We start from the raw sequence: 50,793 nt of genomic DNA on the forward strand, positions 1-50,793 counted from the left end.
CAATCGCCGATATCGAAGTCGGCTTGCAGGACATGTTTTTCTGGGAAGAGGTCAAAAACGGAACCCGCCAGGAGCGCCACGCGGTCGAAGGCGAATACCGGCACCGCTCCGGCAACCTGATTGCCGTACAGAAAACCGTTCGATTGGTGGACATGCAGGGCAAACAGGTCTTCGTGCTCTCAGTGCATGACATCACCGCAACGAAGCAAATGGAAGACGAGACTGCCCGCACCGCCTCGCTACTGGCCGCCACACTGGAATCCACGATGGACGGCATTCTGGTCACCGGGCTATCGGGAGGCGTACGTCATTTCAACCACCGTTTCGCCGAAATGTGGCGGCTGCCCATGGCGCTGTTCGGGGAAGAGGACGAACCGCGCGTCCTCAAGCACCTGCTGCACCAGCTTGCCGATCCGACCCATTTTCGCGAGTGGTTCGAGAACATGCTCTCCCGCCCGCAGGCCGAAGGCAGCATCGAATGCCGCCTGCTCGACGGCCGGGTATACAGCCTCTCGTCAAAGCCGCAACGCCTGCGCGAACGCCCCATCGGCCGCGTTTTCAGCTTCCACGACATTACCTCGCTCAAGGCCACCGAAGCCCAGCTCATCGCTGCGCGCGACGCAGCCCAGGCAGCGAGCCGGGCCAAGTCCGAGTTCCTTTCGCACATGAGCCACGAACTGCGCACGCCGCTCAATGCCATCCTGGGATTCGGCAAGGTGCTGGAAGACGAGCTTGAAGGCCCGCCCCACACCATCGCCGAACATATAGGCAAAGCCGGCAAGCATTTGCTCGACCTGATCAACGAGGTTCTCGATCTCGCCAGCATCGAAGCCGGAAAAATGCGCATCCAGCCCACGGCGGTCGACCTGGCCAGTCTGATCGAAGACTGCGCCTCTCTCGTCGAACCACTCGCTCGCAGCCGGCAAATTTCGCTGCACGTCACTCCGCTGGAGCACAATCGCTTCCTGGTGCGCGCCGATGCGCGCCGCCTCAAGCAGATGGCACTCAACCTGCTCTCCAACGCGATCAAGTACAACCGCGACAACGGCCGTGTCGACATCACCGTAACGGCGCAAGGAGACAACAACTGGCGACTCAACGTCATTGACACCGGCATCGGCATCGACGAAAGCGATCTCTCGCGTCTTTTCCTGCCGTTCAACCGCTTCGGCGAACGGCAACTGGAAGCGGAAGGCGCGGGAATCGGGCTCGCCTTCACCCGCAAGCTGGCACGGCTGATGGATGGCAATGTCGGCGTGGAAAGCCAAGTCGGGATCGGAAGCCGTTTCTGGATCGACCTGCCCTGCGCGCAGTTTGAACACGCCGCCGAGCCTGTCATGCAGAAAACGCCTCTCCTTGCAGGCGCGGTTTCGCCAGGCAAATCGGCCACCCTGCTCTACATCGAAGACGACCCGCTGTCGCAGAAACTGCTATCCACAGTGCTTTCGCGCAAACGGCCGTTCTACCGCATCCTGACCGCCGACAGCGGCAATGATGGCGTTGCGCTGGCGCGGGAAACCAGGCCGGATGTGATCCTGCTCGACCAGCAACTTCCGGACGGGATGGGGGCCGACTTCTTCCAGGCATTGAAAAACCAGCCTGAAACACAAAACACGCCCGTCATCGCCCTGTCCGGCAACGCGCAGCCGGAAGAAGTCCGTACGGTGCTGGAAAGCGGTTATGTCGCCTACCTGGTCAAGCCGCTGCAAATCGATACGGCACTGACAGCGATCGACAACGCGATTCCGGAAAAAAAGTCATAGTTCGTGCTGCGCCAGCGCCCAGCGTACATGCGCCCGCACCATGAGGTCGGGCGCATCGCGCCGAGCTTGCAGCGCCGCCAGCACGGCGGGGGTCATCGGCGCATTGCCCAAGCCCACAGCAATATTGCGCAGCCAGCGCGGATAACCGATGCGGTAAATGGCGCTGCCCGCCATACGGGATTTGAAGTCTTCCTCCGACCAGCCGAACAACTCGACCAGCTTCACGTCATCCAACCCGTGGCGCACGGCGAAATCCGGCTCGTCCGTCGTCACCGCAAAACGGTTCCACGGGCAAGCCAACTGGCAATCGTCGCAACCGTAAACCCGGTTGCCGATCAGCGGGCGGAACTCGTCGGGAATGGCCCCGGCCAACTCGATGGTCAGGTAGGAGATGCAGCGGCGCGCATCCACGCGGTATGGCGCCACGATGGCGCTGGTCGGACACGCATCCATGCAGCGCGAGCAACTGCCGCAGTGCTCTTGCGGCAAGGGCGGATCGGCCGGCAGCGGCAGGTCCGTAAACAACTCGCCGAGAAAGAAAAACGAACCGTGGTCGCGGTTCAGCAGCAGCGTATGCTTGCCCCGCCAGCCCTGCCCCGCCTGCCGGGCAACCTCGACTTCCAGCACCGGCGCGGAATCGACGAATACGCGGTAACCGAACGGCCCGATGCGCGCCGCCAGCCTGTCGGCCAGCGTCTGCAGGCGGTTGCGCAATACCTTGTGGTAATCGCGACCCAGCGCATAGCGCGATATGTAAGCCCGCTCGCCGTCGGCCAGAATGGCCTTGGCATCAGCGGCGTCCTTCACGCGGTAAGGCATGAATACGGAAATCAATGAACGCGTCTCTGGAACAAGTTCCGTCGGCCGGGCGCGCTTGAGGCCGTGCCTTGCCATATAATCCATCTCGCCGTGAAAACCAGCGGCAAGCCAGTCTTGCAGACTGGCTTCGGCATGACCCAAATCCACGCCGCCGATTGCAGCGCGGGCAAAGCCCAGCTCCCTGGCCCAAGTTTTGATTTGCAGGGCAAGTTGATCGAGTTCTTCTGAATGCATATGCAAGATAATACCGCCTTCACCTGTTTCCTGCCGGAAGAAGCCTCCACCCTCAAACTGGGTGCAGCACTCGCGCGCGTCCTGCTGCCCGGCATGACGCTTTTCCTCGAAGGCGACCTGGGCGCGGGCAAAACCACGCTCACGCGCGGCATCCTGCGCGGCCTGGGTTTTGCGGGGCGAGTGAAAAGCCCCACCTACACGCTGGTTGAATCTTATGCGCTTTCGAGCTTATACTTTTATCACTTTGATTTGTATAGATTTAGCGATCCGCTAGAATGGGAAGATGCGGGACTGCGCGAATACTTCAACGCGCAATCGCTTTGCCTGATCGAATGGGCGGACAAGGCGGAGGGCTTGCTCCCGCCGCCAGACTGGATCATCCGGCTTGCTCCGGAAGGTGAAGGCCGCCGGATCCGTATCGAACCTCGGAGCGAACAGGGCACATCATGCCTGGAAAAACTGAACAAACAGCCACCGATCTGAGCCGCCGCCATTTTCTGGATGGTGCGGCTGCCGCGCTGTTCCTGGCAGTGACGCCGCGTGCACTGGCGGCCCCTGCTGCAAGCGTGGTTGCCGTTCGCCTCTGGCCATCGCACGCCTACACCCGCATCACCATCGAATCCACCGCGCCGCTCACTTTCAGCCATTTCTCGCTCAAGGATCCGGAGCGGCTGGTCGTCGACATGGAAGGCGTCGACCTCAACAACACGCTGCAAAGCCTTGCCACCAAGGCCGGCGTCGACGACCCCTACATCCAGAAAATGCGCGCGGCGCGCAACAAACCGGGCGTGGTGCGCCTGGTCGTCGACCTGAAGTCGGCGGTCACCCCCCAAGTCTTCACGCTGACGCCGGTCGGCGAATACCGGCACCGCCTGGTGGTCGACCTTTATCCTGCCGGACAGGCGGATTCCCTGCTCGCTTTCCTGGGTGAGAAAGAATCGGCTGTCAAGGCATTCGAACCGCCCCCCGAACCGGGCAAGGTCGCGTCCAAACCTGAAACAGCACCGGCAGCCGACAAGGCGGAACCGGCGAAACTCAAGGTAGACCGTCTGACCACCATCGTGCTCGACCCCGGCCATGGCGGCGAAGACCCCGGTGCGGTCGGCGCCTCGGGCAGCTACGAAAAAAATGTGGTGCTGGCGATTGCCCGCAAGCTCAAGGCGCAGCTTGAGGAAATGCCTAACGTGCGCGTCATCCTCACCCGCGACGGCGATTATTTCGTCCCGCTGCACATGCGCGTGCGCAAGGCGCGCGCGGTCCGTGCCGACCTGTTCGTCTCGATCCACGCCGATGCCTTCATCCGCCCGGATGCGCGCGGCTCGTCGGTCTTCGTGCTTTCCGAAAAGGGCGCCTCGTCCACAGCGGCAAAATGGCTTGCGGACAACCAGAACAAGGCCGACTTGATCGGCGGCGTGAAATTCAACACCAAGGACAAATATCTGGCCCACACGCTGATGGACCTCACGCAGACCGCCACCATCAACGACAGCCTCAAACTCGGCAAGGTCATGCTCTCCGAACTGGGCGGCGTCAACCGCCTGCACAAGAACGGTGTCGAACAGGCCGGCTTCGCCGTGCTCAAGGCACCGGACATCCCGTCGATCCTGATCGAAACCGCGTTCATCTCCAACCCGCAGGAAGAAAAGAAACTGCTCGACCCCGCCTACCAGCAGAAGATGGCACAGGCGCTGACCCGCGGCATCCACAAGTATCTGGCCAAGGCACCGGTTTCCAACAACGCCCGCATGGCGATGAGATGAACCGGGATTTTCCATTCTCAATCCGGCCTGATTATCATATAGAGTCGTCACCCCGGCGAAGGCCGGGGTCCAGTAGTTTTAACCCGCATCGTAACTGGATGCCGGCCTTCGCCGGCATGACGAGCACATCAAAACTTTTCCGGCCCGATCAAATGGAAATTTCTGCTGAATATTTACCCGGCACAGCGCCCACCGCTTTCAGGTAGAATCCCGCCCTTTTTGCTTCGCCCCACGACCATGCATCACGCTTGCGGCCTCGACTTCGGCACCTCCAATTCCACCTTCGGCATCGCTACGGCCGGCCGGCCACGCCTCTTGCCGCTGGAAGACGGCAAAACCACCCTGCCCTCGGTGGTGTTTTTCAATGCCGACGAAAACCACACCTGCTTCGGCCGCCAGGCGCTGGCCGAATACCTCGAAGGCTACGAAGGCCGGCTGATGCGTGCGCTGAAAAGCGTTCTCGGCACCAGCCTGATCGACGGCCGCACCGAGGTCCACGGCCATGCACTGCCCTTCCGCGAGCTGCTGGCCGAATTCATCGGCGAACTCAAGGCGCGCGGTGAAGAGGCTGCAGGCCAGTCTTTCGAACAGGCCGTGCTCGGCCGCCCCGTGCATTTTGTCGATGACGACCCCGTGGCGGACCGGCAAGCGCAGGACACCCTGGAAGAAATCGCCCGTGCGGTGGGGTTCCGGCATGTCGAATTCCAGTTCGAGCCCATCGCCGCGGCCTTCAACTACGAAGCCGCCATCGCCGGCGAAGAACTGGTGCTGGTAGTCGACATCGGCGGCGGCACGTCGGATTTCTCGCTGGTACGGCTTTCCCCGGAGCGCGCGCACCATACCGACCGCCGCAGCGACATCCTCGCCAACGCCGGCGTGCACATCGGCGGAACGGATTTCGACCGGGCGTTGAACCTCGCTGCCGTCATGCCGCTGCTGGGCTTCAAATCCCTGCTGGCTAACGGCGCGGAAGTGCCCTCGGGCATCTATTTCAACCTGGCCACCTGGCACACCATCAACTCGGTGTATGCGCGCGGCGTGCTGCCCGGCTTGCAGGACACCTTCCGCAACGCTCGCGAAAAGGACAAGATCGAACGACTGATCCGCCTGATCAACCTGCGCGCCGGCCACTGGCTCGCCCTGCAGGTTGAAGAAGCCAAGATCGCGCTCTCGTCCGTCACCGAAACCCGCCTCGACCTGCGACATCTGGAACAAGACCTGTGTCCGGCGCTTACCCGGGAAGACTTCTCCCAAGCCATCGAGCCGCTGGTTCAAAAGATCGAATCGACGCTCGATGAACTGATGCTGCAAGCCAACATCCGCAGCACGGAAGTCGATACCGTGTTCTTTACCGGCGGCGCTTGCAGCGTGCCGTTGCTGCGCACGCGGCTCGCCGCCCACATGCCGCAAGCCCGGCATGTCGAGGGTGATTTGTTCGGCAGCATCGGCATGGGCTTGGCGCTCGATGCCGGACGCAAATTCCAGTAAACGGTCTCGATAAAACGAAAGCAGGACTTACCTCAGCCTCGCGCCCATTAAATGATATTAATTATCATTTACACTCATTCCGTACCGCAATATGATGGAACCTTCATCGCCAGTGGACTGACCACTAGTTGGACGTTCGTCCAGATTCATTACGGAGAATGGGGTATGCCAAACACAGAACTCTGGGCGGGAGCGCTCAGTTTGATGGTGCGATACGCCGAAACGGGCTGCGCGCAGTCCGGGCGCCAGGCGGCGCGCCTGCTCGACCGGATTGCGGACATGCCGGGAATCGACCAGGAAACAGGCGTGCTGCTGGAGCGCGCCAGCCTGAGACTGGCCGACCAGACAAAAGGAGGCGGCCATGTCTGCGCCCTCCAGGCTTAAGCCCGTGATCGCGCAGTTTGCGCAATCCGGCATCCTGTCGCCGGGCCATTCGCTCCCTGCCCCCCATGAAGCTGCCGGGCATGCGACTCCCGTCCGTCTCCGTTTGTGGGAACTGGCCGAGAAATACCATTGCCCGGTGATCGGCACCTGCATTCCCATGCCGGAGCTGGCGAAACTGGCCAAGCGTTTCGGCCTTGCAGCGGCGCTGCACGACGAGTTCGCCCTGCATGTCGAGGCCGTGGGACAGGCGCGCATCAGGAACGATTTTTCCGAAGCCCTGCAGCGCTATCTGGACAAGAAATACCAGCTCCAGATCGAGCGTTTTTCCAGGCTGAAAACCGATGCCGAGGTGCTCGAACAGTGGAAAGCCAGCCTGGAGAGCGGTGAGGTGGCAGGCGCCTTGTGGGCCGCGTTGACGCACAAAGCCTCCAGCGTGGATACCCGCCACTGCGCCTATGCCGACATCCACATGCTGTCGCATCAGGTAGGGGCCGGACAGGTCGCTGATGCCAGACGGCTGGCCCGGCTGGAAACGGAGAATGCCGAGCTGATGCAGGCGGTGCAGCAGGAGAAAGACGTTACCCGGCAGCAGATGGCGGCATTGCGACAACGCAACGCCGAGCTGGAAACCCGGCTGGCCGAACTGGAGGCAGCACAAGAACTGCACGAGGCCAACCGCCAGCGCCTTGTCGATTACGAGTCGGGCCAAGCGGTCAGCGCGTTGTGCAAGGAAGTGCTGGAACTGAAAAAACGGAACCAGCGGCTGTTTGCCGCCGAACAGCGTCTGTGGTCCCTGGAAAAGACGCAGGCAGCCAGCCATGCCGCCGCGCAGAAACTGGCCACGGAAAGAAATGCGGCACTTGCCGAGCGGGACGAACTGGAACAGTTGCTGCACGCCTTCCTCGGCAAGCAGGCGCCCCCCGGCTGTTCACGGCAAGCGACGGAAGAATGCGGTGCCTGCGAGCATGCGCTGTCCGAACGCTGCATCCTCTACGTGGGCGGGCGCACCTCCATGCAGGCGCAATACCGGCAACTCGCGGACCGTCTCGGCATCCACCTGATCCATCACGACGGCGGCATGGAGGAATCGCTCTCCCGCCTGCCGGAGATGATCCGTGGTGCGGATGTCGTGGTCTGCCCGACCGACCACATCAGCCACTCGGCGTATTACCAGGTCAAAAATCACTGCAAGCGCATCGGCAAACCCTGCCTGTTCTATCGCGGCACGGGCATGGGCAGTTTCGCCGCGGCGATCGGGCGCGTCGCCCGCGGGGATTTCAGCTTGCCAATTGAAGCAGAAGAAAAACAATGACTCATCATGCAACCCGGACACCGAAAACCTGCACATGGAAGACGTATTGCTGTCCAAGCAGATGATGGACGCATTCGATGCCGCGAAAATCAAGATGGCCATCGATGACATGTCGTCATCGCGCGGGCTGATTTCCTACGCCTCGCCGCTGAATGCGGAATTCATCAAGTTCGACCGCGCCTGGCTTTCCGGCTGGCTGTCGCCGCGCCAGCGCACGATCCTGACCTGGGTGCTGGCCCAGGCCGCCGATCTTGGCCTGACCACCGTCCTCGAAGGCGTCGAAACCGAAGAGCACCTCGCCATGGCGCGCAATTTCGGCTTCGATCTGGTAGTCAGTCACACAGATTCTGCTATGTTCGGCGTGCCCCGCATCCCCATTCGCGTTGTCGCTCATCCTCGCCATAGCCCTGCTATGGCTGCGGTTCGCTTCGCGCGCATGGGGCGCGGATGCGCGCCTCGGCATCCACGCAAACCTGCGTGACTGACTACTAGTGCCGGGCTTTCTTTACGAATCGCGCTTCATCCGCCGCGGCTGCCAGACAAAGCAATAGAGGCTTATCAGCCCCCCGTATGCCGCTCGCTTGATATTTATCAAGAATGTTTCTCATTAACAATTGAGACAAACGCGAGCTTCATATATATTGATAACGATTCTCATTTTAGAAAAATGCATTAATAGACAATTCAACATGGTTAGTCACACGCACCCCCAAATCCGGCACCCGCACTTACGACGAGCCATCCTGGTCACTCGGACGAGCCTTTCGACACAGACTTTCGCGCGCCAGCCGCCGATCACCGACGACGGCACACAAAGCGCCAGCGAGACCAGGCACTTCTGAGAGCCTGTTCACGATCTGTCGCAGACGCCGTCAGCGGGGTGAAGCGCGGCGCAGGAACCGGAGTTTATGCAGATAAATGAGGATTCCGGGCAATACATGAGCCCCGATCACGGTTTCGCAGCAAGAGCGTGAACAAGTTCTGAGCCAATACGCAGGAGAAAATAATGTCCCACATAACAACGCCCGCTACGCTTGATCTGGCCATACTCGGCCAACCCCTGACTGTAGACCGCATACAGGCACCGGCCAACGCGCCCGAATGGGCGCGCTGGCTCGAAGAAATCGGCTTCATCCCCGGTGAACAAGTCACTTTGATGGCCAAAGGCATTCCCGGCGGCGATCCGCTGGTGGTGCGAATCGGCCAATCCACTTTTGCATTGCGGAGTGCAGAAGCGGCATGCATCCGGGTCGCACCGGGCGATCCCGGGCACTCCGTCTTCGTTGCCAAACTGAAAGGAAACCAAGCATGAACCAGGCCGTCATCCACTTTCATCCGAGCGGCCCGCTCATGGCGCTGGTCGGCAACCCCAACTGCGGCAAGACCGCGCTGTTCAACCGCCTGACCGGCAGCCGGCAGAAGGTCGCGAACTATGCCGGCGTTACGGTCGAACGCAAGGAAGGCCGTTTCACCACGCCGGCCGGCAAGACCATCCGCGTACTCGACCTGCCGGGCGCCTACAGCCTTTACCCGCGCTCGCCGGACGAGCGCGTGACCTGCGACGTGCTGTTCGGTCGCGCGCAAGGTGAAAAGCGGCCGGACCTCGTGGTCTGCGTGGTCGATGCCACCAACCTGCGCCGCAACCTGCGCTTGGCGCTGGCCGTGAAACGTCTGGGCCTGCCGTGCGTGGTCGCGCTCAACATGACCGACCTCGCGGAAAAGCGCGGCCTGCGCATTTCGCCCGCAGCGCTGGCGGCCGAGCTCGGCATGCCGGTGGTCAGCACCGTGGCGATCAAGCGCGACGGCATCGAACCCCTGCTGGCGCTGTTCGACGACCAGAACGTCTGGCGCAACGCCGCGCCGGCCAGCCACGGCAGCAATGAGCACTCCGAGCAGGCCGACCACATTGTGGTCAGGCAAATCCTGCAACGGCTGAATCTCGACGAGATCGTCCCGCACACCACGAGCGACCGCATCGACCGCTTCGTGCTGCATCCGGTCGTCGGCCCGCTGTTGCTGGCTGCCGTACTGTTTCTGGTATTCCAGGCCGTGTTTGCCTGGGCCGAAGCACCCAAGGCACTGATCCAGGCGACAACGGGCGGGGTCAGCGCCCTGGCGGGCGACCTGCTGCCCGAGGGCTGGATCAAGAGCCTCGTCGTCGACGGCATCATCGCCGGTGCGGGCGGGGTGCTGGTATTCCTGCCGCAGATCATCATCCTGTACTTCTTCATTCTGGTACTGGAGGAATCCGGCTATCTGCCGCGCGCGGCCTTCCTGCTCGACCGGCTCATGGGCGGCGTAGGCTTGAGCGGGCGCTCGTTCATCCCGCTGCTGTCGAGCTTTGCCTGTGCGATTCCCGGCATCATGGCCGCCCGCACCATCGCCAACCCGCGCGACCGGCTGGTGACAATCATGATCGCACCGCTGATGACCTGCTCCGCGCGCCTGCCGGTGTATGCGCTGCTGATCGGCGCCTTCATTCCGCAACAGGAAATCTGGGGCATGTTCGAGTTGCAGGGGCTGGTACTGCTCGGCCTGTACGTCGCCGGCATTGTCGGCGCGATGCTTGTGGCCTGGACGCTCAAGCGCTTTACCAGTGCCGGCCGCCAGGTGCGCCCGCTGATGATGGAGTTGCCGAGCTACCATCTGCCGACCGTGCGCAACATCGCCATCGGCCTGTGGCAACGCGGCACGATCTTCCTGAAGCGCGTCGGCGGCGTGATCCTGCTGCTGAGCATTCTCATCTGGTTCCTGGCGAGCTTCCCCGGCGCACCGGAAGGCGCCACCGGCGCGGCCATCGAATACAGCTTCGCCGGCATGATCGGCCACGCGCTGGCCACGGTTTTCGAGCCAATCGGTTTCAACTGGCAGATCTGTATCGCGCTGATCCCCGGACTGGCAGCGCGCGAAGTCGCGGTCAGTGCCCTCGGTACGGTCTACGCGCTTACCGCGACCGGCGGAGAAACGGCCCAGGCCCTGGCCCCGCTGATCGCCGAAAGCTGGAGCCTCGCCACGGCGTTCTCCCTGCTGGCCTGGTACATCTTCGCCCCGCAATGCCTCGCCACACTGGCGGCGGTCAAACGCGAAACCGGCGGCTGGAAAATGCCGCTGGTCATGGCTGGCTATTTGTTCGGACTGGCTTATCTGGCGTCGTTCGTGACCTACCGGGTGGTGCTGGGAATGGGTTAGTAGTCAATCACACAGATTCTGCCATGTTCGTCACGCCCTGCATCCACGCGAACCTGCGTAACTGACTACCAGGACAGAATCTGGCGGAGTCCTTTCACGACAAGCCCCGGTTCGATGCCGGGGCTTGTTGTTTCAGGCTCATTGTGCAGGGAAGAAGTCATGAAATGGACACTTTCACAAACAGCGGCCATTCATCTTCCTCTCCAATCAGGACATGACCTTTTTGCGCCTCGGGTTTATCATTGCGCCGCATTGCAGGCATCCCCGCCTGCGACCCAATTCATCCGGAGGACACCATGCGCCGCATCTCACTGAGCCGCTATCTGATCGAAGAACAACGCGAACGGGGCAAGATCAATGCCGATCTGCGCTTGCTGATCGAAGTCGTGGCCCGCGCCTGCAAGGGCATCGCCATTGCCATCGGCAAGGGTGCGATTGCAGAAAACGGCGGCGTATTGGGCGAAGCCGGCAGCGACAACGTGCAGGGCGAAGCGCAGAAAAAGCTGGACGTGCTCTCGAACGAGATCCTGCTCGAGGCCAACGAATGGGGCGGCCATCTGGCCGGCATGGCGTCCGAGGAAATGGAACTGCCGCATGCGATTCCCAACCGCTATCCGCAGGGCGAATACCTGCTGCTGTTCGATCCGCTCGATGGCTCGTCGAACATCGACATCAACGCGCCGGTCGGCACCATTTTCTCGGTACTGCGCTGTCCGGAAGGCGCCGATCCGAGCCAGAATGAGGCTTTCATGCAACCCGGTACCGAGCAGGTAGCGGCCGGCTATACCGTCTACGGCCCGACCACGCAGCTCATCCTGACCGTGGGCGACGGCGTAGCCAGCTTCACGCTCGACCGTGAATGCGGCTCTTTCATCCTGACCCAGGAAAACTTGCAGATTCCGGCCGACACCAAGGAATTCGCGATCAACATGTCGAACATGCGCCACTGGGAAGCGCCGATAAAGCACTATATCGACGACCTGCTGAGCGGATCGACCGGCCCGCGGGGCAAGGATTTCAACATGCGCTGGGTTGCTGCCATGGTAGCCGACGTGCATCGCATCATGACGCGTGGCGGTATCTTCCTCTATCCGATTGATGCCAAGACCCAGTCCAAGGGCGGCAAGCTGCGCTTGATGTACGAAGCCAACCCGATGGCGTTCATCGTTGAGCAGGCCGGCGGTGCAGCCACCACCGGCACGCAGCGCATCATGGAAATCCAGCCCACTGGCGTGCACCAGCGCGTACCGGTCGTTCTGGGGTCGCGCAACGAAGTGGCCGTGGTTGCGAGCTATTACGGGAAGAGCTGATCTGTTGTTTGGCGGGGCCATTCCGCGTGCGCACGGCGCACCCTACAACTCGTTGTTTTTATATAAATCTCGCACACACGGCGCGCACTGAACTCCCTCTCCCTCGCGGGGAGAGGGTTGGGGTGAGGGTAGCAGAGATCAAGCACACGGATTTACCCCCACCCACCCCTCCCCCGACCGGGTTTTCCCGAATGGACGCCCGGCAGCGCAAAAGGGATAGTCCGCCTTCCCAATATGCAAGCTGTAAACTGGAGAAGGCATGACGCAATCCACGCGTGACGGGTTCACTTCGACCTTTGGCGTTCTGGTCGCCACCCTGGGCTCGGCGGTCGGACTGGGCAACATCTGGAAGTTCCCCTATCTCACCGGCGCCAACGGCGGCGCGGGTTTCCTGCTGGTCTACCTGCTCGCCACACTCATGGTCGGCCTGCCGCTGATGATGGTCGAAACCATGCTCGGCCGCGCCGCGCGCGCCAATGCCGTCACCACGTTCGAACGCGTCGCACCGCCCAGCCAGAGCGCCTGGAAAGTCATCGGCTGGATGGGGTTTGCTGCCGCATTGCTGATCATGTCCTTCTATTCCGGCGTGGCAGGCTGGGTGTACGCCTACATTTTCAAGGCCCTGTCCGGCGAGATCGCCACCATCGACCCGAAAATCGCCGGTGCGGCTTTCGGCAAGCTGGTTTCCAACCCGGTGGCATCGCTGCTGTGGCAATGGCTGGTACTGGGCATCACCGGCGGCATCATCATGCTCGGCGTATCGAAGGGCATCGAAGCCGTCACACGTCGGTTGATGCCGCTGCTGTTCGTCCTGCTGCTGATCCTGTGCGTGCGCAGCCTGACGCTGCCCGGCGCAATGGAGGGGCTCAAGTTCCTGTTCACGCCGGATTTTTCCAAGATCACTTCCGAAGTTGTGCTCACCGCGCTGGGGCTGGCTTTCTTCAAGCTCTCGATCGGCATGGGCTGCATGCTGACCTATGGCAGCTATTTCCGCGGTGACCAGAACATCCCGCTGACCACGACGCGCGTGATGCTCGCCGACCTGTCCGTCTCGCTGCTCGCCGGCATCGCAATCTTCCCGGCAGTGTTTGCTTTCGGTTTTGCGCCCGCAGCCGGCCCGTCGCTCGTCTTCATGACGATCCCGGCCGTCTTCACCAGCATGCCCGGCGGCACGCTCTTCATGACGCTGTTCTTCATCCTCACGGCGGTGGCCAGCGTCGGTGCAATCCTTTCGCTGCTCGAAGTGCCGGTCGCCATCCTGACCGAGCGCTACAAGCTGACCCGCAAGCATGCCGCGCTCTACACCATTGCGGCGATTCTGCTCCTGGGTATTCCGGCCTCGCTTTCGAACAGCCTCATGGCCGATATCAAACTCTTCGGCATGACGGCCTTCGATCTCTTCGACTTCCTCAGCTCAAACGTGCTGCTGCCGCTGGGGGGCATCCTGATCTGCCTGTTCGTGGGCTGGGTCTACGGTCTTCCGGAAGTGGAAAAACAGCTCGGCAATCATGGCGAACTGCAGAATTCGCCGCTGGTAAAGGCGGTGTTTTTCCTGGTGCGTTTCGTTGCCCCTTTGTCGATTGCCGTGGTGCTGCTGCACGGTCTCAAGGTCTTTTGATTGATACCGCAATTTGGCGGGGCCTCCCGCCAAATTGCGTAGCGGTGGCGATTTATCGGCAAAAAAATCACAATTCCCAAACAACTTTCCTTACATCTTCTATATTGCAAGTTGTTGATTGTTCAGGGCATGGAAGGTTTTGAATGGACACGGAACAACTCCGCACCGCCCAATCCCGTCTGATCGATGCCCGGGCAGCGGCAAGAGACATCCATGCGCAGCTAGTGCCGAAAATCGGCTCAACGGTTCTTTTTTTCTGTTCCAGCCAATACAACCTTGAAGTACTGGGTGATGAAATCAACCGCCTGTTTGCCGGCAATGAGGTCATCGGCTGCACCACTGCGGGCGAGATTGGCCCGGCAGGCTATCTCGATAACAGCCTGAGTGCAGTTTGCTTCCCGCAAAACCTGTTCACGGCGGTAACGGGCCGGCTGGACAATCTGGCCTCGTTTCGTGCCTCGCAAGGTCGCGACCTGGCTTGTGACCTGAAACTGCGCCTGCGTGCCCGCACGCCGGAAACCAGGCTGAACGACACATTCGGTTTCCTGCTGATCGATGGGCTGTCCAAACGCGAAGAAACTGTCATCACAACGCTGCATGAAGCGCTGGGCGATATCGCACTGGCCGGTGGTTCCGCGGGCGATGACCAGCATTTCAAACACACCCATGTGTTCCACGAAGGCAGCTTCCACAACGACAGCGCAGTACTCCTGCTGGCTGCGACTTCGCTGCCTTTCCGCGCCTTCATAACGCATCACTACCAGCCGGGAAATGAACGCCTGCTCGTCACCGAAGCCGACGTCAGAACACGTACCGTCATCAAACTCAACGGCCAGCCGGCTGCACAGGAATACGCGCGACTACTCGGCATCGAGCCTGAAAAGCTCAGCCCCGCCTACTTTGCCGCTTCTCCGGTGGTGACCATTCTGCGCGGCACCCCCTACGTCCGCTCCATCCAGAAACAGAACCCCGATGGCAGTTTGACCTTCTATTGCGCCATTGAGGAAGGACAAAGCCTGCAAGTCACGGGCGCTCTGGACCTGGTCGAAAACATGCGCGCGACTTTCCAGAACCTTCACAGCCAACTGGGAGAGCCCATATTGACACTGGCCTGCGACTGCGTTCTGCGCAAGCTGATTGCCACGCAAAAAGGAATCCGTCGTTTTGTGGAAGACATTCTGAAAGACAACAGCTCGGTCGGTTTCACCACTTACGGGGAGCAATTCAAAGGCATTCACGCCAACCAGACCTTCACGGGCATTGCCTTTGGCAAGCCGCCTCATCCTCCGGAAACGAGAACCGGGCCATAGGCCGCAAAAAAACCGCCAGCGAAATCGCTGGCGGTTTTTTGTTGATGCGGGGACCGGATCAGTCGCGGCGATTGCCGGACAGCAGCATCAGCAGGTTCAGCAGGCTGACGAACACGTTGTACACGTCCAGATACAGTTGCAGCGTAGCTGTAACGTAATTGGTTTCGCCACCGTTCACGATCTGGCTCACGTCGTACAGGATGTAGAGCGAGAAGACCAGCAGCGCGACGCAGGAAATCGCCAGATGCAGCGCCGGCATGGCAAAGAACATGTTGGCGATTGCGGCCAGCAGCACGATGATCGCGCCGACGAACAGGAAATTGCCAAGGAAGCCGAAATCCTTCTTCGTGACCGTGGCCACCGTGGCCAGCGTGAAGAAGATCGCCGCCGTACCAATGGCCGCCGTACCGATCAGGGATGCGCCGTTGGAAAAACGCAACGCAACCTGCAGAATCTGCGACAGCCACAGCCCCATGAAACCGGTCCAGCCAAGCAAGATAAATACGCCTGCGGAACTGTTCTTGGTCTTTTCAATCGCAAAGAAGCAGCCGAAGCTCACGCCGAGAAACAGCAGCAGCCCCATCCACGGCGACATCGCAAAGCGCATGGATACGCCAAGAAGTGCGCCGGCAGCGGTCGGCAGCATGGTCAGCGCCAGCAGGAAATAGGTGTTGCGCAACACCCGGTTGCGTTCCGCGGCCAGCGTGGCAGAGCCGTAAGTCGCGGTCTGGAATTCCATGGGTATTCTCCTTGAGAAAGAGTATCGGACAACCCGACACTGTCTAAGATGCCTGCACGCGGGAAAAGTTTCAAGTGCGGGTTAACGCGAAACAACATCAATTTCGTCATGCCAGCGAAAGCCGGCATCCAGTTCCTCCTTGCAAACCAAGCTCTGGATACCGGCCTTTGCCGGTATGACGGGTTAACGATTCAGCAACCAAAAGACGCCAGTGATGGTCTTCGCATCGGTCATGCTGCCGTCCAGGATACCGGCTTTCAGTTGGTCAAGACTCATCGGCACGATTTCAACGAACTCTTCTTCATCCAGATTAGTCGCGCCAGCAGTCAGGCCTCTGGCGCGGTAGATGTGGATGATTTCGTCGGAGTAGCTGACCAGAGGGTGGAACGCGCCGAGGTATTCCCATTCGCTCGCGCTGTAGCCGGTTTCCTCCTGCAATTCGCGCTGCGCGCAGGCGAGCGTATCTTCGCCCGGATCGATCTTGCCGGCCGGGAATTCGACTACCACCTGTTTCAGCGGATAGCGGTACTGGCGTTCCATCAGGAGGCGCCCGTCGTCCAGCACCGGCAGGATCATGACCGCGCCGGGGTGCACCACGTATTCGCGGTCGACCTGGCCGCCATCGGGCAGGCGCACGCGGTCGCAGTTGATGTGCAGCAGGTTGCCGTCGAATACGCGGCGGGAATCGAGGGTTTCTTCGATCAGGTGGCTATCGTTGCTCATGAAAATCACAGTTTGATGGGTGAAGTGCGCCAGATTCTATCTGCATACTCGCCGATCGTGCGGTCCGACGAGAAACGGCCCATTGCCGCCATGTTGCGGATCGCCTTCTGCGTCCACAGTTCCGGCTGGCGCCACAGCGCATCGACCTTGTCCTGCGTCGCCACGTAGTCGGCGTAGTCGGCAAGCAACTGGTAGTGGTCGCCCCAGTTGACGAGCGCATCGTAGACCAGCCTGTAACGTTCCGGGTCTTCGGGTGTGAAGTAACCGGTAGCAAGCTGCGTCAGCGCTTCATGCAGTTCGGGATTGGCTTCGTAGAGCGCGCGCGGGTTGTAGCCTTCACGGTGCAGACGTTCGACTTCATCTGCACGGTTGCCGAAGATGAAGATGTTGTCGAGCCCGACCGCTTCGGCGATCTCGATATTGGCGCCGTCCCAGGTGCCGATGGTCAGCGCGCCGTTGAGCGCGAACTTCATGTTGCCGGTGCCCGAGGCCTCCAGCCCGGCCGTGGAAATCTGCTCGGAAAGATCAGCGGCCGGGATGATGATCTCGGCCAAGCTCACGCGGTAGTTCGGAATGAACACCACCTTGAGCAGGTTGCCGACGCGCGGGTCGGTATTGATCTTGAGCGCCACATCGTTGATGAGGTGGATGATGGTCTTGGCCATCTTGTACGCCGAAGCCGCCTTGCCGGCAAAGATCACCACGCGCGGCACCCAGTCGGCTTCCGGATTCTTGAGAATGCGGTTGTAGCGGGTGATGACATGCAGCACGTTGAGCAACTGGCGTTTGTATTCGTGGATGCGCTTCACCTGCACGTCGAACAGCGCATTCGGGTCGATATAACCGCCCATGGTCTGTGCTACATAGTTCGACAACCGCTCTTTGTTCGCCATCTTGGCCGCGCGAAATTCGGCCACGAACTGCGGATAGTCGACCTGCATTGCCAGCTCGCCCAGATCGTCGAGCCGGGTACGCCAGCTTTGGCCGATGGTGCGGTCGACCAGTTTCGCCAGCGGCCGGTTGGCCTGCGCCAGCCAGCGGCGCGGCGTGATACCGTTGGTCACGTTGGTAAAGCGTTCCGGGTACAGCAGGTAGAAATCGGCAAAGATCGACTGCTTCATGAGTTCAGAATGCAACTCGGAAACACCGTTGACCTTGTGGCTCGCCAGTACGGCCAGCCAGGCCATGCGTACCTTGCGCTCGCCATGCTCATCGATCAGCGACACGCGGCGGATGAATCCGGCATCGTGTCCGCCCGCAGCCACTTCCTTGAGGAAGCACTCGTTGATCTCGAAAACGATCTGCAGATGGCGCGGCAGCAGGCGGCCCAGCATCTCCACCGGCCAGGTTTCCAGCGCCTCGCTCATCAGCGTGTGGTTGGTGTAGCTGAAAATGCGCTGCGTGTAATCCCAGGCCGTATCCCAATCGAGATTGTGCTCATCGATCAACAGGCGCATGAGCTCAGGGATAGCCAGCACCGGGTGGGTATCGTTGAGGTGGATCGCGATCTTCTCGGGCAGCATGCCCAGCGTTTCGTGATCACGCCGGAAGCGGTTGAGGATGTCCTGCAAACTCGCAGAGACGAAGAAATACTCCTGGCGCAGGCGCAGTTCCTTGCCGCTGAAAGTGGAATCGTCCGGATAGAGCACGCGCGAAACGTTCTCGGAGTGGTTCTTGTCCTCGACCGCCGCGAAGTAATCGCCCTGGTTGAACTTGGAAAGGTTGATCTCGCGGCTGGCCCGCGCCGACCACAGGCGCAGCGTATTGGCCGCGCCGTTGCCGTGACCGGGGATGATGTAATCGTAGGCCGTGGCGCGCACATCCTGCGCATCGACCCAGCGCGTCTTGCCGTTCACGGTTTCAAGCCGCCCGCCAAAGCAGACACGGAAATGCACCTCATCGCGCGGAAATTCCCAGACATTAAGCGCGGAAAGCCAGTAATCCGGCGTTTCGACCTGCTGGCCGCCGATGATGCACTGCTTGAACATGCCGTAATCGTAGCGGATGCCGTAGCCCATTCCGGGCAAGGCCAGCGTGGCGAGCGAATCCATGAAACAGGCCGCCAACCGCCCCAGGCCGCCGTTGCCAAGCGCCGCATCCGGCTCGGAACCCGTGATGTCGTCGAGATTCACGCCCAGATCGTCGAGCGCTTCCTTGACCGTATCGTAGAGATCGAGCGACAGCAGCGCATTGGACAGCGCCCGGCCGATCAGGAATTCCATCGAGAGGTAATAGACCCGGCGCGCGTCCTGCGAAGCCTGCGCGCGCGAAGTGCGCATCCAGCGCTCCACCAGGCGGTCACGCACCGCGAGGAAAGTGGCGTTGAGCCAATCCTTGGGCTGGGCATCCAGCGGATCCTTGCCGACGGCAAAGACAAGCTTGTTGGCAATCGCGCGCCGCAGCGCGCCCACGTCATTGCCGGGCGAATCGTATTCAAACGCCATGGTCATTTGCATTCTCCCTGACCCGTTATAACGGGCTTGTTTTGTTTTTGCCTGTTCCAGCCAAGTCTTGTTTTTACCCCCACACATTGCCTTGTAGCAAGGAGAAACGGGTAGCCGGCTATGGGTGTGGTTTTTTCATCTGCCGCACCAACTGCCACGCCATCAAAATCATCGCCAAAACACCCACGACAAGCACCGCCCAGAGCGCGATTCGTTTCCAGTCAGCCGGTCCGGTTTCCGCCTGGGCTGCTGCCACGCCGGAAGCTGCTTGCCCGACCAGCACTTGCGCATCGGCCAACTTGGGGCCGCCCGGCGTATCCAGCCCCGGCGCCAGCGTACCCAGCGGCAGCGCCCTGCCCGCAGCGTGGGCATTGCCCACGGCCAGCGTATACGGTGCCTTGCCTTCGGCGAGGAAGACCACCTGCCCTGCCTCGATTCCGGCTTCCAGCACCGGCGCGCTCATTCCCTGGCTGCTGCGCCGGTCGAAGCGGACGATGAATTCCCTGAGCGGGTAACCCGGCAAGGTGATTTCGTCCTGCAACCATTCCCGGCCCTGTTCAGTAATGCGGTAGGCCACGCAGCGGGCCAGTCTCGACCAGTGACGGCGATCCTGGTCCGGGCTGAGGATTTCCAGCGGCAGCAGTACATTGCCCTGCGGCAAGGTCAGGCGCAGCCGCGTCACTGGCAAGGTCTGCGGCAGGCGGTAGTGGTATTCGCCCTGATGCAGGTTGAGCGGGGAGCGCAGCGGCGTCAGCGCCCCGGTCCAGACCCGCTCCGGAGCCCGCCATTGGGCCACGGTTTCCTCGATCTCGGCGCTGGTCAGCTCAGGTGCACGGGCCGGTTCGCGCCACAAGAGGCGCAGGTAGCGGCCGGGCAATCCGCCGATCTCGATACGCCGGCGCTCGATGCGCTCGCCGTTGTAGTCAAGCCGCGCGAGCTGCACACCGCTACGCACCCGGCGCCAGTCCTGCAGGTTGTCGCTGGCCTCGACGTCGAGCAACTGAAAGCCCTGCCCGTCGCGCCAATCCAGCGTCAGCGCTGTGATCGCCTGGCGTTTTTCGATGGCGCTGGCATCGAGCACATAGCCGCGGCGTAATTGTTCGCCGGAAGCCGCCGGCGCACGCGATTTCACTTCGAGCAGCGCACCTTTGGCGTCCTGGCGCACGTGTACGTCGAGCGATGCGCCCGGCGCCGTTTGCGGCGCGGTCAGCGGAAACCAACGCAGCGGCATGCTGCGCGTGGTTTTTTCGTTGCTGCCGCGCGGCACCACGTGCGCCAGCGGCACCGGCCGTCCTTCGCTGTTGAACACGCGCAGGTCGCGCAGATCGGTATGGCTGGCATGGATATACGCCGCCATCGGCAGCGTGATGCGCTGGTAGGGCGCGCCGGCTTTTACCTCCAGCGGCACGCGCCAGGCGAAATCCTGCGGCGCTTCGGCTGCAAGGACAGGCAACGCCAGCAGTGACACCAGAAAAATCGGTAATTTCATTTTAAATCCCTCACCACAGAGACGCGGAGACACGGAGAAGAGCGAGAAATCAGGCCCTTGCGCCAATGTCATTGCTTAAACCAAGCGGGCAGCGTTTTTCTCGATCAGCGCCGTATGCAGCACGCTCCGCCCTGGAAGGCGCAGAGAAGCACAGCAAGGCGCGGGAATTCGGCGAGCACTGTTTGAGGCCGCAGGCCGAGTTGCGCAGCCGCCGCGTCTTGCGAGCATCGCAGGGAACCCCGCAGGGGCGCCGGAGCGGGCTCGCCTAGGGGTGAAGGGGATTTGGCGAGACAAATCCCCTTCCCGTTTGCCGGGCGGAACCGGCTCTAAATCCTGCGCCGCAGGCGCATAAAAATCCTTAATGTAAACGGCATCAGACCCTTGCGCATGGTTGCCCGCTCACCCATCGAACGAGGCCATTTCAAGACAGAACGGCTTGTTTTTTCTCTGTGTTTTTCATACCTCTGTGGTTCAACCGAGGTTTTCAGGTTCATGTTTTCTCCTTGTCGGCCGCGGGCGGCAGCGGCGCAAAGTAGCCGACCACCAACAGCAACACGCCCACGCCGAGGAAGGAAACGATGCGTTCCACCCCGCCGCGCTGCGAAAGTTCCACCAGGAAGAGCTTGGCGACGACCACCGCCACCAGCGCTGCGCCCGTGATCCAGACCCAACGCCGCCCCAGACGATGCCCGGCGATCATCAGCCCCAGCGCCAGCACGCTCCAGGCAAGCGACAGGCTGGCCTGCGCAGTCATCGAGCGCAGCAGCGCTTCCGTGCGCCAGGCCACGCCGCCGAGCTGGTGCACGGCGCGCAGAACCAGCATCGTATAGGCCGCAAAGGCCACGACATACAGCAGCCAGCGCAAGGCGCTCGCCGCACCGGCAAATTGCGGAGGGTCTTCCGCTTCGGTTTCCAGTTCGGCAAGCCAGTGCCAGCCCGCGTACAGCACCAGCACCTGCGCAATCTCCAGCGGGTTGACCAGCGGAATGAACGGCAAGGGTGCGGGATTGCCAGCCGACTTGAGCGCGGAAAACCCGGCCCAGGCCATCAGCAACAGGAACACCGGCAGCGTCGCCGTGTAGCGGTACAGCGTCGGGTGGGCGTCCGTCGGCCCGTAACGCGGTGCGCTGCGCCAGCCGCTCCAGAGCAGCCAGAGCGCGAGCGGCAATACCCAACCCAGCCAGCGCCAGGCGCTGCCGGGTTGCGAGAGCAGCAAGAATACGTGGCGCAATTCCAGCGACAGTACCAGCAATCCCGTCCAACAGCCGGCCAGATGCAGAGCCCGTTCTGCGGACTCACGCAGCAACCCGGCACGCGCCAGCAAGGCCAGATGCGCGGCCAGCACCAGACCAAATCCCAGCCATCCCCACTGCCCGAACGGATGCCAGTCGCGCGCGAAGTCAGTTAGCGCAACAAGCGCCGCAAGCGGCAGCAGCGCACCGCCCATGCCGACCAGCGCGCCCCATGCCAGATGCGCAGCAAGGCGGCTCCAGACCAGCACCGTCACGGCCATCACGCCGAGGAACACATGCCCCGCCTGCACCGCCGGCAACAGGCGCGAGAGCTCCGCCCACCAGGCAAACGCCCACCACAGGGTGGACCACACCAGCGCCGGCAACGCAATCCGGTTGCCAAGCGGCTCGCCCGCTTCCGGGCGGTCGCTGGCCACCAGCCGCCAGGCCACGCAGAACGCGGCGAGCGCAATCACGGCCGGCGTCCAGAATCCGCTATGGGCAAACGCAGGCAACAAACGATCCGCCAGCGGCGAAGCCAGCAAGCGCGGAAAGCCGGTCAGCACATAGGCCGCGCCCGCCACAAGCTGCAAGGCCAGCGCAAACCAGAACACCGGCTTCAATGCGAGCCACAAAGCCAGCACTAGCAGGAAGAAACCACAACCCGCCCATACGCCAGTCGCACTCGCCCACGGCAGGATGAACAGCACCGCCAGCACCAGGAACACCAAGCCGAACAGCGTCAGCCAGCCCATGCGCCGTTCAAAGCGTTCGTCGCCGTTCGCCCGCGCCGCGCGTATGGCCAGAAAGGCGCTGTACAGCACCGTACCGCCCACCAGCGAAGCCACCGCGATGCCGCGCCAGCCCGATCCGCCAAACACCAGCACACCCAAGCCCCCCGCCCCGTGGCGAATGTCGGTCAAAAACACCAGCCCCGCCAGCGCCTGCACCGCCAGTGCGTTGCCGATCCAGGCGCGCGCCTGCAAGCGCAGCCCCAGGTAGACCGTAACCAACCCGGCCAGCGCCCAAGCCACCGCAGTGCCTTGCGCCTTGAGCGTCAGCGGCGCGATCAGGTAGAGGAACCACAAGCCCAGCGTGTTGAAAACCGGCAGCAAATCCTTGTCCCAGCAGGCTGCACGCTCCTCGTCCTGCAACGCCATGCGTAGCGACAGCGCGTTGCACAGGAAGGCCAGCCCCAGCAGCAACGCGCCCAGTACCGGCCCGGACAGCAGCGATTCCGTTCCCGGATATACGCGGCTCAACCAAGCGAACAGCGCGCCGGTCTGCAACAGCAGGGCAAACCCCCGCCCCAGCGCACGCCCCTGCCGGTGCCCCACCCAGTAGATTCCGGCCGCCTCGACCGCCCACGCCGCGGCAGTCCACTGCGCATCGAGCGCGAGCGGAATCGCGAGCGAGGCAAAAACCACGCCGAGTGCGAGGAACACTTCGACCAGCAAGCGCAACGCCGCCTGCGTGCGGCTGTAGAGCAGCCGCGCCAGCAGCATGTAGAAAACGCCGAGCGCCAGCGCGCTGAACGCCGCGCCGTATTCCGACTCGCGCACCAGCGCGTATTGCAGGCTGAACCCGGCCAGCGGCGCGCCGAACAGCAAGGTGCCGTCCACATAGCGGCGCCAGTCGCCGCCATGCTGCCGAACCCAGCGCCACCACTCACCGGAACCGATCCGCTCCGGTGCAGCCGGGTCGTCGAGCAGCACGCGCCGCGCGAACAAAAGACCGATGCCGACGAACATCAGGAAGAAGAGGATCACGAAGAACTGCGTGCTGGCGTAATGAACCGGCACGTACGAGCGCAGCCCCCAAGCCAACCCGATCAGGAAGGTGCTGAAAAACCCCACCAGGTTGAGCGGGCGCCATGCCTTGAACCACGCCATGCCGAGAATGCCGGCATTGAGCAGCGCGAAATAGGAGAACAGCGCCACATGGTTGCCGCCGCCGGTCGAAGCCAGGATCGGCGCGGCAAAACCACCGAGCGACCCGGCCACCGCAAGCGCCAGCGCATCCTGCGCTACGGCCAGCACCGCCGAGGAAACCGCCACCAGCACCAAGAGCGCAAAGCCGGCATGCAACGGCAGGATATGGTGCAGACGCATCGCGGCAAAGATCGTGAGGTACATCACCCCCACCGACGCTCCCTGCAACAGCAAGGCATAGGCCCGGCGCGATTCGCGCAACCGCCAGCCCAGCCCCAGCCCGACCAGCGCTGTTGCGACCACGCCGATATAACGCAGCTCGACCGGGATCACGAAACGCTCGGACGCATAGCGCAGCAGGAACGCAAGCCCCAGGAACACCAGCAGCACGCCGACGCGCACCAGCGTATTGCCACCGAACAGCCAGTCTTTCGCCGCCGTGAATGCATGCTCGATGAAGTTCGGGGTGGCCTCGATGGTGACTGGTGCAGTTTGGGAAAGAACGGGTTCTGCAGGCTTGGGCTCGCAAACCGGCGGAGCGGAGGGCAAGACGGGCTCGGGTTTTGCTGCGGAAGGCAGTTCGGGCTGAGCCGTCACCACGTCTTCTACTTCAAAACTGATCTCTTGAACCGTTTCGGCTTCTGCCGTTGCTGGTGACTGAGCCGCCTCAGTCGGTGGAGCGGCTTCGATCCCGCTTCCTTCCAGCGCAGCGATCCGCGCCCGCAATTGCGCCAGTTCAAGGTCAAAACACTTCTGCTGCTCGGCCAGCAAAGCCCGCAACTGGCCGGTTTCCTGCAAAGCCTGTTCAGCCGTCTTGCCGCCATTGCCACGCAGCAACAAAACCCCGAGCAAGCCGCCAACCAGCATTCCGGCAACAGTGGAATCAAACAGCGAGCCGAGCATCGCGCCCAGCAGCATTCCCAACAATAAACCGACAATCGCCATTCTGATTCCTTTTGCCAGACTCAACAGTCAGTACCCAAAATCAACAGGGCCTAGGCGCCAAAACGGCAGCAAGTATTTTTCCCCGATTCCTTGGCCTGATAAAGTGCGGCGTCGGCATGACACAGCAACGTCTCAGCATCCGCAGCATCGTCGGGATAAAGCGTGAAGCCGATGCTGGCCGAAACCCTGACCGAGGCATCGCTGATTTGTACCGGCAGATTGACTTCCGCCAGCACACGCGCAAGCACCGTTTCTGTTTCCTCCAGATGCGCCAACTCACCAAACAACAAAACGAATTCGTCGCCGCCAATACGGGCCAGCGTATCCTCGCCGCGCAACACCCTGCGCAAGCGCGAGGTGATTTCCACGAGCAAAGAATCGCCCGCCGCATGGCCATAGGTGTCGTTGACCGGTTTGAACCCATCCAGATCGAGATAGCAAACTGCCAGCGTTTTTCCGCCACGCCGAGAATGGGCGATGGCGCGCTCGAGCCGATCGCCAAGCAAACGGCGGTTCGGCAAACCGGTCAGCGCGTCGAAATGAGCGAGACGCTCAAGTTCTTCCTCGTGTTCCTTGATACGGCTGATATCGGAAAAAACGGCAACATGCTGGAGGGGGACACCGTTCTCTGCGCGCACCACATCGATCGTTAAACGCTCGGCATAAACTTCACCGCTTTTGCGCCGGTTCCATATCTCGCCCTGCCAGGAACCGGTACTCGCCAACGATTCCTGTATCCCGACATAGAATTCATCGGTTTCTTGCCCTGATCCCAGAAAATGCAAATCCTTGCCAAGCACTTCTTCCCGTTCGTAGCCGGTAATGCGGGAGAAGGCCGGATTGACATCGACAATGCGGTTTTCTGCATCGCTGATCATGATGCCTTCCTGGCTACTTGTAAAAACACTGGCAGCTTGACGAAGTTTTACTTCTGACTGTTTGCGTGCCGTAATGTCAGTAACACTGCCAACCATACGCAAAGGCTGCCCTTCTGCGCCCCGTTCAACCACCTGCCCCCGATCCAGCAACCAGACAATCTCACCATCAGGGCGGCGTATCCGGTGTTCGTGAACATACGGTGCCTTGCCTTCCAGTGCGAGCTGAACCGCTATCATGACTGACTCGCGATCGTCTTCGTGCAATAGCGAAACAAACATCTCCACGGGGTGCTGAAGCAGCGAAGGATCAACACCGAACAGTTCGCACCACTTGGCATTGTGTCTGACGATATTCAGGCTGATATCCCAATCCCAGACCCCCTCGCCCGTTGCCGCCATGACATAGGCATACTGCCGTTCACGCTCCTCGATTACCCGATGCGCCGCCAGCAAGTCGGTCACGTCATGGGATACCACCAGAATTCTGGGTTCCCCATCCGGCCCTTGCAGCGGCATCTTTTCCGACTGGAAATACCGCTTCTCCCCAGTACGAGGATCAACCAGGCACTCCTGGACAACTTGGGTTTGTCCACTGCGCACGATGTCTTGCGCATTTTGCTCAAAGGAATCGACCTGTGCTTGATCCGGGGCGAAATGGCTTCTTTTCTTGCCTACCAGTTCATCTGGTGTTGTTCCGTAAAACGCTGCCAGCGCCTTGTTGCCAAGCAATAAGCGCCCATCCCAATCCTTCATGAAAATCATGTCGGGCGTTTCATCGATCACTGTGCGCAGCAAGCGCTGGCTATCCGAAAGCTGTCGGGTTTTTTCGGCAACCAGTCCTTCCAGGTTGGTATTGATGTGCGCATAGGATTCAAGTGCCTGGCGCAGCGTGCGCGAGAGAACACCGATCTCGTCCAGAGACGAATCCTCAGTAATATTGCTGGCTTGCCCGGCAGCAATCGCCTCGCACTCCTTGGCCAGCCGGTAAAGACGCCGCGTCATGCGTTTGGCAAAAGCATCTGCCACCCGCCATACCAGCACACCGAGACACACGGTAAGCAAGGCTGATAGCAATACACGTTTCAGAACCGGCTGCACCCAAGGATTGCGCGATGAATAGACGGTAAGTAGCGGCGCACCGCCTTCGATATTCTCCCGGGGAATCAGCTCAAAACTGGCAGGGAAGAATTTGGGGCCAGCCCCATCGGGGTAAGTTGCCATGACGCGCGATTGATGGGTCAGTTCCACGCCGACATCATCCCGATCAATCCAGGAAACTTTTTGCCGAAATACGCTGGAAAGGTTGATAACCCCGGCCAGGGCACCGATGGCTTCTTGGGAATAGGGATACAACACGGGATAAATCGCGAGTAATGCCGGCTGGTGATCCTCAAGCATAACCATCGCCAGCTTCGACCGTTTCTCAGCCTGAGCACTGACAACCAGCCGATCAAGTTGTTCAGCATTGATAGCCGCAGGAAGTTCGCCCAGCACACTGCGGCCACGGTAATCGAGCAACTTAACGGGACCGCCTTTCTGCCCTTTTTCCCAAGCCCCCAAAAAAGGCTTCAGATGCACCTCGCGCGAGGTCGAGTCGACCAGCGCGGTCCAGACCAGCGGACTGTTGCCAAGTTGTTTGAGCGTATCCAGATGGTTGCTGATTTCACTGGACAAGACTTCGCCGACGACATGCGCCTCACTCTGGTTGGTTTTTCTGTGGTTCGCCGGAATTTCCATCAGCGCCAGCGTCAGCCAGAGGCACCCCAGAACAATGATGATCACCATCATCAAGACAAAGGCGCTACGCCGGATACGAGTAGCCAGAGAAAGATTTTTGTTACTCAAGAATCCGGTGATCATTGCTCCTCCGTTCCCCGCTCCTGCCGGTTCATGGCCTGCTGCGAGAATCGACCGGAATCAGTCTGTCGTCAGCGGTATAACGCGCAAAGAACACATTCTCGGCGGAGAGGGCATCATGGCGGCCTGCGGTAAAAGGCTTGCTGTAACGGCGCACCAATCCGTCGTAGGAGCCGATTTGTTCCAGTGCATCACGAATCTTGCGCCGGTCCGTGCTACCGGCCTTGTTGATCGCCCGCGCCAGAAGATGGGTCAAGTCATAGGCGTGCGCCACCCCTACCGGGCTTTTGACACGATCGGCTTCCGTTGCGCCGTAATTGTTCCGCAAAGCAGTCAGTACCCGCCGTGCGGCAGGTGTATCGCGCCCCACGAAACTGAAAGTCTGGATCACCGAAAAATCAACTTGCTGCAGTGCTTCACCGGCCATACGTGCAAAATCACCGCCAGTCACCCCCCAATGGCTGATGATCGGCAACCGCTGCTCTTTGGGCAGCGCCGCCACCTCGCGAACCAGAATGGCGCCCTCTGCCTCGTTAGCAACCAGAATGATCGCTTGGGCGCCAGCCTTGCGCAGCTCGGCATACTGCGCAGCGAGCGAGGTATCGCCCCAGTTGTACCAACGCCGCCCCACCAGGCTCAACCCCATACTGGCAGCTGCCTTCTCGATTGCCGCCTGATTGCTTCTCCCCCAAGCCGTATTGGGCAATAGAACACCCAGCCGATTGGCCTTGTATCGCTGCTTGGCAAAGCGCACAAAAGCCGGCCCCGCCCAAGCATCCTTGAGCGAAAGGCGAAAAGTGTAGCTTGGGCGATAATTGTGGTCGGTGATCGGATCCGCCGAGCCCCAAGGGTCCATCAACAACATTCCCAATTCGTGGGCAAGCGGCACGCATTCGATGTAAACCGGGCTGAACTTGCCGCCAAATACCGCCACCATGTCCGGCATCCTGGCCAGTTCACGCAGATTGTCGACTGCAATCGCCGTAACCGAACGGTTGTCTTTGATTACCAGTTGAAGCTTGCGCCCACCGAGCACACCACCAGCCTGATTGATTTCATCAATGGCAATCTGCATTCCCTGCTGCACAGCTTGGGCTGAAGTACTGGTTTTGTGACCGAATTCCGCATCCAGTCCGATATAAACCGGCCCGGCAGCCAGCGTCCAATGACTAAACAGCAAAACGACGATAGCCAGTATCCTTGTCATGCCAGCCTCCTCCCTCTTGCCCGGGCTAAATTCAGCATAGTGCTGCGCACAACAAACAACCAATCTTGCATGCCTGTTATCTGAACTTTGCAGCCAGAGATGACGCATGGGCACCGACCCCATAGAATGAGGCTTCAGCCATATTGATCCTTCATCAAGGAAGTTTTCCGTGTACGCACTCGCCATCATCCGTTTCCGCAAACCGCTCGAACAGGTTCTGCCCGTCGTAGACAACCATCGCGCCTACCTGGCCGGACTCAAGGGAAAGGGCATCCTGCTCGCCTCCGGCCCGCTCGATCCGCGCAACGGCGGCGCGCTGCTGCTGCGTGTCCCCGACGATGCCGTCGATGTCACGCTTGATTCCGTGCGCGACAACGATCCGTACATTCTCGCCAACGTAGCACAGTACGAACTGCTGCCCTGGGCGCCAACCATCGGCAAGGATGCGCTGGATCAACTTTGAAAGCCGCATCAGGAATGACAAACCCGCACCCCTACGCCACCCTCACGCCCAATTGCGTGCTCGATGCCGTCGAAACCCTCGGCTTGCGCTGCGACGGCCATCTGCTGGCGCTGAACAGCTACGAGAACCGCGTCTACCAGATCGGGCAGGATGAAGGCCCGCCCATCGTCGCCAAGTTCTACCGCCCGAACCGCTGGAACGACGCCGCGATCCTCGAAGAGCACAGCTTTACCGCCGAGCTCGCCGAGCGCGAAATCCCCGTCGTACCGCCCATGGTCATCGCCGGCCGGACGCTGCACGAACACGCCGGGTTCCGCTTTTCCGTATTCCCGCGCCGCGGCGGACGCGCACCGGAACTCGACGATCCGCAAACCCTGGAATGGCTGGGGCGTTTCATGGGCCGCATCCATGCCGTCGGCGCCATTCGTCCCTTTGCCGAACGCCCGACGCTTGATCTGGCCACTTTCGGCGAGGAACCACGCGACTGGCTGCTCGCCAACAACTTCATTCCGTTCGAGCTGCTGCCGGCCTGGCAAAGTGTGGTCAACCAGGCGCTCGACGGCGTACGCCATTGTTTTGACCGTGCCGGCAAGGTCGCCAGCATCCGTCTGCACGGCGACTGCCACGCCGGCAACGTGCTGTGGACACCGGACGGCCCGCACTTCGTCGATTTCGACGACGCGCGCAACGGCCCGGCCATTCAGGATTTGTGGATGCTGCTTTCGGGCGAGCGCCAGGATCGGGTGCGGCAACTGGCCGACGTCCTGGCCGGCTACGAGGATTTCTGCGAGTTCAACCCGCGCGAGCTGCACCTGATCGAAGCGCTGCGCACGCTGCGGCTGATCCACTACTCCGCCTGGCTCGCCCGCCGCTGGGACGACCCGGCCTTCCCCGCCGCCTTTCCGTGGTTCAACACCCACCATTACTGGCAGGAGCGGATCCTGGAGCTGCGCGAGCAAATCGCGTTGATGGATGAAGCGCCGCTGTGGCCAGCTTGATTTGTGGAGCAAACCCGGACCATCAATGCCCAAGATGGTAGAATCCGCCCATTCAATTTCTGCCAGCCGCCATGCCCTACCTTGCCCTCGACACCTCGACCGAACACCTCTCCCTGGCCGTGACCACGCCGGCGGGCATCGTCGGGCGCGACTGGCTGGTCGGGCAAAAACACGCCGAACTCACGCTGCCGCGCCTCGCGGAACTGCTGGCCGAAACGGGGCTCGTCCTGCAGGACATCGAAGGTATCGCCTTCGGCAACGGGCCGGGCTCGTTCACGGGCTTGCGCATCGGCTGCGGCATCGTGCAGGGGCTGGCATTTGCCCGCGGCATCTCGACGCTCGGCATCAGTACGCTGGAAGCACTGGCGCAATCCGCTTCGGCCAACAAGGTCATCGCCTGTCTCGACGCACGCATGAACCAGGTCTACGTCGCGGCCTACGTTCGCGAAGCCGATGGCTGGCGCGAGGCGACCGCTCCAACCGTCTGCGACCCGCACGCGCTGCCCTTGCCCGAAGGCGAAGGCTGGCTCGGCATTGGCAGCGGCTTCGCCGCCTACGGCGCTGCGCTGGCCGAGCGCCTGGGCACGCAACTGGCAGGCATTGAACCGGAACTCTTCCCCCGCGCGGCCGAAATACTGGCGCTGGCCCTGCCGCGCTTTGCAGCAGGCCAGGGCGTCCCGGCCCACGAAGCCACGCTCGTCTACCTGCGCGACAAGGTGGCGCTCAAAACTTCCGAGCGCGTAAAAGCATGATCCGTCCGCTCGATTCGTCCGATCTGGAAGCCCTGCTGGCACTCGATGCGGCAACCAACCCGCATCCGTGGACTGCGGCGCAGTGGCAGGATTCGCTGGTGCAGCATCTGTGCCTGGGGCTGGAACTGGCCGGCCGGCTCGCGGCCTTTGCCGTAGCGATGCCACTGCCAGACGAGGCCGAACTACTGCTGATCGCCGTCGACCCCGCGCAACAGCGCCACGGATCTGGACGAACCCTGCTGGCAGGCTTGCGCGCCGAGCTGGCTGCGCGCCAGTGCGAAAAGTTGTTCCTGGAAGTGCGTGAATCGAATACCCGGGCGCGCCATTTCTATGCCGCCGCCGGCATGGAAGAGATCGGCCGGCGCAAGAATTACTATCCAGCGGCACAAGGGCGCGAGGATGCCCTGCTGCTCGCCGGAGCAACCCGATGCTGAACCGCCGCGCGCTGATCATGGAGGAGCTGGCGCTCACCCCGGTCTGGGTGCGGCGCGAATTGCTGGTCACCGAACCGCAGACCGAAACCGAGCCATTGCCGCCTGCGCCCGAACCCGCAACCGTTCCGGGGCAGGAACCCAACGCACGGCACCCGCTCTCCAGTGTGGCGCGCACGGCCAACAAGGTGATCGCGCCGCTCGTCGAGACCGGCGAAGCACCCCACTCGCACAAACAACCGCAGATCGACGAAACACCGTCCGCCGCACCGGAAACCGTGCAGGAAGATGCCCGCACAACCACCATTGCCACGATGGACTGGGACGCACTGCAGGCATCCGTCTCGCAATGCACGGCCTGCGCGCTGTGCAACGACCGCACACAGACCGTTTTCGGCGTGGGCAATCCGCAGGCCGATCTCGTCGTGGTCGGAGAGGCACCGGGCGAAGAAGAGGACCGTCTGGGCGAGCCTTTCGTCGGTCGCGCCGGAAAGCTGCTCGACAACATGCTGGCCGCGATCCGCGAAAAACGCGGCGAGCGCGTCTTCATTGCCAACGTGCTCAAGTGCCGCCCACCGGGCAACCGCAACCCGCAGCCGGAAGAAGTTGCACTCTGCTCGCCCTACCTGCTGCGCCAATTGCAACTGATCGCACCGAAGGTCATCCTCGCCTCCGGCCGCTTTGCCGCGCACTCGCTGCTCCAAACCCAGGCACCGCTTTCCGCGCTGCGCGGCAAGGTGCACGACTGGCACGGCATCCCGGTCATCGTGACCTATCACCCGGCCTATCTGTTGCGCAATCTTCCCGACAAGAATCGCGCCTGGGACGATCTGTTGCTACTCAGGAATATTCTGGATAAACACCGGTAGCTTCATCAGGGGAAGCTTCCTAGACTGAACGTATCCCCGTTCAGAGAATTCCAATGGATGCTTCGTACCACCTCGGCCGGCAACCGATTGTCAACCGCAAGGGCGAACTGGTCGCCTACGAACTCCTGTTCCGCAGCGGTCAGCAAAACCACGCCCAGGTTACCGACGATTTCCTTGCCACGGCGCACGTCATCCAGAATGCCTTCACCCAGATCGGACTGAATCAGGTACTGGGCCATCGCCTCGGCTTCATCAACGTCAACGCCGATCTGCTGATGTCCGATGTACTGGAATTGCTGCCCAAGCAGCAGATCGTGCTGGAAATCCTGGAAACGGTGAAGATTACGCCGGACCTCATCAAGCGCTGCATCGAACTGCACCATCAGGGCTTCCAGATCGCGCTCGACGACGTCATCGAGATCACGCCGGAATACAAGCCGCTCCTGCCGCACATCCAGTTCATCAAGCTTGATCTGCTTGCCGCCACGCCTGCCCAGATCGGCAAGGCCATCAAGGAGCTGGAACGCTATCGAATCAAATTGCTCGCCGAAAAAATCGATTCTCCCGAACAGCGCGACAACTGCATGAAGCTGGGCTTCGACCTGTTTCAGGGCTATTTCTTTGCCAAGCCGATCATCATTTCCGGGCAAAAACCCTCGCCTTCCCAGACCGCCTTGCTCAAGCTGCTCAACCTCGTGCACAGCGATGCCGAAACGGACGCCATCGAAACCGCCTTCAAACTGGCTCCGGACCTGACCGTCAACCTGCTCAAGCTCGTCAATTCCGTGGCTTGCGGGCTCAACTGCAAGATCGACAGCGTGGCCCGCGCGGTAACGGTGCTGGGCCGCAAACAGATCGAACGCTGGGTGCAACTTCTGATGTTTACCCAACAGGCCGGCGAACGGGGTTCCGCAGATCCGCTGGCGCAGACCGCAGCCATTCGCGGCAGGCTGATGGAGCTTATCGCCAAACAGCGTTTTCCCTACAATCAGGAGTTACCGGACAAAGCCTTCATGGTCGGCATGTTTTCACTGCTGGAAGCGCTTTTTCACATGCCGCTAAAAGAGCTGATCACCCCGCTCAATCTGTCCGACGACGTACGCGATGCCCTGCTTGAACATCGCGGGCCACTCGGCCAGATGCTGGCGCACGCGGCCGACATGGAGGGAGCCTGCCCGGCCGGACAAGGCGACTTCCCCGGTTGCGCGCCACTGTTGCTGGAGGCCATGGCGTGGGCCAACAATCTGGATGCAAGACCGAAGGGCTGATTACATACTACAATAAGCAATGAAACGCCGACCTGACCAACCTGCCCAAAGTCTGTCGCAAGAGGCTCTCAGCAGGGTGAAGAGCAGCGCAGTAACCGGGGTTTATGCGGATAAATGAGGATCCGGGCAGCGAATGATCCCTGCTGAGGAACTCGCTGTAAGATCATGAACAGGTTCTGACAAAAACAAACGAAAATGACCGACACCCCCCAGGACAACGACAAGCTTCACATCATCGACGATGGTGATGTCGAAAGCATCAGCACGCACGAGCCATGGCCCATTCTTGTCGTCGACGACGACAGCGAGGTCCACGCCGCCACGCGCCTTGCCCTGGCCCGCACCACCATTCTCGGCCGGCCGCTTGAGCTTGTTCACGCGCTGTCGGCTCGTGAAACCATGGCCATCCTGCAGAAAAGACGCGATTTCGCCGCTGTGTTGCTTGATGTCGTCATGGAAACCGAAACCGCCGGTCTGCAATTGGTCAAGGAAATCCGGGAAACGTTCGGCATGGCTGAGTGCCGCATCATCCTGCGTACCGGGCAACCCGGCAGCGCACCTGAGATCGCTGTTTTCACCGACTACGACATCAACGATTACTGCACCAAGTCCGAACTGACCCGTACCCGCCTCATCACCGCCCTGATGGCGGCGCTGCGTTCCTACCAGCAGATCCGCACCATCGCCGAAAACCGCCGCGGGCTGGAACTGATCGTGCGCGCCGTTCCCGGACTGATGGAAAGCCATGCGATCAACACCTTTGCCGAAGGTGCGCTGGCCCAGATCGCTGCCTTGCTCAAGATTCCGCCCGACGGCATCGTCTGTGCCCAGAAAGGCTCCCCGCTTGAAACGGGAGAAAAAAGCGGCCTGTATGTTGTGGCTGCTGCCGGCCGGCTGTCCGGTTGCGCCGCTACGCCGCTGGAAAAAATCGGCTCGTCCGCGATCATTGAGGCCATCACCCACGCCCTGACCAATCACGACCATGTTTTCGGCGAGCATTTCACGGTGCTCTTTCTCAGGGGCGGCAACCAGGAAGCCGCGGTCTACCTTGAAACCGGCGCGCCCATTTCCAAGGATGACCGCCAGCTTGTCGAAGTCCTTGCCGCCAACATCACCGCCTGCTTCGCCAACGTCAAATACGTCGAAAAGCTCAATTTCATCGCCTACCACGATACGCTGACCCGTCTTGGCAACCGTAGTCTGTTCACGCTGCAACTGGAAACAGCAATGCAGATGGCCGGCTCGAGTTGTGCCATCCCGATGGCCGTGGCCCTGGTCGACATCGATCATTTTTCCGACATCAACAACGGCTTGGGTCAGGAAGTCGGCAACGGGCTACTGACTGCTGTCGCTGCCCGTCTCCACATCCAGTTCGGCAAGGAATGCCAGATCGCCCGCATCGGCGCTGACGTATTCGGCATTCTCGGCCCGGAAAAACAGGTCAATCCGACGCGTCTGCAGGCGCTGTTCGAACAGCATTTCAGTGTGGGTGAGCACCAGCTCCCCGTCACGGTCACGATGGGGTTTGCCATACCCAAGGCCGGGGCTGGTGGCGGCAATACACTGCTCAAGCAGGCCAGCATCGCGCTCAACCGCGCCAAGCGCGCACACAACGCCAACTACACCTTCTTCGAAGGCGAGATGGAAGACGATACCCGCTGGCGGCTGGAAATCATCCGTCACCTGCGGCGGGATTTCACAGCTCAAAAGCTCGCGGTCTGGTACCAGCCGCAAATCAGCCTGTCCACGGGCAAGATTGCCGGCATGGAAGCGTTGCTGCGCTGGCCTGGCGAAACCGGTTTCGTGCAACCTCCCAGTGTCTTCATTCCGCTGGCCGAATATTCCGGCTTGATCGTGGACATCGGCGACTGGGTTCTGCAAACAGCCGCAGATGCCTACCGCTCGCTCGCCCATCTGCCCAACCGTCCGCATCATGTCTCGGTCAACGTCAGCATGCCGCAGTTCAAGAGCGGCAACCTGACCGAACGGGTCGCTGCCATTCTTGGCGAGCACATGCTGCCGCCTTCGGTTCTGGAACTGGAAATCACCGAAAGCATCGCGCTTGACCAGCCGCGCCACGTCATCAGTTGCCTGCGCGACTTGCGCGATCTGGGCGTGCGCATCGCCATCGACGACTTCGGCACCGGCTATTCCTCGCTGGGGCAACTCAAGGCACTGCCAATCGACTGCCTGAAAATCGATCAGTCCTTCGTTGCGGAGATTTCCTCCGGACGCGGCGGCATGTTCGCCGAAACCATCGTTGCACTGGGGCAGAAACTCGGGCTGGAAACCATTGCCGAAGGCGTGGAAACCGCCGAACAGGCCGGCTTCCTGCGCGGGCTGGGCTGCTCCGATGCGCAAGGCTATTACTACGCCAAGCCCATGCCGCTTCACGAACTCATTACCTGGCTGGAAAACTGGCAATCCCGTTGATCCAGTCCGATTGACCACTGCGGGCGCAGTCTGCGCCCCTTTTTGCACGAGTCTGAAATTACAATGACCCACCACCGCCAAGCCATCCATCGTCTGGACTACGCGCCGCCGGCGTTCCTGGTCGACCGCGTCGACCTGACTTTCGATCTCGGTGAAACCTTCACGCGCGTGACCTCGCGCCTGGTCGTCGAACGCAACAAGCAATCCTCCGATACGACTGCGCCGCTGACGCTCGACGGCGAAGAGCTGGAGCTTGAATCCATCAAGCTCGACGGCGCGCCGCTCCCCCGCGACCGTTACCAGATCACCGACAGCGCACTCATCATTCCCGACATCGAGGACGAAGCCATCCTCGAAATCGTGACCCGGATCAACCCAGCGGCCAACACCTGCCTGATGGGCCTTTATCAATCCGGCGGCAACCTCTTTACCCAGTGCGAAGCCGAGGGCTTCCGGCGCATCACCTACTACATTGACCGTCCCGACGTGATGGCACGCTTCACCACCACGATCATTGCCGACAAAACCAAATACCCGGTGCTGCTTTCCAACGGCAACCGTATCAGCGAAGGCACGATGGACCGCAACCGCCACTGGGTGAAATGGGTCGATCCGTTCCGCAAGCCGAGCTACCTGTTCGCACTGGTCGCCGGCAAGCTGGTTTCCCTGTGCGGCCAGCACACCACTGGCCGCGGCAAGACGGTCAACATCGAAATCTTCGTCGAGGCCGGCAATCTGGACAAATGCCACCACGCACTCGCCGCCGCGCAGAAAGCCATGCGCTGGGACGAAGAACGCTTCGGGCTGGAATACGATCTCGACACCTACATGATCGTCGCCACGTCTGACTTCAACATGGGCGCCATGGAAAACAAGGGGCTCAACATCTTCAACACCAAGTTCGTGCTGGCCAAGCCCGATACCGCAACCGACGCCGACTTCGAAGGCATCGACGCCGTCGTGGCGCACGAATACTTCCACAACTGGACCGGCAACCGCGTGACCTGCCGCGACTGGTTCCAGTTGAGCCTCAAGGAAGGGCTGACCGTCTACCGCGACCAGGAATTTTCCAGCGATATCGGCAGCCGTGCCGTGCAACGCATCCAGAACGTGCGCACCCTGCGCGAAATGCAGTTCGCCGAGGATGCCGGCCCGCAAGCCCACCCCGTTCGCCCCGATACCTACATCGAGATCAACAACTTCTACACCATGACGGTGTACGAAAAAGGCGCGGAAGTCGTGCGCATGATCGCCACCCTGCTTGGACGTGAAGGCTTCCGCAAGGGCATGGAACTCTATTTCAACCGTCATGACGGCAAAGCCGTAACCTGCGACGATTTCGTCGCCGCCATGGCCGACGCCAACGGCATCGATCTTGAACAGTTCAAGCGCTGGTACAGCCAGGCCGGCACGCCGAAGCTCAATATCGACGGTGCTTACGACGAACAGGCCAAGACCTTCACGCTGACCGTGCGCCAATCTTGCCCGGCCACGCCCGGACAGGAAAACAAGCAACCGCTGCACATCCCGCTGGCCGTGGGTCTCATCGACCGCCGCGGACAGGATCTGCCGCTGCAACTCGCCGGCGAATGCGCACCGACCGGCACCACGCGCGTGCTGGAATTGCGCCGCCCGGTCGAGACCTTCACCTTCACACAGGTTCCCTGCCTTCCCGTCCCGTCGCTGTTGCGCGATTTTTCCGCACCGGTGCGGCTCGACTACGCCTGGAGCGACGAGGACCTGGTCTTCCTGATGGCGCACGACAGCGATGCCTTCGCCCGCTGGGAAGCCGCCAACGCCTACGCCACGCGCCTGCTGATCGGCCAGTATCACGTCGCAGCGGAAGGCGCCACCGTCGCCGCACCGGTCGATTTTCTGGAAGCGCTACGCAGCCTGCTCGTACAGGAAGACCTCGACCCGGCGCTGGTCGCGCTGATGCTGGAGCTGCCCAGCGAGCGCATGCTGCTGGAAGAAATCCCGGACGTCGATCCCGCGCGTCTACACCAGGTCTGCCTCGCCATCAAGCAGCAGATCGCCCGCGAGCTGCGGCCGGAGATCCTGCGCACCTACCTCGCGCTGAACAACGGCGAGCCCTACCGCTACACCAGCACGGACGTTGCACGGCGCAGCCTGAAGAACGTTTGCCTTGCTTACCTTGCCGAGCTCGACGAAGCCATGGTCAGCGAAGCACTGCTCAACCAGTACAGCCGCGCCGACAACATGACCGACCGGCTGGCCGCGCTCAAGGCGCTCGCCAACCGCAACGGCGAAGAACAGCTAGCCGACTTTGCGACGCGCTGGAAAGACGATGCGCTGGTCATGGACAAGTGGTTCGCCCTGCAGGCACAAAGCCGCCGCCCCGGCGCACTGTCGCGCGTACAGAAACTCATGGAGCACCCCGCGTTCTCGATCCGCAACCCCAACAAGGTTCGCGCGCTGATCGGCACCTTCTGTCACCAGAACCTCGCGCACTTCCATGCCGAGGATGGCTACGGCTACGCCTTTGCCGCCGACCGCATCATCGAACTCGACCGGCTCAATCCGCAGATCGCCGCCCGGCTTGCCGCCTGCTTCAACCGCTGGAAACAGGTGGAACCCAAGCGCCGCGCCATGATGCGCGAAGAACTGGAACGCATCGCGGGCGAAGAGAATCTGTCTTCCGATACCTACGAGATTGTCACAAAGGCATTGCAGGCTTGACCTGTCATGCCGGTGCCCCCCTTTGGCAAAGGGGGGCTGGGGGATTGAGCAATATTGGCATGAAACAGCACTGTCATTTCCATGCCACTACTGCTTCAAAAGATGCCTGTATCCAATATGTTTGGTGGCAAAATTTATAAACCAGACAAGCACCAAGAACCTGTTCACGATCTGTCGCGAGAAGCCGTCAGCGGGGTGAAGAGCAGCGCAGGAACCGGAGTTTATGCGGATAAATGAGGATTCCGAGCAGCGCATGAGCCCCGATCACGGTTTCGTAGCAAGATCGTGAACAGGTTCTAAGTCCGGTAACGCGTCAAAACCTCCTGTATCTGCCCCGCCAGCGCATGCAGGTTATTGGCCGCATCGCTCGTTCTGGCCGAGGCTTGGGTGGAGGCTTCGTTCATGGCTGTCACCTGTTCGACTTGCCGGGCAATCGACTGCGCGGCGCTGCTCTGCTCGGCCAGGGCTGCGGAAATGTCTTCCACCATCGCAACCGCCTGCTGTGCATGCACGTTGATGTCTTCGATGGTCCGGCTGGCTTCTTCGGTGTGGGCCACGCCCTGAGCAATGGACGAAACCGTGGACTGAACGCTGGCAGAAGCCGCGCTCGCACCCGACAGGATGCTCTCGACGGTATGGCCGATCTCCAGTGCGGACTGCGTGGTGTGCTCGGCCAGCTTGCGCACTTCATCGGCCACGACGGCAAAGCCGCGCCCGTTTTCGCCAGCCCGGGCCGCCTCGATGGCCGCATTGAGCGCCAGCAGGTTGGTTTGTTCGGCCAGCCCGCGGATCACGCTGATAACCTGGTTGATCTGGGCGGCGCAGGCTTCGAGTTCCTGCATCTGCTTCATGGTCTGCACGGCGGTTTCCCGCACGTTGCCGATCTCCTTGACCGTGGAGGAAATCACCTTGACACCGGTCGAAGCCAGCGCGCCGGATTTTTCCGATTCCTGCCGAGTGTTCGCCGCCTGGTCGGCCACGTGCTGAATGCTGACGGTCAGCTCCTCGGTGGCCGCGGCAATCGACGACGACGCCATGCTTTGCCGGTCTGCCGCGCTTGCGACCTGTGCCGCGGTATCGCTCAACGATGAAGACGCATCGTAAAGTTCCACGCTGGACAGCCGGAGCGCGGAGAAGTCGGCGCGCAATTCGGACAGTAGCTGGTTGAATGCGCTCAGGGTATTGGCCACTTCATCCTGGCCGCGAATATCGGCAGTCAGCGTCAGGTTGCGTTCGTCCCGAGCCTGCTGCATCAGCAAGGCCATCCGGCGCAGCGGCATTACGGTTTTCTGGTAGAGAATCCACCCGAGCGCCATCAACAAGCCGGATGCGCCCACAACCAGAATTCCGGAAGTGACAAGCGCCTTTTGCTGGCTGGCTTCGACGGCGGCCTGTACGTCCTTCTGCTGTTTGGCGGCGAAGGCGACCTGCTCGCGCATCGCTTTCAGGAACTCCCCGCCGGTCTTGCGAATCAAGACCCGCTTGGCTTCCAGCGCCTCGATTTCATGGCGCTGCGCCAACGGGATGCTTTCGTTGGACAGGGTATGGAACTGCTTCCACAAGGCGCGAGTCCGCTGCAGCAGCTTTTTCTCTTCGCCCTCGGCCACCGTCTTTTCGTAGGCATCGAAAGCGTCTTCGAGCTTTTTGGCGGTGGCCGTCATGTCTTCCAGTACGTGCAGGGATTTTTCTTCCGGCGTTCCGGCGACGCGGTTGAAGCTCGTCAGCAAACGGCGATATTCACCCACCTGTTCGGTGATATCGCGAAATGACTGCATCGACGGGAAAATCCGGCTGCCGATATAGTCCTGCTGTTTTTTGATCTGCACATTCTGATAAAAACCGACCCCCATCGTTCCAAGCAGGGTCAGGACAGAAATACACACAAAAAGCATCAAGCGTTGCGCAATGGTCATTGCGTCTACTCCAGGAAAATTCCAGAAAAACGGCCACCCCGGATAAACCGGAATGGCCGTACTGCAAGGAAGAGGAAGGGCCTGTTTCAGTAGGCGGGCGAGCCAAAGCAGGTGGCAGGAGGACGGAGCGCAGGAACCGGAATGTACACGCGAGTACATGAGGATTCCGAGCTCCGCCCGACTGCCAGATGCGAAGGCGCAGCCGCCTGATGAACAGGCCCGCGGAATCAGGTCACTGGCGCCGGATTAAACACCGCCAGCGAGTTGAACAAGCCCCACTGATCAGCCCAAGTCTTCTTGCGCCCGCTCGCCACATCCAGGATCAGCTTGAAGATTTCCCAGCCCACTTCTTCAATGGTCGCTTCTCCGGTGGCAATCGTGCCGGCATCCACTTCCATGAGATCGTGCCAGCGCGCAGCCAGATCCCGGCGCGTGGCGACCTTGATCACCGGGGCGGCTTCGAGGCCATACGGTGTGCCGCGGCCGGTGGTGAACACCTGGATCGTCATGCCGGAGGCCAGTTGCTGCGTGCCGCAGACAAAATCGCTGGCCGGCGTGGCCGCGAAGGTCAGGCCTTTCTTGCGAATCTTCTCCCCCGGAGCAAGCACATCGACAATGGGGCTGGAGCCGGATTTGGTGATCGATCCCATGGCCTTTTCGACGATGTTCGCCAGCCCGCCCTTCTTGTTGCCCGGTGTGGTATTGGCCGCGCGGTCCGTCTGACCGCGGTCGAGATAATCGTCGTACCAGGCCATTTCGCGCAGCATGGCGCGGCCGACTTCTTCATCGATGCAACGCGGGGTCAGCAGATGAATCCCGTCGCGCACTTCGGTCACCTCCGAAAACATGACCGCAGCACCGGCGCGCACCAAGAGATCGGCGGCATAGCCCACGGCGGGGTTGGCGGTCACGCCGGAAAACGCATCGCTGCCGCCGCATTGCAGGCCCACGATCAGGTCGGAGGCCGGGCAGATTTCGCGCTTGCGCTGGTTGAGCTTCTCAAGATGAATCTCGGCCTGCTTCATGATCGCGTCGACCATGGACATGAAGCCGGTGAACTTCTCGTCCTGCAGGCAGATCACGTCGTCGCTCACCACCTTGATCGGAATGCCGCCTTCATTGAGCAGGCGCTCCGGCGGCAGCTTTTCGCAGCCGAGGCTGACCACCAGCACTTCGTTGCCGAAATTCGGGTTGAGCGTCAGGTTGTGCAGGGAGCGGATCGGCACCACGGCCGCCGGGGCGTTGATCGCCACGCCGCAACCGTAGATGTGGTTGAGTCCCACAACGCCATCGACGTTCGGATACTTCGGCAACAATTCGGCCTTGATGCGCTTGACCACGTAATCGACCACACCGCCGACGCACTGCACGGTGGTGGTGATTGCCAGCATGTTCTTGGTACCGACGGTGCCGTCCGGGTTGCGGTAGCCTTCGAAGGTGTAGCCTTTCAGCGGTGGCAGAGGCGCCGGCACTTTGGTCGCCAGCGGCAGCGTTTCCAGCGGCGGCGCTTCGGGCATGCGCACCAGCGACTCATCAATCCAGCAGCCCTGCTCGATCAGCTTTTCCGCGTAGCCGATCACCTCGCCGTAGCGGATGATCGCCTCGCCCTCGGGCAGATCCTTGAGCGCCACCTTGTGGCCTTGCGGAACGTGTTCCTTCAGTTCCAGCCCGCACGGGAAGACGCTGCCGGCGGGTAAACCGTTGGAATTGACGATGATGGCGACGTTGTCGCTCTCGTGCACCTTGATGTAGAGCGGCTGGGATATGGCCGCATTGACCGGGGTATTCATGCACTCTTCTCCTGAATGATTTTTTGTTCCCACTCGTCTTCGCAAGGCACCGCGCTTGCAAGCGAGGCTTCGTCAAATCGAGCCGGTTATTTCCCAACCGGTATGGCCACTCCCGCAGCGCGGGCAATCCGCCTTGCGCATGCCGGACTGGCGAATGCCATTCCATTTGAATCCGCATCTCTTGCAGCTGGCCTGGCCGACATACAGCCTTTCACTCTGCCCGCTGCATGAGAATTTAAAGGTTAACGGTTTGCTCATTTCTCACTCCATGAGACGCGCGCTCGCGTTTGCCAATGTCGGGCCGGCCATTCAACTGTTGCCCCATCTTCAGTACGGCAGCGATATTGCGGGCCGCCATGCGCACGTTGGCAGCGGCTTCCTGCAGCGCCTCGTGCGGGACGCAAAAACGGTAAAGCACGCTGAATACGGCATCGATGCCATGCGCGTGCACGACGCCAACATCCGAAGTCAGGCCGCCCGCGATCCCGATCACAGGAACACTGAACCGTTTGGCGACCCGCGCCACGCCGATCGGCGTCTTGCCGTGGATGGTCTGGCTGTCGATACGGCCTTCGCCGGTGATGACGAGATCGGCATCCGCCACGGCGGCTTCCAGCCCGGCGGCCTGGGTCACGATCTCGATGCCGGGGCGCAGTTCAGCATTCAGGAAGGCGATGGTCGCAGCGCCCATGCCGCCGCCGGCACCGGCGCCCGGCACTTGCGCAATATCCTTGCCCAGATCGCGTTTCACGATTTCGCTGTAACGAGCCAGGCCATGATCGAGCAACTGGATCATTTCCTTCGTTGCACCCTTCTGCGGGCCGAATACGGCCGAAGCGCCCAGCGGCCCGGTCAACGGGTTGGTCACATCGCAGGCCACCTCGATCCGGCAACTTGCCAGCCGGGCATCCAGTTGGCCCATGTCGATGCGATCCAGCAGGCCGAGCGAGCCGCCGCCTTGGGCGATCTGCTGACCGCTCTGGTCGAGAAAGCGCCCACCCAGCGCCTGCGCCATGCCGACCCCGCCATCGTTGGTGGCGCTGCCGCCCACTCCGATGATGATGTGGCGCACGCCAGAGTCCAGCGCATCGCGGATCAGTTCGCCGGTACCGTAGGTGGTGGTACGCAAAGGGTTGCGCGAGTCCACCGGCACCAGCTCAAGACCGCTCGCGGCGGCCATTTCGATGATGGCCGTGCAGCCGTCGCCGGTCAGGCCGTAAAAGGCTTCGACCGGCCCGCCCAGAGGGCCGGTCACGGTTTTCCGGACGATGCGGCCATGCGTGGCTGCCACCAGCGCGGACACCGTGCCTTCGCCGCCATCGGCCATCGGCAATTTGACGAACTCGGCATCCGGAAATATTTCGCTGAAACCAGCCTCGATCTGGTCAGCCACTTCTTCTGCCGAGAGGCTTTCTTTGTATGAATCTGGCGCGATGACGATTTTCATAAGCATTGAACCGTTGTAAATGTGTTGTTGTATCCCTGCAAAAGCAGCTTTTTCCTGTCATGAAAACCAGCCTGTATCAGGCGGGCTTTCATGACAGCCCCCGCCGGGCCGGGGATGGGGAAAACCCGGCGGGGAACTGCCACGAAAACTGTTTCGGCGTTGCGAAAAGGGTGCTTTCGCAGCCCTTTTCCGCCGGGTAGCGCAGCCGCCTAACGCTTAGCGCACCAGGCAAGGCTTCTTGTTATCGAACTTCCAGCCCGGGATCAGGAACTGCATGCCCAGCGCATCGTCACGACCGCCCAGGCACTTTTCCTTGTACAGCGCGTTGGCCTTCTCGACCTGTGCCATGTCGATCTCGACGCCCAGACCGCCCTTCTCCGGAACAGCGACCATGCCGCCCTTGATCTGGAACGGTTCCTTGGTCAGGCGCTCCTGGCCTTCCTGCCAGATCCAGTGCGTGTCGATCGCGGTAACCTTGCCCGGAACGGCAGCGGCGACGTGCGTGAACATGGCGAGCGAGATGTCGAAGTGGTTGTTGGAGTGGGAGCCCCAGGTCAGGCCGTGGTCGTTGCACATCTGACCCACGCGCACCGAACCCTGCATGGTCCAGAAGTGCGGATCGGCCAGCGGGATGTCGACGGAATGCAAGTTGATGGCGTGGCTCATCTGGCGCCAGTCGGTCGCGATCATGTTGGTCGCGGTCGGCAGACCGGTCGCCTTGCGGAATTCGGCCATGATTTCGCGGCCGGAGTAGCCGTTTTCAGCGCCGCACGGATCTTCGGCATAGGCCAGCACATCGCCCTTGCCCTTGCACAGGCGGATCGCTTCTTCGAGCGACCAGGCACCGTTCGGATCGAGCGTGACGCGCGCATTCGGGAAGCGTTTCTTGATGGCCGTCACGGCGGCGATTTCCTCATCGCCAGCCAGCACACCACCCTTGAGCTTGAAGTCGTTGAAGCCGTACTTCTCGTACGATGCCTCTGCGAGCTTGACCACAGCTTCCGGGGTCAGCGCCTCTTCGTGACGAACGCGGTACCACTCGCACGAGCCTTTTTCGCCGCTGAGGTACGGCAGGTTGGTCTTCTTGCGGTCGCCGATGTAGAACAGGTAGCCGAGCATCTCGACTTCGCTGCGCAACTGGCCATCGCCAAGCAGGGCTGCAATCGGCATGTTCAGGAACTGGCCGAAGAGGTCGAGCATTGCGGCTTCGACGGCGGTCACGGCGTGAATGGTGATGCGCAGGTCAAAGGTCTGCAGGCCGCGTCCGCCGGAATCGCGGTCGGCGAACTGCTTGCGCATGGTGTTCAGTACGACGTTGTACTTGCTGACTTCCTGGCCCACGACCAGCGGAATCGCATCTTCCAGCGTCTGGCGAATCTTTTCGCCGCCCGGCACTTCGCCCACGCCGGTATTGCCGGCGTTGTCCTTGAGGATCACCAGGTTACGGGTAAAGAACGGGAAGTGTGCACCGCTCAGGTTCAGCAACATGCTGTCGTAACCTGCAACGGGGATGACCTGCATTTCGGTTACGACGGGGGTACTGGCTTTGCTCATTTAAAAAGCTCCTGTTAATCAATCCAAATCAAAACCTGGATAAAAAAGTGGTTCCGACCAAGTAGAGGAGGAAAATTCGGCGCCACTGTGAAACTTGACGGCTCTGGCCGGATTCATGTCCGGTCCTCCGACCGGAGCCGCCTTTGACTTCAAATCCGGAGTCTGCGGCACAGCAGATTCATCCATGCCGCAGTCACGGCATCACTTCAGTTCAACGCGCTTGATTTCGCCGACGATGAACAGATAAGACACGATTGCAATGAAGGCATGAACACCGACATAAACCAGCGCGCCGTTGAAGGAACCGGTGGCCTGGAGGATGTAGCCGATGGCGATCGGGGTAGTAATGCTCGACAGGTTGCCGCAGGTATTCATCAGGCCACCGGAGAGGCCGGCAATCTGCTTAGGAGCGGCATCGGAGTTAACCGCCCAACCCAGCGCACCGATACCCTTGCCGAAGAAGGCCAGCGACATGAAGAAGATCACGGCCCACTCCATGGTCACGTAGTTGCAGACCACCATGCTCATGGACATCAACATACCCAGCACGATCGGGGTTTTGCGGGCGGTGGACAGACTGAATCCCTTCTTCAACATGAAGTCGGAGATCACGCCACCCAACACACCACCAACAAAACCGCAGACTGCCGGAATGGCGGCCACGAAACCGGCCTTCAGGATGGACATGCCCTTTTCCTTGACCAGGTAAACCGGGAACCAGGTAATGAAGAAATAGGTCAGTGCATTGATACAGTACTGAGCGATATAGATACCCACCATCATGCGATTGCTAAGCAGTTGCTTGATGTACTTGAGATCGGGACCATCGGTCTTGGCACCACCCTTCTTGCCTTGGTCCATATTGACCAGGCCACCGCCTTGCTCGATGTAATCGATTTCAGCCTGATTGATATTCGGGTGATCCTTCGGGTCATGAATGAATTTATGCCAGGCGAATACGAACAGGATGCCCAGTACGCCCATCACGGCAAACACGGAATGCCAACCGTAGTTGTGAATCAACCACCCCATCAGCGGCGCAAAGAACACCGTAGCGGCATACTGGGCGGAGTTGAAGATAGCCGATGCAGTGCCGCGCTCATTGGCCGGGAACCAGGCCGCCACGATACGGCTGTTGGCGGGGAAAGACGGAGCTTCGGCTGCACCCACAAGGAAGCGCAAAGCGAAAGTCAGAACAAATGCCACCGTACCGGCAAACCAGCTCACGCCCCCTGTCACCAGGGTGAACAACGACCAGAAAAAGATGCTGTACGCATACACGCGTTTGGACCCGAAGCGATCCAGAAGCCAACCGCCCGGCAACTGGCAGATCACATAGGACCAACCAAACGCCGAAAAGATATAACCCATTTCAACCGGACTAAACCCCAACTCCTTGGACATCACCGGACCTGCCAGCGCAATCGTGGCACGGTCCGCATAGTTGATCACCGTAATCAAGAACAGGACCAATACGATCGTCCATCTGACGTTGGTTTTTTTTGCTGTAATATCAGCCACAGCACTTTGAGCTGTCGACATATCTAACTCCTTCCTCTGTGTTACCCCATCCTGCGGGGCATGAATTTGATATTTCCCGGGCAGGAACACATCCAAATTTCCCACTGCCAGAATATGCCCTTACCCGTTTCGATTGCTTTAGGCATAAACACAACTGAAACCCTGAACTACAAGAAAAATATCTGGCATTCACACAATACAGGTCACACCACCCGGAACAAACTGGATAAACGCACAAACATAAAGCGTAAAAATGCGCATTTATATGTAATCATGCACGATATAAAAAACACCGGCCTGTGAGAACATGCACCTCGTTTGGTAGCGCACACAAAGCAGCTACACAAAAATCCCCAACATCAATCGACAACTGCTTGGGCTTTCTCGCCAGGTGATTTTTGGAGGCTTTAAATGAAGAACAACGGCTTTATTCATGGCGTGATCCCGCCGCTGATCACCCCCACCGACGCGCAAGGCAATCTCCTGGAAAGCAACTTCCGCAAACTGATCGATCACGTCATCGACGGCGGCGTTCACGGGGTGTTTGCACTGGGAGGCGCTGGCGAGTTCTACGCGCTCAGCCCGGCCCAGAAGCGCCGCGTCGCCGAAATCACCATCGAGCAGACCGCCGGCCGCGTTCCAGTCTTCCTTGGCGCCAGCGCCATCACCACCCGCGAAGCCATCGAGCATGCCAAGATGGCCGAATCGCTCGGCGCGCAAGCCCTGAGCGTACTCACGCCGTTCTACATCAGCCCGACCGAAAACGAGCTTTACAACCACTATGTGGCCGTGGCCAAGTCCACCAGCCTGCCGATCGTGCTCTACACCAACCCGGATCGCACCGGCGGCGTGAACATCTCGGTCAACCTGTGCGAACGTCTGTCCGAGATCGACAACATCGTGGCGATCAAGGACAGCAGCGGCGACATGACGCTGACTTCCGAATTCATTCGCCGCACCGGCCCCAAGGGCATGAAGGTGCTGGCCGGCCGCGATACGCTGATCTATGGCACGCTGGCTCACGGCGGTGCCGGTTGCGTGGCCACCACCGCCAACATCGCACCGAAGCTAGTCGTTGAAATCTATGAAAAACACAAGGCCGGTGACATTCAGGGCGCGCTTGATGCCCAGTACCGCCTCAACCCGCTGCGCATGAACTTCGGACTGGGCACTTTCCCGGCCGCCGCCAAGGATGCACTCGCCATCATCGGCGTCCCCGTGGGCGATCCGATCGAGCCGGTGATGCACTGCTCGCCGGAAAACAAGGAAAAGCTCCGGACGATCCTGAAGAACATGGGCCTGGCCAACTGATCCGAGCGAGTGAAGTTTGAACTTTTTCCGTCATACCGGCGCAGGCCGGTATCCAGCAACAAAGCGGCTTCAAACCACTGGACCCCGGCCTGCGCCGGGGTGACGAGTTCAAACAAAATCGGGCCAAATCCGGCATAAAGCTATTGATTTATTGAACATAATTTAGAGGTAACCAACATGAAAATCGGTTTTATCGGTCTGGGCATCATGGGCAAGCCCATGAGCAAGAACCTGATCAAGGCAGGTCATTCGCTGGTCGTTCTGGATCGCAACGGCTCGGCTGTTGAAGAACTGATCGCTCTGGGCGCCACCAAGGCAGCCACCCCGGCGGAAGTCGCCAGCCAGGTCGAACTCATCATCACCATGCTGCCCAACTCCCCGCAGGTCAAGGAAGTGGTGCTCAGCGCGAATGGCGTCATCGAAGGCGGCAAGCCGGGCCTCGTCGTAGCCGACATGAGCTCGATCGCTCCGCTCGTCAGCCGTGAAGTCGAAGCAGAACTCGCCAAGAAGGGCATCGAAATGCTCGACGCCCCGGTCAGCGGCGGCGAACCGAAGGCCATCGACGGCACGCTGTCGGTCATGGTCGGCGGCAAGCAGGACATCTTCGACAAGATCGCCCCGGTACTGCAAGCCATGGCTGGCTCCGTGGTGCGCGTCGGCGAAATCGGCGCTGGCAACATCGCCAAACTGTGCAACCAGACCATCGTCGCAATCAACATCGCCGCCATGTCCGAAGCGCTGGTTCTGGCCGCCAAGGCCGGCTGCGAACCGGATCTGGTCTACAAGGCCATCCGCGGCGGGCTGGCCGGCAGCACGGTACTGGATGCCAAGGCGCCGCTGGTCATGGACCGCAAGTTCAACCCGGGCTTCCGCATCAACCTGCACATCAAGGATCTGCAGAACGTTCTGGATACCTCGCACGAAGTCGGTGCCCCGCTGCCGCTGATCGCGCAAGTCATGGAAATGATGCAGGCGCTGCGCAACGACGGGCTGGGCGATGCCGACCACGGCGCGCTGATCCAGTTCTACGAAAAGCTCGCCAAGATTGAGGTCACTCGTTAAGCCATGGCCTACCTCGACCCGCTCACCGCCCAGGAAATCGTCACGCGCACCATGCGCATCATTGACTACAACGTCAATGTCATGGATTCGCATGGCATCATCGTCGCCAGCGGCGAACCGGGGCGGGTCGGGGAATTGCACGAAGGCGCGGCGCAGGCCCTGGCGCAAGGAAAGATCGTCGAAATCGACGAGCCGACCGCCGACCGCATGCGCGGTGCCAAACCCGGCATCAACCTGCCGATGAAGCTGGAAGGCCAGATCGTCGGCGTCATCGGGCTCACCGGCAAACCGTCGCAGGTTCGCCGTTACGGCCAACTGGTCTTGATGACCGCAGAAATGATGCTGGAACAGGCCAAGCTGATGGGCCTCCTGGCCCGCGACAGCCGCCTGCGCGAAGAACTGGTCCTGCACCTGATCCGCTCGGAAAACCCGTCTCCCGAACTCAAGGAATGGGCGCAGCGTCTGGGGGTGAACCTCAAGCAGCCGCGCATCGTCGCCGTGATCGAGATCGACAGCGGCGCGCTGGGCGTCGATGCCGCGCTCGCGGAAATCCAGCAACTGCAAACGCTCCTGACCACCCCCGAACGCGACAACCTGATCGCCACGGTCTCGCTCACCGAGCTGGTCGTACTCAAGCCCACCCGCGCACCGCTGGACCAGCGCGAGCTGGACAAGCACAGGGAGCGCGTACAGGTTTTGCTCTCCCGCATGCGCGAAAGCAGCCGTCTGGGCGTACGCATTGCGCTCGGCCACTATTTCCCGGAAGCGGGCGGCCTTGCCCGCTCCTACCGCACCGCCCGGACCACACTGCAGGTCGGGAAACAGCGCCACCCGGAAGAGCAGGCCTTTTTCTATCAGGATCTGATGCTGCCGGTCCTTCTCGACAGCCTCAAGAGCGGCTGGCAGGCCGAAGAATTGCGCCGCTCGATCTCCCGGCTGTATACCCAGGACAACAATGGTTCTTTCCGCAAGACACTGGCGAGCTGGTTCGCCCACGATACCCAAGCCCTGGCTACCGCCCAGGCACTGAACATTCACCGCAACACGCTGGATTACCGCCTGCGGCGTGTGGAAGAACTCACCGATCTGAACCTTGAAAAATTCGATGATCGGTTATTGCTCTATATCGCATTGCTTCTCGTCAACGAAGAAAAAAATCGCTGATTCCAAGCCTCTTTACCCGGCTCCGGCACGAAAGCAGTCAGAGCCTCTGCACCAGGAGATTCAAATGATTCGCAGCACAAAAATTGTCGCCACCTTGGGCCCGTCGTCCAGCGATCCCGTCACGATCGAGCAACTGCTCAATGCGGGTGTAAACGTCGTCCGCCTCAACTTCTCGCACGGCACTGCCGAAGACCACATCGCCCGCGCCAACCTGGTCCGCGAGATTGCCCGCAACCTGGGCCGCCCCGTCGCCGTGCTGGTCGACCTGCAAGGCCCGAAAATCCGCGTCGGCAAGTTCGAGCATGGCAAGATCACGCTCAACAAGGGCGACAAGTTCATCCTCGATGCGAAGTGCGAACTGGGCAACCAGGAGCGCGTCGGCCTCGATTACAAGGAGCTGCCCAACGACGTCGAACCGGGCGCCATCCTGCTGCTCAACGACGGCATGATCAAGCTCGAAGTCAACGACGTGCGCGGCCACGAAG

The 50,793-nt window shown here is 60.9% G+C and carries 39 protein-coding genes (1 of these 39 only partly in view); 25 read left to right on the top strand and 14 right to left on the bottom strand.

Annotated elements, in window-relative coordinates:
* A protein-coding gene (locus BMZ36_RS03170; RefSeq protein WP_091191272.1) for a PAS domain-containing hybrid sensor histidine kinase/response regulator crosses the window boundary here: on the top strand, positions 1 to 1,763 show its 3' portion. Its footprint begins 142 nt before the window's first position; only the last 1,763 of its 1,905 coding nucleotides appear in the window; its start codon lies off the left edge, out of view; the stop codon is at positions 1,761 to 1,763.
* Here the strand turns inward: BMZ36_RS03170 and queG are convergent.
* Entirely contained in the window at positions 1,758 to 2,816 is a 1,059-nt protein-coding gene (queG, locus tag BMZ36_RS03175; RefSeq protein WP_091191275.1) for a tRNA epoxyqueuosine(34) reductase QueG, read from the bottom strand. The two genes, BMZ36_RS03170 and queG, sit on opposite strands and share 6 nt — an antisense overlap.
* On the opposite strand from queG, the gene tsaE reads away from it, so the two are divergent.
* The 11 genes from tsaE (at position 2,817) to BMZ36_RS03230 (ending at position 15,187) form a co-directional block, all read left to right on the top strand.
* Positions 2,817 to 3,299, top strand: a complete 483-nt coding sequence (tsaE, locus tag BMZ36_RS03180; protein WP_218142618.1) for a tRNA (adenosine(37)-N6)-threonylcarbamoyltransferase complex ATPase subunit type 1 TsaE — start codon at positions 2,817 to 2,819, stop codon at positions 3,297 to 3,299. It begins immediately after the preceding gene.
* Entirely contained in the window at positions 3,263 to 4,576 is a 1,314-nt protein-coding gene (locus BMZ36_RS03185) for an N-acetylmuramoyl-L-alanine amidase (RefSeq protein WP_091191279.1), read from the top strand. The genes tsaE and BMZ36_RS03185 overlap by 37 nt, the downstream gene beginning before the upstream one ends.
* Positions 4,577 to 4,813: 237 nt before the next feature.
* Positions 4,814 to 6,064 carry an Hsp70 family protein gene (locus BMZ36_RS03190; protein WP_091191285.1) on the top strand — a complete coding sequence of 417 codons (1,251 nt, stop codon included), beginning with the start codon at positions 4,814 to 4,816 and terminating at the stop codon, positions 6,062 to 6,064.
* A gap of 165 nt (positions 6,065 to 6,229) precedes the next feature.
* Positions 6,230 to 6,448, top strand: a complete 219-nt coding sequence (locus BMZ36_RS03195) for a hypothetical protein (RefSeq protein ID WP_091191287.1) — start codon at positions 6,230 to 6,232, stop codon at positions 6,446 to 6,448.
* Positions 6,426 to 7,760 carry a DUF2325 domain-containing protein gene (locus tag BMZ36_RS03200; protein WP_091191290.1) on the top strand — a complete coding sequence of 445 codons (1,335 nt, stop codon included), beginning with the start codon at positions 6,426 to 6,428 and terminating at the stop codon, positions 7,758 to 7,760. The genes BMZ36_RS03195 and BMZ36_RS03200 overlap by 23 nt, the downstream gene beginning before the upstream one ends.
* A gap of 34 nt (positions 7,761 to 7,794) precedes the next feature.
* Positions 7,795 to 8,241: an EAL domain-containing protein gene (locus BMZ36_RS03205; RefSeq protein ID WP_143085957.1), complete on the top strand. Its 447-nt coding sequence runs from the start codon at positions 7,795 to 7,797 to the stop codon at positions 8,239 to 8,241.
* Positions 8,242 to 8,766: 525 nt separating this feature from the next.
* The gene (locus BMZ36_RS03210; protein ID WP_091191295.1) at positions 8,767 to 9,072 is read left to right on the top strand and encodes a FeoA family protein; all 306 of its coding nucleotides are present in this window, start codon (positions 8,767 to 8,769) and stop codon (positions 9,070 to 9,072) included.
* Positions 9,069 to 10,949, top strand: a complete 1,881-nt coding sequence (feoB, locus tag BMZ36_RS03215) for a ferrous iron transporter B (protein ID WP_091191297.1) — start codon at positions 9,069 to 9,071, stop codon at positions 10,947 to 10,949. Before BMZ36_RS03210 ends, feoB begins: the two co-directional genes overlap by 4 nt.
* Positions 10,950 to 11,245: 296 nt before the next feature.
* Positions 11,246 to 12,259, top strand: a complete 1,014-nt coding sequence (locus BMZ36_RS03220; protein ID WP_091191405.1) for a class 1 fructose-bisphosphatase — start codon at positions 11,246 to 11,248, stop codon at positions 12,257 to 12,259.
* Between the two features lie 259 nt (positions 12,260 to 12,518).
* Positions 12,519 to 13,877, top strand: coding sequence for a sodium-dependent transporter (locus BMZ36_RS03225; RefSeq protein WP_091191299.1), 1,359 nt, complete (start codon positions 12,519 to 12,521; stop codon positions 13,875 to 13,877).
* Between the two features lie 143 nt (positions 13,878 to 14,020).
* A complete protein-coding gene (locus tag BMZ36_RS03230) occupies positions 14,021 to 15,187 on the top strand; it encodes an FIST N-terminal domain-containing protein (RefSeq protein ID WP_091191301.1) in 1,167 nt (388 codons plus the stop codon).
* A gap of 58 nt (positions 15,188 to 15,245) precedes the next feature.
* Here BMZ36_RS03230 and BMZ36_RS03235 read toward each other — a convergent pair whose 3' ends face one another.
* From BMZ36_RS03235 to BMZ36_RS03265, 8 genes are all read right to left on the bottom strand, one after another.
* Positions 15,246 to 15,926: a Bax inhibitor-1/YccA family protein gene (locus BMZ36_RS03235; protein ID WP_091191302.1), complete on the bottom strand. Its 681-nt coding sequence runs from the start codon at positions 15,924 to 15,926 to the stop codon at positions 15,246 to 15,248.
* A gap of 183 nt (positions 15,927 to 16,109) precedes the next feature.
* The gene (locus BMZ36_RS03240) at positions 16,110 to 16,649 is read right to left on the bottom strand and encodes an NUDIX domain-containing protein (protein WP_091191304.1); all 540 of its coding nucleotides are present in this window, start codon (positions 16,647 to 16,649) and stop codon (positions 16,110 to 16,112) included.
* 5 nt (positions 16,650 to 16,654) lie between these two features.
* Positions 16,655 to 19,099, bottom strand: coding sequence for a glycogen/starch/alpha-glucan phosphorylase (locus tag BMZ36_RS03245; protein ID WP_091191306.1), 2,445 nt, complete (start codon positions 19,097 to 19,099; stop codon positions 16,655 to 16,657).
* A gap of 112 nt (positions 19,100 to 19,211) precedes the next feature.
* Positions 19,212 to 20,582: a DUF3999 domain-containing protein gene (locus BMZ36_RS03250; RefSeq protein ID WP_177187757.1), complete on the bottom strand. Its 1,371-nt coding sequence runs from the start codon at positions 20,580 to 20,582 to the stop codon at positions 19,212 to 19,214.
* 326 nt (positions 20,583 to 20,908) lie between these two features.
* Positions 20,909 to 21,076: a hypothetical protein gene (locus BMZ36_RS14490; RefSeq protein WP_177187758.1), complete on the bottom strand. Its 168-nt coding sequence runs from the start codon at positions 21,074 to 21,076 to the stop codon at positions 20,909 to 20,911.
* Positions 21,073 to 24,690 carry a DUF2339 domain-containing protein gene (locus tag BMZ36_RS03255; protein WP_218142616.1) on the bottom strand — a complete coding sequence of 1,206 codons (3,618 nt, stop codon included), beginning with the start codon at positions 24,688 to 24,690 and terminating at the stop codon, positions 21,073 to 21,075. Before BMZ36_RS03255 ends, BMZ36_RS14490 begins: the two co-directional genes overlap by 4 nt.
* A gap of 50 nt (positions 24,691 to 24,740) precedes the next feature.
* Positions 24,741 to 27,428: a sensor domain-containing protein gene (locus BMZ36_RS03260; RefSeq protein ID WP_091191312.1), complete on the bottom strand. Its 2,688-nt coding sequence runs from the start codon at positions 27,426 to 27,428 to the stop codon at positions 24,741 to 24,743.
* Between the two features lie 28 nt (positions 27,429 to 27,456).
* Positions 27,457 to 28,632 (bottom strand): ABC transporter substrate-binding protein, encoded by a 1,176-nt coding sequence (locus BMZ36_RS03265; protein ID WP_091191315.1) that lies wholly within the window; start codon positions 28,630 to 28,632, stop codon positions 27,457 to 27,459.
* A gap of 169 nt (positions 28,633 to 28,801) precedes the next feature.
* Here BMZ36_RS03265 and BMZ36_RS03270 point away from each other — a divergent pair, with 169 nt between their 5' ends.
* The 9 genes from BMZ36_RS03270 to BMZ36_RS14495 all read left to right on the top strand — a co-directional run bounded on the left by BMZ36_RS03270 (position 28,802) and on the right by BMZ36_RS14495 (position 38,783).
* Complete coding sequence (locus BMZ36_RS03270; protein ID WP_091191319.1) at positions 28,802 to 29,095, top strand: YciI family protein; 294 nt, start codon at positions 28,802 to 28,804, stop codon at positions 29,093 to 29,095.
* Positions 29,096 to 29,109: 14 nt separating this feature from the next.
* On the top strand, positions 29,110 to 30,093 hold the full coding sequence (locus tag BMZ36_RS03275; RefSeq protein ID WP_091191322.1) for a serine/threonine protein kinase: 984 nt from the start codon (positions 29,110 to 29,112) through the stop codon (positions 30,091 to 30,093).
* 71 nt (positions 30,094 to 30,164) lie between these two features.
* On the top strand, positions 30,165 to 30,845 hold the full coding sequence (tsaB, locus tag BMZ36_RS03280) for a tRNA (adenosine(37)-N6)-threonylcarbamoyltransferase complex dimerization subunit type 1 TsaB (RefSeq protein ID WP_091191324.1): 681 nt from the start codon (positions 30,165 to 30,167) through the stop codon (positions 30,843 to 30,845).
* Positions 30,842 to 31,279: a ribosomal protein S18-alanine N-acetyltransferase gene (gene rimI, locus BMZ36_RS03285; RefSeq protein WP_091191327.1), complete on the top strand. Its 438-nt coding sequence runs from the start codon at positions 30,842 to 30,844 to the stop codon at positions 31,277 to 31,279. The genes tsaB and rimI overlap by 4 nt, the downstream gene beginning before the upstream one ends.
* Positions 31,273 to 32,145, top strand: coding sequence for a uracil-DNA glycosylase (locus BMZ36_RS03290; RefSeq protein ID WP_177187759.1), 873 nt, complete (start codon positions 31,273 to 31,275; stop codon positions 32,143 to 32,145). The genes rimI and BMZ36_RS03290 overlap by 7 nt, the downstream gene beginning before the upstream one ends.
* A gap of 53 nt (positions 32,146 to 32,198) precedes the next feature.
* Positions 32,199 to 33,413, top strand: coding sequence for an EAL and HDOD domain-containing protein (locus BMZ36_RS03295; RefSeq protein WP_091191330.1), 1,215 nt, complete (start codon positions 32,199 to 32,201; stop codon positions 33,411 to 33,413).
* Positions 33,414 to 33,608: 195 nt separating this feature from the next.
* The gene (locus tag BMZ36_RS03300; RefSeq protein ID WP_091191332.1) at positions 33,609 to 35,846 is read left to right on the top strand and encodes a GGDEF/EAL domain-containing response regulator; all 2,238 of its coding nucleotides are present in this window, start codon (positions 33,609 to 33,611) and stop codon (positions 35,844 to 35,846) included.
* A gap of 63 nt (positions 35,847 to 35,909) precedes the next feature.
* Positions 35,910 to 38,546: an aminopeptidase N gene (gene pepN, locus BMZ36_RS03305; protein ID WP_091191334.1), complete on the top strand. Its 2,637-nt coding sequence runs from the start codon at positions 35,910 to 35,912 to the stop codon at positions 38,544 to 38,546.
* Between the two features lie 81 nt (positions 38,547 to 38,627).
* On the top strand, positions 38,628 to 38,783 hold the full coding sequence (locus BMZ36_RS14495) for a hypothetical protein (RefSeq protein ID WP_177187760.1): 156 nt from the start codon (positions 38,628 to 38,630) through the stop codon (positions 38,781 to 38,783).
* Positions 38,784 to 38,842: 59 nt separating this feature from the next.
* On the opposite strand, the gene BMZ36_RS03310 is transcribed toward BMZ36_RS14495, so the two are convergent.
* From BMZ36_RS03310 to BMZ36_RS03330, 5 genes are all read right to left on the bottom strand, one after another.
* Complete coding sequence (locus BMZ36_RS03310; RefSeq protein WP_177187761.1) at positions 38,843 to 40,459, bottom strand: HAMP domain-containing methyl-accepting chemotaxis protein; 1,617 nt, start codon at positions 40,457 to 40,459, stop codon at positions 38,843 to 38,845.
* Positions 40,460 to 40,686: 227 nt separating this feature from the next.
* A complete protein-coding gene (gene garD / locus BMZ36_RS03315) occupies positions 40,687 to 42,249 on the bottom strand; it encodes a galactarate dehydratase (protein WP_091191339.1) in 1,563 nt (520 codons plus the stop codon).
* A 235-nt stretch (positions 42,250 to 42,484) separates the two neighbouring features.
* The gene (locus BMZ36_RS03320; RefSeq protein WP_091191341.1) at positions 42,485 to 43,696 is read right to left on the bottom strand and encodes a glycerate kinase; all 1,212 of its coding nucleotides are present in this window, start codon (positions 43,694 to 43,696) and stop codon (positions 42,485 to 42,487) included.
* A 216-nt stretch (positions 43,697 to 43,912) separates the two neighbouring features.
* Positions 43,913 to 45,250 (bottom strand): glucarate dehydratase, encoded by a 1,338-nt coding sequence (gudD, locus tag BMZ36_RS03325; RefSeq protein WP_091191343.1) that lies wholly within the window; start codon positions 45,248 to 45,250, stop codon positions 43,913 to 43,915.
* A gap of 201 nt (positions 45,251 to 45,451) precedes the next feature.
* Positions 45,452 to 46,792: an MFS transporter gene (locus BMZ36_RS03330; RefSeq protein WP_091191346.1), complete on the bottom strand. Its 1,341-nt coding sequence runs from the start codon at positions 46,790 to 46,792 to the stop codon at positions 45,452 to 45,454.
* A gap of 390 nt (positions 46,793 to 47,182) precedes the next feature.
* Here BMZ36_RS03330 and BMZ36_RS03335 point away from each other — a divergent pair, with 390 nt between their 5' ends.
* The 4 genes from BMZ36_RS03335 to BMZ36_RS03350 all read left to right on the top strand — a co-directional run.
* Positions 47,183 to 48,082 (top strand): dihydrodipicolinate synthase family protein, encoded by a 900-nt coding sequence (locus tag BMZ36_RS03335; RefSeq protein ID WP_091191349.1) that lies wholly within the window; start codon positions 47,183 to 47,185, stop codon positions 48,080 to 48,082.
* A gap of 177 nt (positions 48,083 to 48,259) precedes the next feature.
* Positions 48,260 to 49,144 carry a 2-hydroxy-3-oxopropionate reductase gene (gene garR / locus BMZ36_RS03340; protein WP_091191352.1) on the top strand — a complete coding sequence of 295 codons (885 nt, stop codon included), beginning with the start codon at positions 48,260 to 48,262 and terminating at the stop codon, positions 49,142 to 49,144.
* A gap of 3 nt (positions 49,145 to 49,147) precedes the next feature.
* On the top strand, positions 49,148 to 50,308 hold the full coding sequence (locus tag BMZ36_RS03345; RefSeq protein ID WP_091191354.1) for a sugar diacid recognition domain-containing protein: 1,161 nt from the start codon (positions 49,148 to 49,150) through the stop codon (positions 50,306 to 50,308).
* A gap of 64 nt (positions 50,309 to 50,372) precedes the next feature.
* Positions 50,373 to 50,793: pyruvate kinase (locus BMZ36_RS03350; protein WP_245747759.1), on the top strand; the 421-nt coding region annotated here is incomplete at its 3' end.

This window comes from Formivibrio citricus (assembly GCF_900115065.1).
In the GTDB taxonomy this organism is placed as follows: Bacteria; Pseudomonadota; Gammaproteobacteria; order Burkholderiales; family Chitinibacteraceae; genus Formivibrio; species Formivibrio citricus.

Bases quoted from the DNA above. Each gene is read 5' to 3' on its own strand.
- queG (WP_091191275.1), bottom strand. From the start codon at position 2,816: ATGCATTCAGAAGAACTCGATCAACTTGCCCTGCAAATCAAAACTTGG.
- tsaE (WP_218142618.1), top strand. From the start codon at position 2,817: ATGCAAGATAATACCGCCTTCACCTGTTTCCTGCCGGAAGAAGCCTCC.
- BMZ36_RS03185 (WP_091191279.1), top strand. From the start codon at position 3,263: ATGCCTGGAAAAACTGAACAAACAGCCACCGATCTGAGCCGCCGCCAT.
- BMZ36_RS03190 (WP_091191285.1), top strand. From the start codon at position 4,814: ATGCATCACGCTTGCGGCCTCGACTTCGGCACCTCCAATTCCACCTTC.
- BMZ36_RS03195 (WP_091191287.1), top strand. From the start codon at position 6,230: ATGCCAAACACAGAACTCTGGGCGGGAGCGCTCAGTTTGATGGTGCGA.
- BMZ36_RS03200 (WP_091191290.1), top strand. From the start codon at position 6,426: ATGTCTGCGCCCTCCAGGCTTAAGCCCGTGATCGCGCAGTTTGCGCAA.
- BMZ36_RS03205 (WP_143085957.1), top strand. From the start codon at position 7,795: ATGGAAGACGTATTGCTGTCCAAGCAGATGATGGACGCATTCGATGCC.
- BMZ36_RS03210 (WP_091191295.1), top strand. From the start codon at position 8,767: ATGTCCCACATAACAACGCCCGCTACGCTTGATCTGGCCATACTCGGC.
- feoB (WP_091191297.1), top strand. From the start codon at position 9,069: ATGAACCAGGCCGTCATCCACTTTCATCCGAGCGGCCCGCTCATGGCG.
- BMZ36_RS03220 (WP_091191405.1), top strand. From the start codon at position 11,246: ATGCGCCGCATCTCACTGAGCCGCTATCTGATCGAAGAACAACGCGAA.
- BMZ36_RS03225 (WP_091191299.1), top strand. From the start codon at position 12,519: ATGACGCAATCCACGCGTGACGGGTTCACTTCGACCTTTGGCGTTCTG.
- BMZ36_RS03230 (WP_091191301.1), top strand. From the start codon at position 14,021: ATGGACACGGAACAACTCCGCACCGCCCAATCCCGTCTGATCGATGCC.
- BMZ36_RS03235 (WP_091191302.1), bottom strand. From the start codon at position 15,926: ATGGAATTCCAGACCGCGACTTACGGCTCTGCCACGCTGGCCGCGGAA.
- BMZ36_RS03240 (WP_091191304.1), bottom strand. From the start codon at position 16,649: ATGAGCAACGATAGCCACCTGATCGAAGAAACCCTCGATTCCCGCCGC.
- BMZ36_RS03245 (WP_091191306.1), bottom strand. From the start codon at position 19,099: ATGACCATGGCGTTTGAATACGATTCGCCCGGCAATGACGTGGGCGCG.
- BMZ36_RS03250 (WP_177187757.1), bottom strand. From the start codon at position 20,582: ATGAAATTACCGATTTTTCTGGTGTCACTGCTGGCGTTGCCTGTCCTT.
- BMZ36_RS14490 (WP_177187758.1), bottom strand. From the start codon at position 21,076: ATGAACCTGAAAACCTCGGTTGAACCACAGAGGTATGAAAAACACAGA.
- BMZ36_RS03255 (WP_218142616.1), bottom strand. From the start codon at position 24,690: ATGGCGATTGTCGGTTTATTGTTGGGAATGCTGCTGGGCGCGATGCTC.
- BMZ36_RS03260 (WP_091191312.1), bottom strand. From the start codon at position 27,428: ATGATCACCGGATTCTTGAGTAACAAAAATCTTTCTCTGGCTACTCGT.
- BMZ36_RS03265 (WP_091191315.1), bottom strand. From the start codon at position 28,632: ATGACAAGGATACTGGCTATCGTCGTTTTGCTGTTTAGTCATTGGACG.
- BMZ36_RS03275 (WP_091191322.1), top strand. From the start codon at position 29,110: ATGACAAACCCGCACCCCTACGCCACCCTCACGCCCAATTGCGTGCTC.
- tsaB (WP_091191324.1), top strand. From the start codon at position 30,165: ATGCCCTACCTTGCCCTCGACACCTCGACCGAACACCTCTCCCTGGCC.
- rimI (WP_091191327.1), top strand. From the start codon at position 30,842: ATGATCCGTCCGCTCGATTCGTCCGATCTGGAAGCCCTGCTGGCACTC.
- BMZ36_RS03290 (WP_177187759.1), top strand. From the start codon at position 31,273: ATGCTGAACCGCCGCGCGCTGATCATGGAGGAGCTGGCGCTCACCCCG.
- BMZ36_RS03295 (WP_091191330.1), top strand. From the start codon at position 32,199: ATGGATGCTTCGTACCACCTCGGCCGGCAACCGATTGTCAACCGCAAG.
- BMZ36_RS03300 (WP_091191332.1), top strand. From the start codon at position 33,609: ATGACCGACACCCCCCAGGACAACGACAAGCTTCACATCATCGACGAT.
- pepN (WP_091191334.1), top strand. From the start codon at position 35,910: ATGACCCACCACCGCCAAGCCATCCATCGTCTGGACTACGCGCCGCCG.
- BMZ36_RS14495 (WP_177187760.1), top strand. From the start codon at position 38,628: ATGCCACTACTGCTTCAAAAGATGCCTGTATCCAATATGTTTGGTGGC.
- BMZ36_RS03310 (WP_177187761.1), bottom strand. From the start codon at position 40,459: ATGACCATTGCGCAACGCTTGATGCTTTTTGTGTGTATTTCTGTCCTG.
- garD (WP_091191339.1), bottom strand. From the start codon at position 42,249: ATGAATACCCCGGTCAATGCGGCCATATCCCAGCCGCTCTACATCAAG.
- BMZ36_RS03320 (WP_091191341.1), bottom strand. From the start codon at position 43,696: ATGAAAATCGTCATCGCGCCAGATTCATACAAAGAAAGCCTCTCGGCA.
- gudD (WP_091191343.1), bottom strand. From the start codon at position 45,250: ATGAGCAAAGCCAGTACCCCCGTCGTAACCGAAATGCAGGTCATCCCC.
- BMZ36_RS03330 (WP_091191346.1), bottom strand. From the start codon at position 46,792: ATGTCGACAGCTCAAAGTGCTGTGGCTGATATTACAGCAAAAAAAACC.
- BMZ36_RS03335 (WP_091191349.1), top strand. From the start codon at position 47,183: ATGAAGAACAACGGCTTTATTCATGGCGTGATCCCGCCGCTGATCACC.
- garR (WP_091191352.1), top strand. From the start codon at position 48,260: ATGAAAATCGGTTTTATCGGTCTGGGCATCATGGGCAAGCCCATGAGC.
- BMZ36_RS03345 (WP_091191354.1), top strand. From the start codon at position 49,148: ATGGCCTACCTCGACCCGCTCACCGCCCAGGAAATCGTCACGCGCACC.